The organism is Autumnicola tepida (assembly GCF_031846485.1).
GTDB classification, from domain to species: domain Bacteria; phylum Bacteroidota; class Bacteroidia; order Flavobacteriales; family Flavobacteriaceae; genus Autumnicola; species Autumnicola tepida.
This window is the reverse complement of the sequence record NZ_JAVRHQ010000021.1, coordinates 1-57,671: the sequence shown is the minus strand read 5'-3', so window position 1 is coordinate 57,671 and position 57,671 is coordinate 1. Positions and strand designations below refer to the sequence as shown.

Genomic DNA, 57,671 nt, shown 5'->3' with positions numbered 1-57,671 from the left:
CCAGACGTTTCACTTCATCTTCAACCCCTCTAAAGCTAAGGTTTTCGGCATTTCTAATTACCGGCACCATAAGTCCTTTTGGGCCGGAAACCGCGATACTGATATCCTTGTAATCATAGCTTACCTTGTAATCCCCATCTATCATGGAATTAACATCAGGAAATAAATCTAAGGCGCGGGTTACCGCTAAAGTGAAGAAGCTCATAAACCCGAGGCTTACCCCGTGTTTATCTTTAAACTCTTCTTTATATTTTTTACGAAGCGCGAAAATAGGAGACATGTCTACTTCATTAAAAGTAGTCAGCATGGCGGTTTCTGTTTTTGCACTTACCAGCCTTTCTGCTACCTTGCGGCGCAGCATAGACATTTTTTTACGGGATTCTCCCCTTTTTCCGGTACCGGGAGTTCCCATAGAAGCTTTTGCCTGTACGGCATCTTCTTTAGTTATCCTGCCGTCTCTACCGGTTCCTTTCACAGATTTGGAATCCATTCCTTTTTCATCAAGTATTTTTTTAGCCGCAGGCGAAGGGCTTCCTGAAGCATAAGTATCCTGTTTTTGTTCAGGAGTTGTAGATTTTGAAGGTTTTTCTTCTTTTGGCTCCGCCTTATCACTATCTGCCTTAGTTGAAGTTTCCTCTTCCTGCTCTGTTACTTCCTCTTCAGCAGATTCGTCTTTACTATCCCCGCCTCCTGGTTTTGGAGCATCGGTATCTATTAAACATACCACTTCTCCAACAGCCACGGCGTCACCTTCTTCAGCTTTTAGTGTGATAATTCCGCTGGCTTCTGCCGGAAGCTCAAGAGTAGCTTTATCACTATCTACTTCGGCTATTGCCTGATCTTTTTCAACGTAATCTCCATCTTCCACTAACCATTGTGCTATTTCAACTTCTGTGATGGATTCCCCTGGAGAAGGAACTTTCATTTCTAAGGCCATGATCTTAATTTTTATTTTTGGTCTTCTGCCTAAACAGAAAAGTTATTCTTTGTTATATATTAAATTGATTCTTGTAAGGATTTGTCGAAAACTCCGGCAATCACCCTTTCGTGACGCTTCTTGAAACGAACTGAACTTCCGGCAGCCGGTGAACCATAGAATCTCCTGCTACAAATCCTCATGTTTTTAGCTTCATCAAAATGCAGCAACAAGTGCCCGAAGGCTCCCATATTTCTTGGCTCTTCCTGAGCCCAAACCAGGTCATCGGCATTTTTATATTTCTTGATCACTTCTTTCATTTGCTTAACCGGTAGCGGGAACAACTGCTCAATTCTCACCAGGGCAACATCGTCCCGGTCATTTTCTTCCCGGTGTGCAAGAAGGTCGTAATAGAATTTACCGGTACAAAATACGAGGCTTTTCACCTTGCCTGCATCTGCATTCCCTTCATCTAAAAGCGGCTGGAAAGAACCATTTGCAAATTCTTCTTTAGTTGAAATCACCTTTGGATGCCTCAACAAACTTTTTGGAGTGAAAACAATAAGGGGTTTCCTGAAACCAACCTTCATCTGCCTTCTCAACAAATGAAACATATTTGCCGGCGTGGTGATATCTACAACGTACATGTTATCTTTTGCACAAAGCTGAAGGAACCGTTCCATTCTACCTGAAGAATGTTCTGCTCCCTGGCCCTCATAGCCATGAGGAAGGAACATCACCAGGCCATTCTGCAACTTCCATTTATCTTCTGCCGCAGAAATATACTGATCTATCATTATTTGTGCACCATTCACAAAATCCCCAAACTGGGCTTCCCAAATGGTGAGTGTATCCGGACTTGCCATGGCATAACCATAATCAAATCCCACCACTCCATATTCCGAAAGCGGAGAGTTGTAAATAAAAAACTCGCCGGTTCTTCCTTCTATATTATTATGAAGAATAATTTCTTCTTCGCTGTCTTCTACTTTTAAAACCGCATGACGATGGGAGAATGTCCCTCTTTCACTATCCTGCCCGCTTATTCTCACATGGTAACCTTCTTTCATAAGAGAACCATAGGCCAAGTGTTCTGCCATAGACCAATCCAGCTTATTGTCTTCAAAATACATTTTATGCCGAAGCTTTACCAGCTTATCGATCTTACGCATAAATTTTTTGCCTTCAGGAAGTTTGGAAATAGCTTCCGCCACCTTATCCAGCTTCTCCAGCTCATAAGTGGTATCTACCTCCTCCATCATCTTATCTTCCTGGGCATTGTCATAACCCTCCCATTCATCCTGCATGATAGGGGTAATCCTGGTTTTCTCTTCTTTTCTGGATTCGTCCAGGCTTTCTTCCAGGCTTGCTTTATAATCATCTTCCAGCTTTTGCAGGAAACTGTCGTCTATAACGCCTTCTTTTTTAAGTTTTTCAGCATAAATGTCGCGTGCATTTTTATGCTTGGCTATTGCTTTATAAAGTTTAGGCTGGGTAAATCTTGGCTCATCCCCTTCATTATGCCCGTACTTCCTGTAACCCAATAAATCTATAAAAACGTCGCGATGGAACTTCATCCTGAATTCCAAAGCAAATAAAATGGAATGCACCACCGCCTCGGCATCATCAGCATTTACATGGAGCACCGGAGAAAGAGTAACCTTGGCAACGTCTGTACAATAGGTAGAAGACCTGGCATCAAGATAGTTGGTGGTAAAGCCAATCTGGTTATTTACCACAATATGAATGGTTCCGCCATTGCTGTAACCTTCCAGCTGGGCCATTTGTATCACCTCATACACCACACCTTGTGCAGCAATGGCCGCATCACCATGTACAAGAATTGGAAGCACTTTGGAGCTGTCCCCATTATAATGCCGGTCCTTTTTAGCCCGCGCGATACCTTCTACCACAGATCCCACTGTTTCCAGGTGAGAAGGGTTTGGCGCAATATTAATATTTATGTCATTGCCATTATCTGTAGTGCGGCAGGAAGTCCAGCCCAGGTGATACTTTACATCCCCGTCAAAAATATCCTGCTCGTAATCCTTCCCGTCAAACTCACTAAAAATATCCTTGGCGCTCTTTCCAAAAATATTGGTAAGTGTGTTAAGGCGGCCCCGGTGAGCCATTCCCATTACAAAATCCTTAATTCCCAGCTCAGCAGCTTTTTCGATTAGTGCGTCCAGAGCAGGGATCAAGCTTTCTCCTCCTTCCAGTGAGAAACGCTTTTGGCCCACATATTTGGTATGCAAAAATCCTTCAAAGGAAACTGCTTCATTTAGTTTCCTCAGAATTTGCTTTTTCTGGTCAACACCAAATTTAGGATGGTTCTCGTTAACGTTGAGTTTCTTCTGAATCCATTCAATCTCTTCAGGCTTCCTGATAAACATATATTCCACCCCAATGGATTCGCAATATATATTGTCCAGGTGATTAATTATCTCCTGAAGCGTCTTCGGGCCAATTCCCAGAACTTCACCTGCATTAAATGTGGTGTTAAGATCTTCCCTGGAAAGGCCGAAATTTTCTATATCTAAAGTAGGAGAATACTGTCTCCTTTCCCTTACGGGATTTGTTTTTGTGAATAAATGCCCCCTGGTGCGGTATCCGTCAATCAACCTTATTACCTGAAATTCCTTCACCACATGTTCAGGAACTTCTCCTTCCTTAAAACCGGCGGGCGCTTCCTCAAGAACTTTCTGAGAGACACCATCCTGCTGCAATCCAAAATCAAAACCCTGAAAAAAAGCCCTCCAACTGGGCTCTACACTATCGGGATATTGTAAATACTGGTCATAAAGTTCTGCGAAATAGGCGGTATGTGCGGCATTTAGAAATGAAAATCTATCCATAATTTGAAACTAATGTTTCTTTTAAGTGTAAAACACAGCAAAAGTACAATTTTTACAAAAAACAGTTTGCCGCATATAATATATTTATGTTATGCATTATAAGAAATTTAACATAGCTAAAAGGGAAATATTCAACAAAAATTTCGTTAAGATGCTGTTTTAGGAACAAAATTGCGTAATGTCTTGGGTTATACTTCACGTTCCATCAGTAATTGTCCAAATTTTCTTAGAGGTTCTTTTTTCTCTTCCGAAATATTAATTTTATCAAGGATTTGAAAAGCCTCATTGGTATACTTTTTAATTTCCTTCCGGGTAAGCTCAGCTGCGCCGCTGGCCACAAAAATATTTTTTACAGCTTCTATTTTTTCTGAACTATCTCCCGGAGCAATAGAATACAGGTGCTCCAGCTGCATAGCCTCCCCTTTTCCTGAAGATTCCTTTGCCTTTAGATAAAGAAAGGTCTTCTTATTTTCAATAATATCACCACCGGCCTGCTTCCCAAAAGTCTCAGGATCCCCAAAGGCATCCAGATAATCATCCTGTAGCTGGAATGCTATTCCCAGCAAACGCCCATACTGATATATCGCTTCCTTACATTCGGTAGTTTCTCCTGCTACAATTGCCCCCATTTGAAGGGATGCCCCAACAAGAACCGCAGTTTTATATTCGATCATCTTCAGGTATTCCTCAATACTTACATCCTCCCGCGTTTCAAAATCTATATCATATTGCTGGCCTTCACATACCTCAATCGCGGTTTTGGTAAACAGCCGGGCAAGTTCCTTAAACACCTCTCCTTCATAATTCTCAAAAAGCTGATAGGCATTGATAAGCATGGCATCTCCAGACAAAATACCGGTATTGATATCCCATTTTTCATGCACGGTTTCTTTTCCTCTTCTTATAGGCGCATCGTCCATAATATCGTCGTGCACAAGAGAAAAATTATGAAAAATCTCAATAGCCAGTGCGGCATCCAAAGCCTTCCGGTAATCTGTATTAAAAATTTCGGTAGCCAATAAAACCAGGACCGGCCTCAGCCTTTTGCCTCCCTGTGATAAAATGTACACCATGGGCTCGTATAAATTTCTGGGCTCCCTAATTTTTATTTTCGCTTCTAAATATTTTGAAAATGCTTCTCTATACTGAGAAATAGACAACATACTTTTTAATTTTCCGGCTAAAATACCATAAATGAAAAGATTTTTGATTTTCAGGTTGTGTTAAAAGTAAAACTATGGAAACTTTATTTGTTTTTAAAGTTTCCGTGAAGTAATTTTGCAGCCTAATTTTAGAACATTGAGAGAAAAGATATTAAATACGGCAAGTGATCTGTTCTTAAACTATGGCTTTAAAAGCGTAACTATGGACGAAATTGCCGATAAAATGGGCATATCCAAAAAAACCATTTACGCCAGTTTTCCCACCAAGGCCAAACTGGTGGAGGCTACCGTCCATCATTTGTTTGAAGTGGTAAAGGAAGGGATAAAAAAGATTCAGAATAAAGAAAAGAACCCCTTAAAGGAACTTTATGAAATCCGCCGCTATGGCTTGAACTACATAAATTCCCAAAAGGCTTCCCCTCATTATCAGCTTAACAAATACTATCCGAAAATCGCAAAGAGCGTGGAAGGAAAATACTTTAACACAGTACTTCACTGTGTAATTGCCAACCTGGAGCGAGGTATTACCACAGGACATTACCGCCCGGGAATTCCAATTTCCTTTATTGCCAGGATCCATTTTGCCGGCATAAAGGGAGTTAAAGACCCAGATCTTTTCCCACCTGAAGAATATAGCAACGAGGTACTAATGGATTATTTTCTCGATTATCATTTGCGTGCCATCTGCACCCCAAAAGGATTACAAACTCTAGAAGAATTTAAAAACAGCCATGAGAATTTTATTTAAGATCAAATTTGCCATTATCCTGGCCCTGCTTCCACTGTGCGGATTTGCCCAGGAAAACGTAGATGCAGAATATAAGCTTAGCCTGGATGAGGCTGTGGCAATGGCGCTTGAAAACAACTATTCGGTGATTAACGCGCAAAAGGATATTGAGATCGCCCTTAAACAAAAATGGGAAATCATTGCGCAGGGCCTGCCACAAATTGGTGCAAATGTAGATTATCAAAATTATTTAAAACAGCCGGTAACTTTATTGCCCGCTGCTGCTTTTGACAATACACAAAGCACCATTGATATTATCCAGGATTACTTTGAAAATGTTCAAAGAAATGATGTTCCCGTAAATGCCCCGGAAGGTTTTATTCCAGTTCAGTTTGGTACCAAACACAGCCTTAACGGAACGGCCACCTGGAACCAGCTGATTTTTGACGGCTCCTACATTGTGGGGATTCAATCTGCCAAAACCCTGCTTCAGATTTCTGAAAATGCCAAAACCAAAACCAATCAACAGGTAAAGGAAGCGGTGATTAATGCCTACGGAAATGTCCTTCTTGCCCGGGAAAGCGTGGATATTTTGAAAAATAATGTGGCTACTGTTCAGAAGAATTACGATGAAACCAGCCAGATCTATGAAAACGGGATGGCAGAACAGGAAGATGTGGAACAACTGGAAATCACCTTACTGGGATTAAAAAATAATTTAAACCGAAGCCTTCGAATGCTCAATATTGCCCATGAGATGCTTAACCTCACCCTGGGAATTCCTGTGGAAGCTGATGTTAACCTAACTGAAGACCTGGACGAGGTAACCCAGGAATATATTAACCTGCAGCTGCTGGAAAAGGAAGTGCCTGTTGAAGAAAACATAGATTACAGGATCGCAGAAAATACCGCGGAATCTGCAAAAATCCAGGTAAGACTGGAAAAAGCGAAAGCCCTGCCAAGACTTTCAGGTTTTCTTAACTACGGCCTTCAGGGCTATAGCGACGAGTTTACTTTTTTCAGTAACGACCAGGAATATTTTGACCAGTCCATCATGGGCATAAGCCTTAATATTCCAATTTTTAGTAGCGGGATGCGGAGCGCCAGGACGCAGCAGAAGAAAATTGCCTATGAACAGGCTTTGGTAGATTTGGAAAGAACCCGAAATGAAGTAAAAAACCAGATCAATTCAGCTAAATCTGAGTACCTCTTCAGCATAGAAAATTATCAAAACCAGAAGAGAAACCTGGAACTGGCAGAACGTATAGAAGAAAAAAACCAGGTTAAATTTTTTGAAGGCATCGCCAGCAGTTTTGAACTTAGTGAAGCACAAAGGCAATTATATACCGCACAGCAAAACCTGTTACAGTCTATGCTGGACGTAATAACCGCAAAAGTAGAACTGGAAAATTTATTAGACACCACAACTTACGACAATGAAGACTAAAAACATACTTTTACCCATGAGAAAAATAGCTGTCCTGTTTAGTGTTTCTTCGCTGCTTTTTGCCTGCGGAGGAGATGCTGAAAAATCTGTAGACGATGTTATCGCCACCAATAACCTGGAGGAAATACGCGAAACAAAAACCGAATTAAGCAAGCAGCAAAGCGAACTGGCCTCGAAAATTGATCGCTTAGATGAAGCCATTAACAGGCTGGACGAGAACAAACGCCTTACCCTCGTTACCATAGAAGCTGTTAACGACACCGTCTTCAGGCATTATGCGCAGGTACAGGGTGATGTGGCCACAGACCAGAACATCGTGATTTTCCCGGAATTTTCAGGAATCTTAAATGATGTAAGGGTGAATGAAGGAGAACGGGTAAATAAAGGAGAGGTTTTAGCCACCATAGATGACGGCGGCCTTTCCAGTGAACTGGCACAACTTGAGGCGCAGGCAAGCCTCGCCAAAACCACTTTTGAACGCCAAAAGAGGCTCTGGGACCAGAATATTGGTTCAGAAATGCAGTACCTGGAAGCAAAAACAAATTATGAGTCTATGCAAAATTCTGTCGCAAGGTTAAGATCGCAAATTGCCAAAACTGTGGTTAAAGCTCCTTTCAGCGGGATTATTGACGAGGTGATTACCGAGCAGGGAGAAGTGGTAAATCCAGGCCAGACCCCACTGTTCAGATTAGTAAACCTTAGCAACATGTACGTGGAGGCTGATGTGCCGGAAACTTATTTAGGACAAATCCAGAGAGGAACCGATGTTAAAGTACAAATCGCTTCAAGGGAATTTGAAGGGGAAGTTAGCCAGGTAAGCAACACCATAAATCCCAGCAACAGGACGTTCCAGGTAAAAGTTTCGGTTCCTAATGAAGAAGGGCTAATAAAACCAAACCAGATTGCCACCCTTAAGCTTAACGACTATACTGCTGAAGAAGCCATTATTGTTCCTGAAAATACGGTACAAAAAAATTCTATGGGAGAAAGCCTGGTTTATGTTCTTGAAGACAGGAATGAATCAGAAAACACAGGGATAGCGAGGAAAGTGATCGTGGAAACCGGGTATGTCTCCGGGGATTCTATTGAGATTACCAGTGGCCTCGAAGCCGGGCAGACCATAATTGTAGAAGGCTCTAAAAACCTGCGTGACGGGCAGGAGGTAAAATTCAGAAACTAGAAAAATGAAAAAAATAGATAAGGAATTTAAACTCTCTTCGTGGGCCATTGATAATAAAATGACGGTGTACGTCATTATTGCCATTATCATGATTGGCGGATTGATTTCCTATTACAACATGCCCAGGGAATCCTTCCCCGAGATCGTGGAAACCAAAATTTATGTAAGTTCTATTAACCCCGGAAACTCGGCAGAGGATGTAGAGAAATTTATCACCGAGCCCCTGGAAGAGGAATTTAGCGATGTTGGCGGCATTAAAGAAGTTACCAGCACCACTCTCCAGGATTACTCTCTGGTGATTGTGGAGTTTGAAGATGACATAGACGTAGAGGTCGCCAAGCAAAAAATAAAGGATAAGGTAGATATGGTGAAAGCCGAAACTACCTGGCCTACCCTGGACAATGGTGCCAAAGTGGAACCTAATGTTTTTGACCTCAATTTTTCTGAAGCACAACCTATTCTGAATATCAATCTCACCGGGAATTATCCTGTACAGCAATTGAAGGATTATGCGGAATATCTTCAGGAGAAAATAGAATTGCTCCCACAAATAAAGGAAGCCAGTATTCGCGGGGCTGAAGAAATGGAGGTCGAAATTGCCGTTGATATTTATAAAATGACGGCCGCCCAGGTAAGCTTCAGCGATATTATAAATTCGGTAAGTATGGAGAACCGGACCATTTCGGGGGGAAATGTGATTACCAGCGGAGTCCAGAAGAACATCCGGATAATTGGCGAAATTGAAGAGCCTTCAGAACTGGAAGATGTTGTTGTAAAACGTGACGGAGGGAATATTTTCCTTAGGGACATCGCCACTGTGAGATTTCATGAAAAAGACCCTACCACTTTTGCCAGGGAATATGGCGAACCGGTAGTGATGCTGGATGTAAAAAAGCGAAGCGGCAAGAACATGATTGAAGCCGTAGACCAGATTAAAGAACTGGTTAATACGGCACAGGAAGAATATTTACCCGAAGGCCTCGAAGTTACCTTAACCAACGACCTGTCTACCGATACCCGTAACCAGGTAGACGACCTGGTAAACAACATCATTTTCGGGGTGATTTTGGTGGTACTGGTCCTTATGTTTTTCCTCGGGTTCAGGAATGCACTTTTTGTGGGGCTGGCGATTCCGCTCTCCATGTTCCTGTCTTATATAGTGCTTTCCAGCCTTGGCTACACCCTAAATACCATGGTACTCTTTGCGCTGGTAATGGGGCTGGGGATGCTGGTGGATAACGGGATTGTGGTAGTGGAAAACGTCTACAGCCTAATGGCTGAAGGCATGCCAAGAATAAAAGCTGCAAAACAAGGGCTGGGAGAAATCGCCTGGCCAATTATCGCTTCTACCGCCACTACCCTAATGGCCTTTTTTCCGCTGGGATTATGGCCGGGAACCATTGGAAAGTTTATGATGATTTTTCCTATCACTTTATCTATAGTTTTAGGCTCATCATTATTTGTGGCGCTTATTATAAACTCCATGCTTACTTCCCAGTTTATGAAAACTGAAGAAGGAAAGATCTCTAAAAAGAAACTTATCCGCATCAGCATCATCCTGGGTGGTTTGGGGATTATTTTCCTGATTGCAGGATATGTTGTTGATGCAGGAGTCTTACGTGCTATTGGAAATTTATCTATTCTCGCCGTACTGTTGCTATGGTTCTATAAGTATGTATTGTCAGGTGCTGTGGAATATTTTCAGTTTAAAGCCTTAAAAAAACTGGAGAACAATTATGAACGCACCTTAAAATATGCTTTAAGGGGAAGAAAGGCCTATGGCTTTTTCTTCGGAACACTACTGCTCCTGGTTCTATCTTTTGTGCTAATTGGCCTTGTCCAGCCAGAAGTTTTATTTTTTCCTGAAAATCAGCCAAAACAGATCATTACTTATATAGAATATCCCGAAGGAACCGATATTCAGAAAACAAATGAGCTCACCAAAAAAGTAGAAGAGCGTATCTTTGATGTTATAGATAAATATGAAGATGAAGATGGCTACAACTTTATGGTAGAGTCTATGATCTCCCAGGTGGGCGAAGGCGCAGGAAATCCACAAACCGATGGTGGCCAGCAAAATTCCATGCCACACAAAGGTAAAGTGACACTGGTGATGCGTGAGTTCAAAAAACGCCGCGGTGTAGAGAGTAGCCAGGTACTTTCTGAAGTACGCGATGCTGTGCAGGGCTTTCCCGGCGCTTCCATTATTGTGGAAAAAGATGCCGCGGGGCCACCTTCAGGCTATCCAATTAATATTGAATTAAAAGGTGAAGATTACGAGCAAATGCTTACCCAGGCTGAAGATTTGCGATCCTATATTCAAAATCTCAGCATTCCGGGGATTGAGGAGCTAAAAATAGATGTAAACAAATCCAAGCCGGAGCTTGATGTGCGGGTAGACCGCCAAAAGGCAGGACAATTGGGGGTTTCCACTTCTACCGTAGGCCAAACCCTTAGAAGGGCAATTTACGGTGAAGAAGTTTCCACCTACAAAGAAGGAGATGACGATTATGAGGTGAACGTACGTTTTGCCGATAAGTACAGATATGATGAAAATGTGCTTTTCAATCAGCCAATTACATTCAAAAATCAGAACAACGGCGAAATTGTGCAGGTGCCAATTTCCTCTTTGGTAGAAACCAATGTGGCTTCCTCTTTCAGCTCTATTAAGCGGAAAGATCTTAAAAGAGTAATTACCATTTATTCCAATGTGCTTGAAGGTTATAATGGAAATGAAATTGTTGAACAGCTAAAAACGCAGCTCAACAACTACAATCTGCCTGAAGATATGAACCTTGAATTTACCGGCGAGCAGGAAAAGCAGGCTGAAAATATGAGCTTCCTTATAAAAGCGCTTCTTATTGCAATTGGCGGGATCCTGCTTATTCTTGTGGCGCAGTTTAATTCGGTTTCCAAACCAATTATAATCGTTATGGCCGTGGTACTAAGCCTTGTGGGAGTATTTCTTGGACTGATTATTTTCCAAATGGATTTTATCATTATCATGACGATGATGGGGATTATTTCCCTGGCGGGAATTGTGGTAAATAATGCCATTGTGCTTATAGATTACACACAAATTCTTATTGACCGGAAAAAAGCCGCGCTTGGATATGAAGATAACGAATTGCTTACCCGCGCCGAATACTTTGACTGTATAGTGCGCGGCGGAAAATCCAGGTTACGTCCTGTACTGCTAACGGCCATTACTACCGTTCTCGGGCTTATTCCACTGGCGGTGGGATTAAATATTGACTTTTTTGGGTTGTTTATAGATTATGACCCTGGAATATATATTGGTGGAGACAATGTGATCTTCTGGGGGCCTTTGGCCTGGACAGTGATCTTTGGGCTTGTTTTTGCAACCTTCCTCACTCTTATTGTGGTACCGGTAATGTTTTATCTGGTAAACAGGGCTAAAGTTAAATTTAAAGACAAGCGTCTTGCAAGAAAAGAGAGGAAACAGCAGGTTACTGCATAAATCTTCCTGATGAAATAAAACAACCCGAAGCCAGAAACTTCGGGTTGTTTTGTTAATACCGCGAAATTAGCACAGTATTGCTGATGGAATCTTTAAACCTTACAGATCCCAAAATGACCAAATTCACAGGGCCTTCCAGGGTGTAAATTAATTCCATAAAAAAACCCGAAGCCAAAACTTCGGGTTCCTTTATTTCTTAATCTGCCATTAACTGCATTAATTAACAGTCAAAGCATTTTTATCACTTTTCCAGCTGTTTACTGATGCTATATGGCTGTTTCTATAGTCAACTTCTGTTAACTTGTCTTCAGTCCAAAAAAACCATTTGCCAGTTTTTTCGCCCATGTTGTACTGGCCGACTGCTGTCTTTTTACCTTCTTCATTGTAAGAAATCCATTCTCCGTGGAGCTCCCCTTCCTTGTACGTACCTTCCTGTCTAACACTTCCATCTTCATAATAAAACGTCCCTTTAATTAAATCTCCCTGCTTCTCAAAATCAGGCTTCTTTTCCTGTGCTGAAACAGCCCCTGCAAATACTAAGGCAGCGCCTATCAGCATATATTTTAACTTCTTCATCTTCAGTCTTTTTTAATGTTTGCTTTACAAATATAACCAAACATTTACAATAAAGCAATAATCACGTAACATTAAATTAACATTGGAAGCGTAAGAAACTAATAATAAGACATTTACTTATTAAAATTTAAAAAATCAGACTTTAAATCACTTATTTTTTATAGCCTATATATTATCTAAAACCCTAAGAACTTATTACTTTTGCCCCACTTTTAAATCTTAGGAAGATATGTACAGAAGTCATACCTGCGGGGAATTAAATATGACAAATAAAGGAGAGCAGGTGCAGCTCTCTGGTTGGGTCCAGAAAATAAGGAATAAAGGCTTTATGATTTGGGTAGACCTTAGAGACCGATATGGCATTACTCAGTTGATGTTTGATGAAGAACGATCATCTAAAGACCTGATGGAGAAGGCTGAAAAACTGGGGCGTGAATTCGTGATACAGGTAAAGGGACAGGTTATTGAAAGGGAGTCTAAAAATCCCAATATGGCCACGGGCGATATAGAAGTGATGGTTTCTGAACTGGACATTTTAAATACTTCCCTTACCCCGCCCTTTACTATTGAAGAAGAAACAGACGGTGGTGAAGATTTAAGAATGAAATACCGTTACCTGGACATCCGCAGGAATCCGGTAAAAAACAAGCTTGTTTTCAGGCATAAAGTAGGCATGCAGGTTAGAAATTATCTTTCCGGCGCTGGTTTTATTGAGGTGGAAACGCCTTATCTCATAAAATCCACTCCTGAAGGCGCCAGAGATTTTGTAGTCCCGAGCCGGATGAATGAAGGCCAGTTCTACGCGCTGCCACAATCTCCCCAGACCTTTAAGCAATTGCTTATGGTTGGCGGAATGGATAAATATTTCCAGATTGTAAAGTGTTTCCGCGACGAAGATTTAAGGGCAGACCGCCAACCGGAATTTACACAAATTGACTGCGAAATGGCATTTGTTGAGCAGGAAGATATCCTGAATACTTTTGAAGGTCTTACACGCCATCTCCTTAAAGAGGTGAACGGAGTCGAAATTGAAGATTTCCCAAGGATGACATATGCCGAAGCCATGGAAAGGTATGGAAATGACAAACCAGATATAAGGTTTGGGATGGAATTTGCCAATTTGAATGAAGTAGCCAAAAACAAAGGCTTTAATGTTTTTGACCAGCAGGAACTGGTGGTGGGAATCGCCGTTCCCGGAGCGGCATCATATACGAGAAAAGAGATCGATAGGCTTATCGCGTGGGTAAAGCGGCCGCAAATTGGTGCCAATGGGCTGGTTTGGGCAAAATATAATGACGATGGCAGTTTTAAATCTTCTGTAGATAAGTTTTATTCTGAAGAAGACCTTAAAGCATGGGCTGAGGAAACAGGTGCTAATCCGGGTGACCTTATTCTGGTGATGGCGGGCGAAACCACCAAAACAAGAACGCAGCTAAGCGCCCTAAGAATGTTTTTAGGAAATGAACTTGGCCTTAGAAAGCCAGATGAATTCGCGCCGCTATGGGTGCTGGATTTTCCGTTATTGGAATGGGATGAAGAAACCAAACGTTACCATGCCATGCACCACCCGTTCACTTCTCCTAAAAAGGAAGATATCCCGTTACTGGAAACCAGTCCGGGAGAAGTTAGGGCAAATGCGTACGACCTTGTTCTAAACGGAAATGAAATTGGCGGTGGTTCCATCAGGATTCATGATAAAAAGACGCAGTCTAAAATGTTCCATTACTTAGGCTTTTCTGAAGAAGAGGCCAAAGAGCAGTTTGGTTTTCTTATGGATGCGTTCCAATATGGCGCGCCACCGCATGGCGGCATTGCTTTTGGTTTCGACAGGCTGGTGGCTATACTTGGGGGACAGGAAACTATAAGGGACTTTATAGCCTTCCCTAAAAACAATGCAGGCCGCGACGTGATGATAGACGCTCCTGCAAGAATAGATGAAGAGCAATTAAAAGAACTACATCTTCAGGTTAAATTATAATTTTTCAAATCCTGCCACATGGCAGGATTTTTTTAGCGGTAACAACTAAATTCTTTTTGAGTGTCAAAATTCAGTAAGTCTCTTTTACACAGGTTCCTTAACTGGAAAACAAAGCACCTCACCCATCAGCAGTTTCTTATGCTCCTGAGTGCCATTATAGGCTTTATTGCCGGTCTTGGTGCTGTCGCGATTAAAAACCTCACCCATTTTATACAAACACTTCTGGAAGGGGAATTTATTGCCAATTATCATGACGCTTTTTATTTTATTTTCCCAGTGATAGGCCTGGCTTTAACTATGGCAATAGTCCATTTCGTTTTCAGAAAAAATGTGGGTCATGGGATACCCACCACGCTCCACGCCATTTCCCAGAAAAAAGGGATCATGACCAGGTTCCAGATGTATGCATCGCTTATTACGGCCCCTATTACCGTGGGCTTTGGTGGTTCTGTAGGGCTGGAAGGGCCAACAGTGGCCACCGGCGCGTCTTTAGGTTCCAATATTTCCAGAATGTTTTTGCTCAACCAGGCCTCCCGAACATTGCTTATTGGTTGTGCCGCCGCAGGAGCAATGTCTTCAATTTTTAAGGCGCCCATTGCCGCGATTATTTTCGCCATAGAGGTTTTTAGCCTGGATCTTACCCTGTCTTCTCTGCTGCCACTGCTCCTGGCTTCGGTTTCAGCAATTCTTACTTCTTATTTTTTCTTCGGAAGCCAGCTTATCCTTCCTTTTGAGCTTAAGGACAAGTTTATTATTTCTGAAGTACCTTATTATGTGTTGTTGGGCATTTTAGCCTCTTTGGTTTCTATTTATTTTACTAAAGTCTACTTTAATGTCCATAAGATCTTCGCAAAAGTAAATTCTCCGCTTTTAAGGCTCTTAAGTTGTGGCGCAGGTTTAGGTATCCTTATTTATTTTATCCCGCCTTTATATGGGGAAGGTTACAGTGTTATCAATAATCTGCTACAGGAAAATTACCTGGAAGCTTTGGGTACTAACTTTTTTAATGCTTACCTGGAGAATTTCTGGGTGGTAATTATTTTGCTGCTTGGCCTTGTGGTATTTAAAATCATCGCTTCTTCCTTAACATTTGCCGCGGGTGGCGTGGGAGGTATTTTTGCACCTGTGCTGTTTATGGGAAGTGCTTTGGGCCATTGTTACGCCCTCGTACTCAATCACCTCAACATCCTGAAAAACCCTATTTCAGTTAGTAATTTTACACTTGTAGGAATGGCTGGTTTAATGGCTGGGGTTTTACATGCGCCCCTCACCGCGATCTTCCTCATAGCAGAGCTCACCCACGGATACGAACTTTTTATCCCGTTAATGATCACTGCCGCCATTTCTTTTATGATCACTTCCCAGTTTCAGCCACATTCTGTTTATACCATGGAACTGGCGGCAAGGGGAGAATTGCTTACCCATAATAAGGACCAGATGGTGTTAACCCTTATGAACATTAACAGGCTTATAGAAAGGAATTTTATCTCCCTGCATCCCGAAATGACATTAGGCGAAGTATTGAAAGAAGGCGTGGTAAAATCTTCCCGTAACATTTTTCCCGTGGTAGACGAGAATGGCACATTATTAGGGATTATCCTGCTGGATGATATCCGGCCCATTATGTTCGACCAAAAGTTGTATGATGAAGTAAAGGTGAGCGAGATCATGCAAAGGGCTCCGGAAATTATAGACATCCGCAATGACAGAATGAGGGAAATAATGCGTAAATTCCAGGACAGCAACGCCTGGAACCTTCCCGTGGTAAAAGATGAAGTTTACCAGGGATTCATTTCCAAGTCTAAATTGCTAACCGCTTACCGCAAAAAATTAATTGAAGCAACCGTTTGATATGAACACAGTAATGAAAGTTTTGGGAGTTGCTATTTTAATAGCAATTGGAGCAGGATTCTATTTTAGAATACAGGATAATATTCTTTTAGGAGACCGTTTGATAGGAATTGGAGTTTTGGCCAGTGCCTTTATCCTGATGCCTATCTTCCTGTACGTGAGATGGAAAGGCAAAAGGCTGGAAGACTACACGCTTTCCAATAAAAATATAAGAAGGATGCAGGAAAAAAATCAGGACTAAAAAACTGGTTCTGAGAATTTTTTCAAATAAATTTTAAAATCGTACATCCATGTCAAAGATATTATACTAAGTTTGTACTTTAATAATTATTTATTTTTTTACAATGGAAGGTACAGTAAAATTTTTCAATGAGTCTAAAGGTTATGGATTCATTACAAACGACGAAACCGGAAGAGACATCTTTGTTCACATTACAGGACTTGACGGCGAAACTCTTAACGAGGGTGACAAAGTAGAGTATGTTGAGGTTGAAGGAAGAAAAGGAGTAAACGCAAGCCAGGTGCGCGTTATAGAATAATATAAGTTTCTATTTTAGTCTTCAAAGCCGCTTTTCAGCGGCTTTTTTTATTCCTGATTTTATATTATTCTGCTAAAATGTCCGGGCTAATCTGCCGGGCTGCTGTTGTGAAGCTGAGCTTCCACACCCTTCAGCATTTCTTCGGTAAGGCTTTCTAAATTGAATTTATGCTGCCATCCCCAGTCTTTTCTCGCTTCAGAATCATCTATGCTGGAAGGCCAGGAATCGGCTATTTTCTGGCGGAAATCGGGTTTATAATTTATGCTGAAATCTGGTATTTTCTTCTTTATTTCTTCCGCAAGGATTTCAGGAGTAAAGCTCATGGCTGAAAGATTATAGGAAGACCTGACTTTAATATTTTCCGAAGGAGCCTCCATAATATCTATGGTTGCCTTAATGGCATCTTCCATAAACATCATGGGCAGCGAAGTATCCTTGTTTAGAAAAGAAGTGTAAGACCCTTTTTTGATGGCTTCATGAAAAATCTCTACAGCATAATCTGTTGTTCCACCACCTGGCAGGGTTTTATAACTTATAATTCCCGGGTAACGAATACTCCTAACGTCTACACCATAAATCCGGTGAAAATATTCACACCAGCGTTCGCCGGTTTGCTTGCTTATGCCGTACACCGTGGCAGGTTCCATAATAGTGGTTTGCGGCGTTTGTTCTTTAGGAGTGCTTGGCCCAAAAACGGCAATGCTGGAAGGCCAGAAAACTTTTTCAATTTTTTTATCCAGGGCAAGGTTTAAAACATGAAAAAGCGAATCCATGTTTAACGCCCATGCTTTCATTGGAGCTTTTTCGGCAGTGGCGCTTAACATTGCCGCCATAAGATAAACCTCCATAATATTATGCTTCTCCACCAGCCGTGCAATAAGTTCGCCATCCATGGCATTTGCCACTTCAAAAGGGCCAGATTGCATCAGTTCATCACTACCTTCCCTTATATCACTTGCAATCACATTTTCGTTACCATGAATTTCCCGCAATTTAAGGCTTAGCTCGGTACCTATCTGCCCGCTTGCGCCAATAATCAGGATTTTTCCAGCCATCGTATTAAATTTTCCGCAAAGATATTTAATTTCGCAGGGCTTTCTCTAATGAGAAGCCTTAAAACTATCTTATTTTTGAACATCTTTTAAAAAAGCAAAGAACAAGAACCTTCATTAAATCCTTCGCTTTACAGATTTTATTTACGGCAGAATTGAGCTAAATTTATAGCCGCGGTAATAATTAAAATTGTATCAGCACACCTATCGCTACAAATTCACCACATGAAAAAAACCATTATTATTTTAGGGATGTTGGCCCTCATATCCTGCAAGGATAAAGAGCTGGCGCAATCTTCTGAAGATAAGGTAGACACCACCCCTTTTGGACAGGAAATAGCAGTCACCAATCAGCAGGTACAGCTGTTGCCGGAAGCGAGGGAATACGCCAGCCAATGGATAGAATACATTACCGCCCAGAATGAAATTGAGAAATTCCAGGAGGCAAGCCTTCGGGAGGTGATGGAAAATTCTGCCCCATTGGCAGAAATTATGCAATCCCTGCAAACTTCCCTGCCAGATTCTTTGCGTACCAATGGTGTGGAAGCCAGGCTGAATGTACTTACCACAAAATCCATGCTTTTGGATTTTGCTGCTTCCAAAAGAAATCCTGACCCGGAAGAAATCAGGGAGATTTCAGAAGAAATCCCTTCAGAATTCAACAATTTCAAAATTCAGCTAAATGAGATCTTTCTTAAAACCCTTGAAGATTTTGAAAAGGAACTGGATGACATGGAAGAAGAAAACCTGAAAGCGCAAAAAGATTCCACAGCCCGGCTTCAGCAGCAAAATCAGAATCAAATTCAGCAACAACAATGAAGAACATCCTCCTGCTATTCCTAATGTTAAGCCTTGGCACTTTTGCCCAGGATTCTTCCACCGCTAAAGCCGCTGTGAAAAAAGAAATAGCCCACAACCTCAACCTTTGGCATAAAGCGGCCGCAACCGCCAATTTTGAAGAATACTTTGAACTTATGACCCAAGACGCTGTGTTTATTGGCACAGATCCTACGGAAAATTGGCAGAATGAAGAATTCAGAGAGTTTTCCAAACCCTATTTTGACAAAGGCAAAGCCTGGAATTTCGAAGTTCTGAAACGCAATATTTATTTGGGAGAAAATAACAAGTATGCCTGGTTTGATGAACTTCTCGATACACAAATGGGGATTTGCCGCGGTTCGGGAATTCTGGAAAACAAAAATGGCGACTGGAAGATCAAACATTATGTGCTCTCTATTACCATTCCCAATAAAAATGTGGAAGAAGTCACTGCTATCAAGAAAACCTTTGACCGGGAACTTATCTCAAAAATAAAAAGCTAGGCATCTTTTTTGCAACCTGTTGAACCGCAATATTTTTTGAAACCATATTTTGCTTTTTGTTACTTTAGCAACTAAATAAACTTTTAATAAATACATGAAAACACTTAAAAATGTTCTTTTGTTTTCTGCCCTTGGCTCCGCGCTCTTAACCGGCTGCCAGGACGAAAGCAAAACAACCAGTGAAGAGGAAATCCACGGGATTAATCTTGCTTATATGGATACCACAAGCAGCCCAAAAGATAACTTCTTCAGATATGTAAATGGAAAATGGCTGGATTCTACTGAAATTCCCAGCGACAGAACTACCTGGGGAAGTTTTATGGAACTGCGCCAGGAAACCGACAATGATGCGCTGAGGATTCTGGAAAATTCTGCATCTGATTCAGCGGGAAATTTAGCCGAAGATCAGGCTAAAGCCGTTGCGCTTTATAAGAGTATCATGGATACCGTTTCCAGGAATAAAATGGGCATCGCTCCTATTAAACCTTATCTTGCTAAAATTGATTCTATCAATTCTAAAGAAGATTTACAGGATTTTCTTGTGGAAATGAGCGACTACGGAAGTGCAGGATTTTTCTCTTTTAGAGTGCGGGCAGACCGTAAAGACAGCAACATGAATGTTGCCTATTTAAATCCTTCAGGATTAGGTTTACCAGACCGGGACTATTATGTAGCCGACGATGCAGATTCCAAAGAAAAAAGGGAAAAATACAAGGAGTATATAACTGAAATGCTCCAGTACCTGGATTATTCTGAAGAAGAAGCCGCACAGGAAGCTGAAACCATTCTTGCTTTTGAAATCAGCCTGGCCCAACCACAAATGGATAAGGTGGAAAGGCGTGACGCAAGAAAAACCTACAATCCAATGACGGTGAAGGAACTTCAAAATACCGTTCCCGCTATGAAGTGGGAAAATTATTTTGAAGGTATTGGCGCCAGCAAGCTGGACACTATTGTGATTACACAGCCGCAATACATGGATGCCCTCCGGGATATTCTTGCTGAAAATTCTGTGGAAGAATGGAAATCTTATTTAAGATGGAACATGTTTAATGATGCGGCTCCATTTCTAACTACAGACCTGGAACGTGAGAACTGGGAATTTTATGATAAGACTTTACAGGGAGCACAGGAACAGCGTCCAAGAAATGAGCGCGCGCTTGCTACAGTAAACGGTACTGTAGGACAGGCTTTAGGTAAATTGTATGTTGACCAGAATTTCCCTCCGGAAGCTAAAGAAAAAGCCCAGGAAATGATTGGAAACATCATTAAAGCCTACGAAAACAGGATACAGCAACTGCCATGGATGAGCGAGGATACCAAGAAAAAAGCGCTTGAGAAATTAAGCAGTTTCAATGTAAAGGTTGGATATCCTGATAAGTGGGAAGATTACGAAGGCATGGAAATAGAAAGCCCTGAAGAGGGAGGCTCGTATTTTCAGAATATGATGAACGCCCAAAAATGGGGTGTTGCTGAGAATATGGCAGATCTTGGAGAACCTGTAGATAAATCTGAATGGTACATGCCGCCACAAACGGTAAATGCTTATTATAATCCAAGTTTTAATGAGATCGTATTCCCGGCTGCTATTTTGCAACCGCCATTTTACGATTATAAAGCCGATGCTGCTGTAAATTATGGCGGAATTGGTGCTGTAATAGGCCATGAAATTTCACATGGTTTTGATGATAGCGGCTCCCGATTTGATGCTGAAGGAAACCTGAACAACTGGTGGACAGATGAAGACCTGGAACAATTTGAAGATTTGGGAGGTGCCCTTGCTGATCAATACAGCAACATAGAAGTTCTGGACAGTGTTTACATCAACGGGAAATTTACCTTGGGTGAAAACATCGGAGACCTGGGCGGGGTTAACGCTGCTTACGACGGACTTCAGATTCATTTAAAAGAACATGGGGACCCGGGAAAAATAGACGGTTATACTCCCGAGCAACGGTTCTTCCTTTCATGGGCCACCGTTTGGCGTACCAAGATGAGGGATGAAGCCCTGAAGAACAGGATTAAAACAGATCCTCACTCTCCGGGGATGTACCGGGCTTACGTGCCACTTCAAAATATTGATGCTTTTTATGAAGCTTTTAATATTTCTGAAGGGGACCAAATGTACCTTAAACCTGAAGACCGGGTGAAAATCTGGTAATTTCAGTGTCAGCTTAAATTTAAAAAAACCGTCTCTGCTAAATTGGGACGGTTTTTTCATTCTATAGGCTCTATTCCTAAGCATTTCTTGTACATGATTCTTTTCTGATGTACTTTTACATCAAACAAAATGCAATGGCAAGACAAAGTATATCATTTACAGAACCCAATGATGAATGGTTAAAAGCTCAGGTGGACAACCAGGAGTACTCCAGTAAAAGTGAGCTAGTTAACGATTTAATTAGACAAGCCAGAAAACAGCAAGTCCAGATAGACTGGGTTAGGGCAAAACTGGAAAAAGCAGAAAATAGTGGCTTTACCAGTAGCAGTAAGGAAGAAATTATAAAAGACTCAAAGTCCTTACTTCATGGCTGAATACCGCCTGAGTAATACTGCTAAAGAAGATCTTATTAGAATTCACCATTACGGCGTCAAAAGATTTGGAATAAAACAAGCCGATAAATACCTGAATACTCTTTTTGATTATTTTGAAATAATTGCTCAACGACCATTTTCATTTGAGTCTGTCAATTTTATTAAAAAGGGATACAGACGTTGCGTTTGTGGGTCTGAAAGTATTTTTTACAGAATGAACAATAATGTTGTGGAAATAATGGTGATAGTTGGCAGACAAGACTTAAACAGCATTCTTTAATTCTAAAAATAATAGAATGCATCCTTTAAATGCTCAATTTTAGTACCTGATTTATTCTTAATAATCGCCACAATATCAAAGCGAATCTCAAGATCGAGTTCCTGCTCTTCCGCAAAATGATCCACAGCCTTAAGTAATTGCTGAATCTGTTTCTTTTTTACAAATTCCTGGGGATCTCCAAAATCGGGGGTACTCCTGGTTTTTACTTCAACTACCACGAGTTCTTTTTCGGTGCGCGCAATAATATCCACTTCCGCCTTTTGGTAAGTAAAGTTACGGGCAACAATGGTGTACCCGTTCTTTTCCAGAAACTCGGCGGCAAGATCTTCCCCGCTTTTTCCAAGCAAATTATGCTTTGCCATTTCAGTAGAATAAGAAAGGTGAAGATAAATATTATTCTACTGATTTTAAGATAATTAAAACAAATATTTTCATTGCTTTTTAAGCACCACCGCCTGTACTTTCAGATTCATATCTTTAATTTCCTGGGGAGAGGCTTTTACAATTTCATCTCCGTAAAACCTATCGGCAGGCTCGTTTTCAGGGCCAAGAAAAATATTAAGGTGGGAATTTTCCAGTTTTCCGCCGTTCCAAACCACAGCGCCACTGTAGTCCCAGCCAAAACCATAAAAAGAAACAGGCTTGCCATTTAAATTTGTTAATTCATCATATGTAGTCCCTACTTTTATACCCGAAGCTGTTTTCCATTTTCCATCTTCTGAAAACCTGATATCATAAACCCCGGAATCATCCCTCTTCCAGGTAATCACCAGTTCATCACTAGTTTCAGGATAAAGAATGGTATAAGGACGCCGCTTAGTACCTTCATCATACATCCCTTCACCTTCTTGAATGTTGGCATCGGGATAGATTTTGCCAATTTCAGATGCTGAATAATTCAGAAGATTTTCAGCAACAAATTTGTCTGACGTGCCGGAAGTTGCTTTTTTTTGTGCTGTTACAGGAAAAAAGCCCTGTAATCAGAAATAAAAACAATAATTTTTTCATAATTAGATTTTTCCGCCGGAATTATAATATTCCGACTCCTTTCAAAAAGGAATTAACCGGACTAAAATTAGAAAGTATTCCCTGACCCCAAGGGTCTTTTACAAGAATTTAACGCGTTTTATATAGCAGTTGCTTACCTTTACACGCTTAAAAATATGACGATATAAATGAATAATTCTCCAGAGAGATATACCATAACCGCCGCCCTACCCTACACTAACGGCCCCATACACATAGGCCATCTTGCAGGGGTTTATGTTCCTTCAGATATTTACGCCAGGTACTTAAGAATGCATGGCCAGGACGTGGTTTTTGTTTGCGGTAGTGATGAGCACGGAGTGCCAATCACCATTAAAGCCAAAAAAGAGGGTGTCACCCCACAAGATGTTGTGGATAAATATGACGGGGTCATCAGGAAGTCTTTTCAAGATTTTGGTATTTCTTTTGACAATTATTCGCGTACATCAGCAAAAGTGCACCATGATACTGCTTCGGAATTCTTCAAAACCATGTTCGAAAATGGCAAATTTATAGAAGAAACCACCAAACAGCTCTATGATGAAGAAGCGGGGCAATTTCTTGCCGACAGGTTTGTTATCGGAACCTGTCCAAAATGTGGAAATGAGGAAGCCTACGGAGACCAATGCGAAAGCTGCGGAACATCCCTGAATGCAACAGACCTTATCAATCCAAAATCGGCTATTACCGGTGCCACTCCAACTTTAAAAGAAACAAAGCACTGGTTTTTACCTTTAGACCAATATGAAAACTGGCTGAAGGAATGGATTCTTGAAGGCCATAAAGCCGACTGGAAAACGAACGTTTACGGCCAGGTGAAATCCTGGATCGATGACGGCCTGCGTGCCCGTGCCGTAACCCGTGACCTGGATTGGGGAATTCCCGTGCCCGTGGAAGGAGCCGAAGGCAAGGTACTTTATGTATGGTTTGATGCGCCAATTGGCTATATTTCTTCTACCAAAGAATGGGCAGAGAGAGAAGGAAAAAACTGGGAACCTTACTGGAAAGATGAAAACACGAAACTGGTACACTTTATAGGAAAGGATAATATTGTTTTTCATTGCATCATTTTCCCGACCATGCTCAAGGCGCACGGCGATTTTATTTTACCTGACAACGTGCCTGCCAATGAATTTTTGAACCTGGAAGGCAAAAAGCTTTCCACCTCAAAAAACTGGGCGGTTTGGCTGCATGAATACCTTGAAGATTTTCCAAATCAGCAGGACGTGTTGCGTTATGTCCTGACCGCCAATGCGCCGGAAGCGAAGGATAACGATTTTACCTGGAAGGATTTCCAGGCTCGAAACAACAATGAACTGGTGGCCATATTTGGCAATTTCATCAATCGCGTGGTGGTTTTGACCAATAAATATTACGGCGGAATTGTTCCTGAGCCAAATGAATATTCTGAAGTTGACGAAGCTACGATTGCCGAACTGAAGGCCTATCCTTCTGTAATTGCCAGTTCTATTGAAAAATACCGTTTTCGTGAAGCACAGGGGGAACTGATGAACCTGGCCCGCCTTGGGAACAAATATCTTGCCGACGAAGAACCGTGGAAGCTTATTAAAACCGATGAAGAACGGGTAAAAACCATTATGTATGTGGCCTTACAAATCGCTTCAGCACTTTCTACCTTAAGTGAGCCATTTTTGCCATTTACTTCAGCAAAACTTCGTGAAATATTAAAAATTACAGAAGCACCCGTGGCTAATGGCGAAGAAGCGGAATGGGACCGGATTGCCACCAAAAAATCCCTGCTGGAAGCGGGGCACCAAATAGGAAAAGCGGAATTGCTATTCAGCAAAATAGAAGATTCAGAAATAGAAAAACAATTAGCAAAATTGGAAGCGACAAAATCCCTTAACGAAGCCGAAAATAAGAAAGTGGAGCCACAGAAGGATATTGCCACTTTTGAAGATTTCACCAAAATGGACCTTAGGGTGGGAACCATTCTCGAAGCCCATAAGATGCCTAAAACCAAAAAACTGATGGTGATAAAAGTAGACACCGGCCTGGACAAAAGAACGGTAGTTTCCGGTATTGCCGAGCATTTTAAAGCCGAAGAAATCATTGGCAAGAAAGTAACAGTTTTAGCCAACCTCGCCCCCAGGAAATTGCGTGGCGTAGAAAGTGAAGGCATGATTTTAATGACTGAAAACGCTGAAGGGAAACTGGTTTTTGTAAATCCTGATGAAGCCGGGGTGGAAAATGGAGCTACGATAAATTAGTTCTCGACTGCGCTCGAACTGACGAACCTCGACTGGGCCCGAATTAAAAAACTTGATTTCATTTGAAAATGACAAACTGGAAAGTTCTCGAAATGCCAACAAATGCATGCGGGCTCACAGAAACAAATGTGTTGAAACTGACTTAATAGGACAACTTTCTTTTTCCTATATTTAATTCACTAATAGCAGTAATGTCTCCCCGAGCGCAGTCGAGGGGTCTGTTATTCAATGAGCCAAATATGAAATTGTATTATGTCTATATTGTCGAGTGCAGTGATAAATTGCTCTATACCGGAATAACCAATAATATTACAAGAAGGCTGGCAGAACATAATTCAGCTCTCAATCAAAATAGTTATACGTACAAGAGAAGACCTGTGCAGTTAATATTTCATCAAGAATTCAATGATGTAAATCAGGCAATTTATTTTGAAAAGAAGATAAAGAAATGGAGTGCACAAAAGAAAAGGGCACTTGCAAAGAACGATTTTGACATGTTACAGATATTAGCCGAATGTAGGAATGCTACCCATTTTAAATATAAGCCCGGAGATGATTAGTTCTCGACTGCGCCCGAACTGACAAAATCGACTGCGCTCGAACTGATAAAATCGACTGTATTTGAAATAGCAGAAACTAAATCTTAAATTCTCTCAAGTAAATTCCTATGTCTCCCCGAGCGCAGTCGAGGGATTGATTTAAACTAAAATCTTCTAATTTAGATTTTAAAGTTTTAAACAAATTAATGCTCAAAATAGCCTATCACCCCATCTACAAACACCCTTTGCCGGAAGGACACCGTTTCCCGATGGAAAAATATGAGCTATTGCCAAAACAACTCCTTCATGAAGGCACCTGTACGGAAGAAAATTTCTTTCAACCCCGAATTCCGCAGGAAGAATATATTCTTGCCGTTCATGATAAAGATTATTATTTCCGGTTAAAGAACCAGGAACTGAGTCCCCGCGAAGTAAGAAAAACCGGGTTCCCGCTTTCAAAAGCATTATACGAAAGAGAAATCACCATTGCAGACGGCACGATGAAATGTTGCCATTTTGCCCTGGACCACGGAATTTCCTTCAACATCGCCGGCGGCACTCATCATGCTTATTCCAACCGCGGGGAAGCCTTTTGCCTCCTAAACGACCAGGCCATCGCCGCACGTTATCTTCAGAAAAAAGGTTTAGCTAAAAAAATCCTCATTGTTGACCTGGACGTACACCAGGGAAACGGTACTGCCGAAATTTTTGAAAATGACGACTCTGTTTTTACCTTTTCCATGCACGGCAAAGGCAATTATCCCTTCAAAAAGGAGAAATCTGATCTTGATATTGAAGTTCCCGACGGCACAGGTGATGAAGAGTATCTAAAAATTTTAAAAAGTACATTGCCCAATCTTATTGAACAGCAAAAGCCGGACTTCATCTTTTACCTCAGCGGCGTTGATATTCTGGAAAGTGACAAACTGGGAAAACTTTCCTGCAGTATTGAAGGCTGCAAAGAACGGGACCGATATGTGCTACAAACCTGCCACGATCTACATATTCCCATACAATGCAGCATGGGCGGAGGCTATTCTCCCGATATTAGAATTATCCTGGAAGCGCACGCCAATACTTACCGGCAGGCGCAGGAGATTTATTTTTAGTTGGGAGATTCCAGCAATAAGAGTGAAATTCCTGCTGTTATATTACTAAAGAAGCTTAACTTTAAAAGCTCAATTTCAGCAAAAGCAAAGACAAAATGAATTTCATTAAAATTTTCACCTTTTTACTGGTAGTATCTTTTTCCTCTTTGTCGGTTTCAGCCCAGGAAGTATCTTCAGAAAAAGCTTCCGCCGAAATAAGATTAAACCAGGTGGGGTTTTATCCTGAAGGTCCAAAAACCGCTATTGTTGTAGACACCAATGCTGAAAATTTTTCAATACAAACCAAAGGGAACCGTGAGGAAGTATTTTCGGGTAAACTAAGCAGTGCCAAAAAGTGGCCGCATAGTGGCGAACTTGTAAAGCAGGCCGATTTTAGTTCCTTCAGCTCACCTGGAAATTATGTGTTGTATGTTCCGGGCACTGGTTATAGTCATCCTTTTAAAATTGAACAAAACGTACATCTGGCTCCCGCGAAAGCCAGTTTAAAAGCCTTTTATTTTCAAAGGGCTTCTACCGCGCTGCCGGAAGAATATGCGGGACAATGGGCAAGAAAAGCGGGACATCCAGATGATAAGGTGAAAATTCATAATTCAGCCGCAACAAAAAACCTGCCGGCAGGCTCCACAATATCCAGCCCCAAAGGCTGGTACGATGCCGGGGATTATGGAAAATACGTGGTAAACAGCGGGATCACCATGGCGACTCTTTTTTCCCTTTACGAAGATTTCCCCCAGTATATGAAAAACCTGGAGCTCAACATTCCTGAAAACAACAATACTATTCCTGATATTCTTGATGAAACCCTGTGGAATCTACGTTGGATGATGAGCATGCAGCATGAAGATGGCGGCGTGTATCATAAACTAACCAGCGCAAATTTTCATCCCATGTCCATTCCTTCTGAAGCAAAACTGCAGCGTTGGGTAGTGCAAAAAAGCACAGCAGCCACGCTGGATTTTGCTGCCGTTACCGCGCAGGCTTCCAGGATTTTTAATGAATATAAGGAAGAGCTGCCTGGACTTTCTGATTCTCTTTTGGTGATGAGCAAAAATGCCTACCAATGGGCTAAAGAACATCCTGAGCAATATTATAATCAGCGTGAACTTAAAGATCCGGCTGTAAGCACAGGCGCTTATGGGGATGGCAATGTTGAAGATGAATTTCAATGGGCGGCGACAGAACTTTTCATCACCACCGGAAATAAAAAATATTATGAGGAAGCTTCAATAGAAGAAGATTTAGATTCCTTTCAAATTCCCTCCTGGCCTAATGTTAATACCCTGGCACTTTATTCCCTGCTCAGGAACCAGGAGAAATATCAAGGTGAAAATATAGTAAATATTGATGCCATTGAGAGGCGTGTGTTAGCAATGGCAGACGAATTAGCAGAGTACTCCCAAACTTCGGCATACGCCGCTCCTATGGGGGTAAAAGATTCCGACTTTGCCTGGGGAAGTAATTCTCAGGCAGCCAACCAGGGCATCCTTCTTATAAACGCCTACAGCCTCACAAAAAATAAAAAATATCTTGATGCCGCAATTGCTAACCTGGATTACCTGCTGGGTAGAAACGCCACCGGCTATTCTTTCTTAACCGGTTACGGGGAAAAATCAACTAAACATCCGCACCACCGGCCATCAGAAGCAGATGGCATTGAAGATCCTGTTCCGGGATTGCTGGCAGGAGGGCCAAATCCAGGCCAGCAGGACAAAGGCGGCTGTGAGAATTTATATACTGAAAAGCATCAATATCCCGCCACATCTTACATAGATGAAAGCTGCAGTTATGCCAGTAATGAGATTGCCATAAACTGGAACGCGCCCTTTGTATATTTAGCCAATGCTATTGAAGCTCTAAGGTAAAAGCAGGGATTTTCCAATTTCTCAGAATCTTCTAACGAGACTTTCTTTCAATTTTTAATAAGAAAGATCATCTATTTCTCTTTCATAATTGAAAAAGTTATCAATATTTAACAATAATATTATATATTAGATAAAAATATTGCTTCTTTAAAATGAACAACAGCAGGAATGCCCATAGTTATTGGAGGAAAAACAAAAAGTACCTGCTTATTCTTTTAAGTATTTGGTTCATTGTTTCTTTTGGTGCAGGAATCCTTTTTAAAGATTACCTGAATAATTTTCACCTGGGAGGCTTTAAACTCGGTTTTTGGTTTGCGCAACAGGGTTCTATCTACGTGTTTGTCATTTTGATATTTGTATACGTGAGATTGATGAATTCCCTTGACAAAAAATTTGGCTACAGTGAAGATGATACCAATTAAATCCATTCAATTTATTCTTGGCTTATGAGCATTCAGGTCTGGACCTGGCTGCTGGTCGGGATTAGTTTTGCACTGTATTTTGGAATTGCTATCTGGGCACGTGCGGGATCTACCAAAGAGTTTTATGTTGCCGGCGGCGGAGTTTCCCCTCTGGCCAATGGTATGGCCACCGCTGCCGACCGGATGAGCGCGGCTTCTTTTATCTCCATGGCCGGTATCATCTCCTTTAGCGGCTACGATGGTTCAGTTTATCTTATGGGCTGGACCGGCGGATATGTGTTGCTGGCATTATTACTTGCTCCATATCTACGGAAGTTTGGCAAATTTACCGTTCCGGATTTTATAGGAGACCGGTATTACTCCAATACCGCCAGGACAGTTGCCATAATTTGCGCCCTCATTGTTTCTTTTACATACGTGGCGGGGCAAATGCGCGGGGTTGGAATTGTATTTTCACAATTTCTGCAGGTAGATATTACCATGGGAGTAGTCATAGGAATGGTGGTTGTGCTGATCTTTGCTTTTTTAGGCGGAATGAAAGGCATTACTTATACCCAGGTAGCACAATATTGTGTTCTGATCTTTGCCTTTATGGTGCCAGCTATTTTTATTTCTATCCAGATGACGGGCAATCCCCTGCCTCAAATAGGCATGGGTGGGAGGGTTGAAGACGGTACTTTTCTTCTGGAAAAACTGGACAACTTGCATACACAGCTCGGGTTTACCGAATACACCTCCGGCACAAAATCTACCTGGGATGTTTTTGCCATTACTCTGGCCTTGATGGCAGGAACTTCGGGTCTACCGCATGTAATTGTAAGGTTCTTTACCGTGCCTAAAGTGCGGGATGCCAGGAAATCTGCAGGCTGGGCATTGTTGCTTATCGCCATTCTTTATACCACTGCCCCGGCGGTTGCCGTTTTTGCGCGTACCAACCTTATCGAAACGGTTAGTGAAACTCCCTACGAACAGATGCCGGAATGGTTTAAAAACTGGGAAAATACCGGCCTTATCGCATGGACTGATAAAAACAATGATGGAAAAATCCAGTATGTAGCTGGCGAAGCAGTGGAAGAGAAACCAAAATACACTGAAGAACGTGGCGCTTATGGGCAAAGACTGGTAAGCAATCCTACTAATGATGAAAACGAGCTTTATGTAGATCGTGACATTATGGTACTGGCAAATCCTGAAATTGCCCAACTTCCAAACTGGGTCATTGGATTAGTGGCCGCGGGAGGATTAGCCGCTGCCTTATCTACTGCCGCAGGACTTTTACTGGTGATTTCCACATCTATTTCCCATGATTTGCTGAAAAAACAATTAAAACCAGACATTAACGATAAACAGGAACTCTTAGCCGCAAGAATAAGCATTTTTGTTGCCGTTCTTATTGCAGGCCTTTTCGGGATTTATCCGCCAGGCTTTGTTGCCGCCGTAGTGGCATTGGCTTTTGGGCTTGCTGCGGCCTCCTTTTTTCCAGCTATTGTTTTAGGCATTTTTGATAAAAGAATGAATAAGGAAGGAGCGGTGGCCGGAATGGTAGTAGGCATTTCTATAATGCTTTTTTATATGATCCGTTTTAAAACGGGACTGTGGGGCATACTGGAACCTTTGCCTTCATCAGAATGGTGGTTCGGGATTTCTCCCGAAGGTTTTGGCGCTATAGCTATGTTTTTGAACATAGCAGTTTCATTAATTATTTCCAGGTTTACCGCAGCGCCTCCTGAAGAGGTTCAGGAAATTGTAGAAAATATTCGAATTCCCGGCGGTGCTGGGAAAGCCATTGATCATTAAAGCGACAAAAAAGATATTATTGATCAATTTTGTACAAAAACATACAACAGTATAATTTTCTGACGTATTGTTTTAACACGAAATTTTTATTTTTGATGCTTTTTAAATGCCCCAAAAATGAACGAAGAAGAACGCCTGCAGGAATTACTGGATTATAAGATTTTAGATACTGAACCCGATTCTGATCTTGACGAACTTGTGGAGATTGCTTCTGCAATCTGTGACACTCCTATCTCTCTTATTACACTTATAGATGATAAACGCCAATGGTTTAAGGCCAAAAAAGGTATTGAAGTAGAAGAAACCGATCGAAATGATGCATTTTGCAGATACAGTTTCGATAAACCCCACGAAGTATTAGTAGTGGAAGATTCTTTGAAAGATAATAGATTTAATACTAATCCCCTTGTTTTAGGAGATCCTAATATAAGATTTTATGCCGGGGCTCCTTTAATTACTCCTAAGGGGAATGTGATGGGAAATCTTTGTATTCTGGATAAACAACCGAGGAAAATCACCCGTTCCCAGCAAAGAGCGCTACAGTTATTAGCTAAGAAAACAATGGACAACCTCAATAACAGAAAGAAAGTCCTTGAGCAGGATAAAACTATTGAGGCTAATATTTCCCGTTTAAAAAAACTTACCAATCAGGCCCCTGGCACTATTTATCAGTTTGAAATGAGTCCCCAAGGCCACTACCGTTTTACCTTTATAAGCGAGGGAATACATGAGGTTCACCCCATTTTAGCCCCGGATATTCTAAAAAGTGATGCTAACAAAATCTTTGAAGCAGTACATCCGGCAGACCTTGACTTTGTTTTGGAAAGCATTAGAATTTCAGCGGAAGAACTTAGCTTGTGGGACATTGAATTTCGTGTGTTACTGGACGGCAGGACATCCTGGCAAAGAGGAATTTCCCGTCCTGAAAAACTTGTGGACGGTACAATTGTCTGGTACGGCATGTTCCAAAACATAAACAGGATCAAAGAATATGAGCAGGCACTGGAACAAATTTCCTTTGACATCTCCCACATATTAAGAAGGCCAATCACCACCATTCAGGGCCTTACAGATATCATTCAACAGGAAAAACTGGACGAAAAAGCCTTCAAAAAATATTCAGCCTTAATTAAAGAGGTTTCTGAAGAACTGGACGTTTTTACCCGCCGGTTACATACCACCTATGCCGAAAAGCATAAAAGGATCGGCCGCCGCTAAATTCTGGCACTCTCTATTTTTTTAGTAACCATGGCCGCTATTTGATTTTCAATAATAATTTCTTCAGGCACACATTAGCCTATACCTAAAGGTTCAGTACTGCAAATGCGAAAAAGCAGCTCGAAAACAAATGCGGGAATTCCTGAAAAATTCTCCGGCTTCTTCAGGAAAGGCAGGCAAAAAGCCTTTCCTCCAGGAACGGGTTCAGGAGGAAAAGCTTTCCATTATCATAGAAACACATTTTTTGTAACCGATTTACTTTCCAAGTAAGAGCAGTTCCCTGCAAATTACTTCAGTAATATAGCGTTTTTGCCCTTCCTTATCCTCATAACTTCTGCTGGTTAATTTCCCTTCTATGCCAACTTCTTTCCCTTTGGGAACAAAGTTTTCAACAAGTTCGGCGGTCTTGCCCCAGGCCACTATATTGTGCCATTGGGTATCGGTAATTTTTTCCCCTTTGGCGTTTTTGTAACTTTCGTTAGTAGCGATAGAAAATTTTGCCAGTTTCTTTCCGGATTCCAGGTTTACGATTTCAGGATCATTACCTACATTGCCAATCAATTGTACTTTGTTTCTTAGAGTGCTCATAACTATAGAATTTATTGCAGCTGAAAATCATTAGTTCATTTCAACGAGACAAACATAAAGCAGTACTTTGGCAGTATTCGTCTGGTAATTATTTGTTTACGTTTATATCCGTTTATAAACGTTTAAGGAATAGAATATTTCTACAAGAATGGGTTAAGTCGCTAATTTATCGTGCTTGGAACTTCTAATCTTTTAAGTTAGTATCGTGAAATAGATTAAACTATATATAATGGAGAATGATGTTTAAATAGGAAAATGAAAATGCCTGTGAAGTTCCCATTGTTGATTACCATTAATCCTAAAAAAAGATATAAAGATGGAAAAAGTAGAAAATACATCCTGGAGAAGTTTTAAAAGAAGAGTTTTTAGATCCAATGGAAATTACTGCATACAGACTTTCCAAAGAAACTTTTATTCCGCAGACAAGGATAAGTGAAATCATAAAAAAGAAAAGAAGAATAACTGCAGATACAGCTCTTCGACTTTCAAAATATTTTGGTACAACTGCAAAGTTTTGGTTAGGATTACAAGATGACTATGATTTAGAAGAAGAAAAATCCTTAAAAGAGGAAGAGTTCAACAACATAAAACCCTTACAAAACAAACCAGCCTAACAGCGGTTCATCACTAATTACCGGGTTGTAGAAAAAGTGTATTTTTAAGATCAGGAAAGAAACCGGTTAAGCCGGAAAGTCCGCATCCCTAATCCCACAGCAAACAGGCTATCAAACATCCTAAAAACAAATTTTGCTTTAGCTCTTTCGGCTTTACAGCCATGCTTCTGAATCCTAAATTTTATTATCTTCCTGTTTTGACCAATTAAGATGAAAACCAAGAAAACCTTTTTACTTTTCCTGAAGCTGATATTGCTTACTTCAGCTTATAACCTTAGCGCACAAAAGATCCGTACACAAACAGATACTATTGGATTTGCCCAATACAAGTGGCAAATGGACAGTATTTTTTCCCGTATGGCTGATGATGATAAGCTTCAGACGGATGAAATCTACAAAGCAGTAATTTCCCCACATGACGATTACTCCTATGCGGCGGGATTATATAATAAAACACTTGCAGGCATAAAAGCCAATACCATTATTTTGGTTGGGGTGGCACATAAAGCCCGTAATTTCGACCTTCAGGATAAAATAATTTTCGGCTCTTACCAAAAATGGAAAAGCCCTTATGGAAACATTGAAGTTTCACCAATTCGGGAAAAATTAATTCAAAAATTGCCTCCACAGGATTTTATGGTTCATGACAGTATGATACAAACCGAACATGCCCTGGAGGCCATTACGCCTTTCCTCAGCAAAAATAATCCTGACATAGAAATAGTCCCTCTGCTGGTGCCTTATATGAAATACAGTGATATGCGGCAATTTGCCGGAGACCTGGCAGGCGCGCTATATCAAATTATGCAGGAAGAAAATTTGCAGTACGGGAAAGACGTCGCGGTGGTGATTTCTACAGATGCCATACATTATGGAGATGAGGACTGGGGAGGAAGTAACCTTGCTCGCTACGGAACAGATAGTTTGGGAACTGCAAAAGCCAGGCAAAAGGATCTTGATATTAGCAAAGAACTTCTTAGCGGAACAATCGATAATGAAAAAATAAAAGATTTCACCAAAGCCACTGTTCAGGAAAAAAATTATAAAGAATACAAATGGACCTGGTGCGGACGGTATTCTGTACCCTTTGGATTACTTCTGGCTAATAACCTCAACCTGCTCCTCGATGGAAATCCGCTATACGGAAAGAAAATAGATTACCGAAGCAGTATTCACAATCCTCATATAGAAGTTAAAGATATAGGTATGGGAACCACCGCACCGGCCAATACACACCATTGGGTAGGTTATGTGGGAATGGCGTACGAATAAAATTAGCACATATGCACGCAGAAGTAATTAAGCTGAAATGGAAAAACTACTGATTTTTGACCTGGACAACACTATTTTTCCTTCGGCCAGTATTCCTAAAGAAAAAGTACGGGAACTATTGAATATTTTTGCTGAAACCGCCGCCTGCTATTATTCTGAAGAAACCACCAGCAAAATCCTGGAAGAATTAAAAAGAAATTCATTCGTTTCGGTTTTTGAAAAATTTAATGTAAGCACAGAAGTCAAAGAAGCGTTTGCCTCTAATTTCAGGAAAAGTACTTTTCAGCTAAAGCTGGAAAGCTTTGATGATTTTCAGCTTGTAAACAATCTCCCTCATGAAAAAATTTTGGTTTCAGAGGGGTTTAAAGAACTTCAGGAAGCAAAGATCCGCGCCCTGAAGCTGGAAACAATATTTTCTGAAATACATATAAGCAACACATTATACGCCTCAAGGCCTTCCAAAAAAGATATCCTGAAAGAAGTTCTTCACAACAAGAAAATAAAACCTCAAGACATGTATGTTATTGGCGACAAAGCAGAAGCGGAATTAAAGGCGGGATACCAGTTGGGAATGACTACCATACAGGTCGCGAAATTAAACCAGCCCAGGAGCAAATTTGCCAATTTTTATATCGAAGATTTCTCTGCCCTGGAAACTCTTTTAGAATAAAACGGAAAATAAATTAAGTTGGTTTTTCTATTAAGGAATAACCATAGATATTTGCATTTTTCACAAGTAACATGGAAACCAAAAAGAAGCAACGCATTTCCCTTAGTATATATTTTTTCCTGGCGGGCTTCTGTTTTTCCACCTGGGCCTCACGGATACCTACAATAAAGACCCTTTTTGATTTTAACGAAGCAGAACTGGGCAGTTTGCTTTTGGCCATGCCGGTGAGCAGCCTTATAGGTTTACCCGTTTCCGGCTGGCTGGTTTCAAGGTTTAACAGCCGCGGACCTTTAGCAATTGCTTCTGTTTTTTTTGCATTGGCTTTATATTTAATTGGAACCTCAGGTAATTTAGTGCTCCTTATTATTTCTATCTGCGTTTTTTCTTTTTGCATGAGGATCCTAAACATTGCTATGAATACGCAGGCAGTGACATTGCAGAACAATTTTGGAAAGAAAATCAACGGCTCTTTTCATGGTTTATGGAGCACCGGCGGATTAACCGGAGTGGGATTTTCCACCCTTATGCTGAAGTTGAATATCTCAATGCCGCAACATCTTTTAATAGTAGCCATACTCACCTTAATTCTGGCAATTGCTGCCTATCCTTTTTTATTGGAGAATGACCGTGCACCAGGGGGAAATAAATTAAAACTGGGAAAACCTGATAAATTCATTTTATATCTGGGACTCCTGGTATTTTTCGCTGCTTTATGTGAAGGGGGTATGTTTGACTGGAGTGGTGTTTATTTTAAAGAAGTTATTGGGGAAGAAATTTTTACTTTAGGCTACTTCATCTTTATGATCTTTATGGCGCTCTCCAGGTTTTTCTCAGACTTTATTATTGAGAAAATCGGCATGGAAAGAACATACATTATCAGCTCCCTGCTTGTGGCGTTGGGAATATTAACCGTTGTGATTTTTCCCTACTTCTGGCCCGCCATTATTGGCTTTAGCATGGTAGGCCTTGGAGTGGCCGCAATTATACCCATGACTTTTACCCTGGCGGGAACTTCTCCAAAATATTCTGCGGGAATGGCCATTTCTATTATTGCAACTTATGGAATTGTGGGAATGTTACTGGGACCACCTTTAATTGGCTATTTGGCCGATGCCTTCAGTTTAAAGTTATCGTTTCTGCTATTCATCTTTACCGGTTTAATGTTGATCCCGGTTTCTCAATTGTTTTTCAGATATAAGAAGAACCTTGAAAATAATGTATAGCCGCTATTCCCATGGAATAGCGGCGGCTATCCCTGACAGTTTTTTCAAAAATTACCAGCATTTACGAAACCGATTGCGTAAATTAGAGTCCTGATTAGATAATTTATAACTCTATTTAAAAGTTCCCATGAAGCAAAATTATTTTCCATCTGCTGAAAAATTTAAGTTACTCTCACCAATACGCTTTCAGAAATTTGCTCTCTCCATCATAATTAGCATTGTCTTTGGTACTTCTGTTTTTGCGCAAGACACCCGCCTTAGCCTTAATGAGAAGGAATATTTTGAAGCTCCCGGAGTAAATATTCTGGCATTTAGCAACTGGTATAACGGGCTTTTTAGTGATTCCAAAATCAGCGGGATAGAGATTATTCACCATGGCGAACGTACTGCTACTAACGGAGATGTGCGATTGCACGCAACCCCCGAACAATGGGACGCTATACCAACTTTTACAGAACGTAAAGTAGATAAAGCTACCGGCCGTGTAGACACTTATCAATCTTACCCTGACTACGATTTTAATTACATGATTCGGGCAGAAGCTAAAAATGACGGGGTACTCCTAAGCGTGCATCTTGAAAATCCTTTACCTGAAGACCTGGTAGGGAAAGCCGGTTTTAACCTGGAATTTGTTCCTTCTGCCTATTGGGAGAAAACTTATTTTATGGATAATAAAAGTGGCCTTTTCCCGATGTATCCCAGTAGTGACATGGAGCGGAATGCTTTTGGAAATACAGCGCCTAAGCCATTTGCCAAAGGCAATAAACTTGTACTTGGACCGGGAGATCCTGAACGCCGGGTAACAATTACTTCAGAAAATCTTCCGCTTATGCTTCATGACGGGCGCGATAAGGCTCAGAATGGATGGTATGTGGTACGTAGTCTTTTACCGGCAGGAAAAACAGGAAAAGTACTGGAATGGTTTGTTGCTCCAAATGCCATTCCCAACTGGACACGCAAGCCAGTGATTACCCATTCGCAGGTAGGTTATCATCCGGCGCAAAATAAAGTAGCGGTTATAGAACTGGATGATAATGCAATTCCCGAAAAAACCGCAACTCTGAAGAAGATAACCCCTTCGGGAAAAGAGGTTGACGTGAAAAATGGAAGCTTGCAGGATTGGGGTAAATATACCCGGTACAATTATACGACTTTTGATTTTTCAGAAGTAAAAGAGCCGGGAACTTATGTAATTGAATATGGAAAAGAGACTTCTACGCCGTTTAGAATAGCCGAAGATGTTTATGACGAAGCCTGGCATCCTACCAACGATATTTATTTCCCTGTTCAAATGGACCATATGCTTGTTAATGAAGCTTACCGAGTGTGGCACGGAGCTTCCCATCTTGATGATGCCTTGCAGGCGCCTGTAGATCATGAACATTTTGACCTTTACGCGCAAGGCCCCACCACAGATACACCCTATGAACCCGGTGAACATATTCCCGGCCTTAATATAGGAGGATGGTACGATGCGGGAGATTACGATATCAGGACGCAAACCCAGTATGATGTGGTTTTAAACCTTGTTCATGCTTATGAAGATTTTAATCTTGACCGTGATCAAACCCTGGTAGATTATGATTCTAAATATGTAGATCTCCATACCCCAGATGGAAAACCCGATGTACTTCAGCAAGTTGAACACGGTACCCTGGCACTTATTGCACAACATCGCGCAGTGGGCCACGCCATTCCGGGAATAATTGTTCCGGATATTTCGCAGTACACTCATCTTGGAGACGGACTTACAATGACCGATAACCTAATTTATGATGAATCTATGGATTCGCTGGAATCCAATGGTTATAAAAGCGGAAAATTTGATGACCGATGGGCCTTTACCAGTAAATCTACAGCTTTAAATTATGGATCCATCGCCGCGCTCGCTGCAGCAAGCAGGATTTTGAGCGGGTATAATGATACTCTTTCTATCGAGTCATTAGATACTGCGGAAAAAGTATGGAAGGAAGAACATTCTAAAGAACCAGATCTTTTTCATCATGGAAATACTACCGGCGGAAACCTTGAAGATGAAGAAATAAAAGCGGCGGTAGAGCTTCTTTTAGCTACAAAAGATCAGGAATATGCCGATAGACTAAAGGAATTATGGCCTGTAATTGACAGCAATTTTGCCTCCCATGCCGGTTTAGCCATAAAAGCATTGCCTTTTATGGATAGTACATTCAAAGAAAAATTAAGAGCTAGAACAGAAGCATATAAAACCGAACTCGATTCTTTTTCTGCTGAAAATCCCTTTGGGGTACCTATTGGCCGTGGAGGATGGGCAGGTAACGGTCAGATAATCAGCTTCGCGTTGAATAATTATTTGTTGCATACTGCTTTTCCCGAACTCATTGATAAAGAATATGTATTCAAGGGCCTGAATTATATTTACGGCACTCATCCAGATTCCTCAATTTCATTTGTCTCCGGTGTGGGAACAAAATCCAAGAAGGTGGCTTATGGAATGAATCGCGCCGACTTCTCATTTATCGCAGGGGGAATTGTTCCCGGAGTTTTGATCCTGAAACCTGATTTTCCTGAAAACCGGGAAGACTGGCCGTTTTTATGGGGAGAAAATGAATATGTAATAAATGTTGGAGCCAGGTATATTTACCTGGTAAACGCTGTAAAATCTTTGCTCGATGAATAAATCATTTTTAATACTGCTCTTTTCAATAGCCACCAGCACCACTGGTTTGGCACAGTTTTCTCAAAAAGACAGGGATAGCATCAATAAATTAAGTTATGAAGACCATCAGCTGATGATGCAAAAGCTGGGAATTGAAAGTTTACGCCCCGGGCCTTCAGGAAATCCCAATGATCCCAATGCCGCAAATGCCGATGAATCCAAAGCTTCTCCTTACGACAGCCTGCCAGATCCACTAACTTTTAAAGATGGTTCTAAAGTAACTTCTGCTGAAGATTGGAAAAAAAGAAGAGCTGAAATAAAAGAAGATTTTGACCGCGAGATCTATGGCCGGGTACCGGAAAATGTTCCCGAAGTCACCTGGATAGTGGTAAATGAAACAGATTCCGTAATAGGAAATATCCCTGTTAATATAAAAAAATTAAAAGGCGAAGTTGATAATTCTGCATACCCCGAAATTGAAGTAAATATTGACCTCAAACTTACCACACCAAAAAAACCTGAAAAACCTGTTCCCGTAATGATGGAATTTGGATGGAACTGGCCGGCAAATTTTAAAAGACCGGAAACCGAAGGTACACCATGGCAGGAACAGCTTCTGGAAAAAGGCTGGGGTTACGCAATTTTAATTCCCACAAGCTACCAGGCAGATAATGGTGCCGGCCTTAGGCAGGGAATAATTGGTTTAGTAAATAAAGGTGAACCAAGAAAAGTTGATGACTGGGGCACGCTGCGCGCATGGGCCTGGGGCGCCAGCCGTTCCCTGGATTATTTTGAGGCCAATCCCGATGTGGATGCTAAAAAAGTAGGTATTGAAGGTTTGTCCCGCTACGGGAAAGCCGCTATTGTAGCAATGGCGTATGAACCAAGGTTCGCTATCGGTTTTATTGGTTCCTCCGGCGCAGGAGGAACAAAAATCCTGAGAAGGGAATATGGAGAACAAGTAGAAAATTTAGCTTCTTCAGGAGAATATCATTGGTTTGCACCAAATTTTATTAAATATGCGGGGCCCTTGACCCCGAACGATCTTCCTGTTGACGCCCATGAACTAATAGCCATGGCCGCACCACGGCCGGTTTTTATAAGTTCCGGCGACCCTGATGTTGAAGGTAAATGGATAGATGCAAAAGGCATGTTTTTAGGCGGGCTTCATGCGGGTCCTGTTTATGAACTATTAGGAAAAAAAGGCCTTGGCACTTCAACTTATCCCGAAGGTCATGAAGCCATTACAGAAGGGGAAATTGCTTTCCGGAAGCATAAAGGAGGCCATACTGTAATCCCTAACTGGCCCTATTTTATTGAATATGCTGAAAAATATCTGGAATAACACAGAAAAATTCAGAAGTGAACAGGTTTTTAGAAACTATTCACTTCTGAAAATTTTAATTTATATTCTGGTAATAATCCTGAAGTATATAAAAGGCTTTTTTCTTTTCCCCGGTTTCAGAAATAATTCCTTTCCTATTCCAGAAATTCTGATAAACCGGATGGTTTCTTCTTGGCGATTTAAAATCTACAAGTATCCAGGGAGTCATTCCCCTGAGGCCATCTATTTTATCGAGCATTTTTAGCTGTTGTTCATATAGGTATTCCTGATGCTCCTCACTCCACATCGTGGTTTTATCTGCATGAAAACCTCCCAGTGCCCCACCTCCAAACTCAGTTATTACCACAGGTTTATTGAATTTAATATCAAATGTATATTGAGATATATTTTCCGGTTCTCCCCAATACCATCCTGCGTATTCATTGAAACTTGCCAAATCCAGTTTTTCACCCAAAGGATCGTTTACAACAGCCACATTGCCTTCTGTTTCCACCTCCAGTGCAGCAGCGATTAACCGGGTGTCATCAAGCTGCCTTGCTCTAGCGATTAATTTTTCCATAAAATCATTGCGGGCTTCTGTAACCGGGGTTTCATTTCCCACAGACCAAATAATAATGCTTGCCCTGTTCTTGTCCCTTAGGATTCCAGAGGCCAGTTGATTTTCAGCATTTTCATAAGTTTCCATGTTTTCCCAGGATATGGTCCAGTACACGGGAATTTCTGCCCATACCATAAGGCCCATTTCATCTGCCAGCCGAAGCATTTTCTCATTGTGGGTATAATGTGCCAGCCGAACAAAATTACAACCAAGTTCTTTAGCCCAGCTCAACATCATTCTCATATCACCTTCATTCCGTAAACGTCCTTCTACAAATGGATTTTCATCGTGTATAGAAATTCCTTTTAGGAAAATTGAATTATCATTCAACAGAATATCCTGGCCTTTTGTTTCTATTGTTCTAAAACCAATCTGATCCTTAATTTCATCCTTTTCAGTAGATATTTTAACTTCATATAATTTTGGGTTCTTTGGCGACCAGTAATCCACATTCTTCACCGAGATATCAAAATTGGCCTTCCCTGAATTGTTTACACTGATGGTCTTAGAAATTTTAAGTTCCGGAATTTCAACTTTAATTTGTCCTTGTTTTTGATTGCCATCCAGTTGAACAAATCCTGAAATCATTTTCATATCATTATTTGCCAGCTGTACCTTGTAATCGTGTATAAAAGTTTCAGGAGTAATGATTAAATCTACGTCCCGGGTTATTCCGCCGTAATTCCACCAATCGGTATTTACGGTTGGAACCTCATCTTTTTTGCGGGAATTGTCCACCATCAGCACCACGTCATTCTTACCGTTTTTCAATTCACCAGTCACTTCAAATTGAAAAGGCGTAAAACCACCTTTATGAACACCTAACTTTTTTCCATTTAAATATACATGTGCTTCATAATTTACTGCGCCAAAATGAAGAAAATAGCGCTTACTCTCCTGAAGGTCTACGTGGAAGTCCCTTTTATACCATAAAGTACCTTCGTATAACTCCAAGCGTTCCTCCTGTGAATTCCAATCCCCAGGCACCTTTAATGTTGGGGACTGGCTAAAATCGTACTCCACACGTTGGGTAGAATCTATTTCTTTAGCTGTAATATTATCATAAAAGCCACCCTTGCCAGACTCGCTTTGATCAAAAGGTTGCTGCCGGTAATCCAGATATCCCATTTTATAAGGATCAATAATGTAATTCCAGCGTCCGTTAAGACTAAGCGTTTCCCTTCCCGGAAGGTTTTGGATAAGTTCCTGGGAGAAGGAAATAACAGGTAAGTTTAATATTAAGCCCAGCAAAAACAGGTAACTAAAGAGGGTACGCATATTCATAGACCAAAAATTTAGTAATAGTAAAGCCCTTCCATCAGAAATGAAAGGGCTGTTAAGTTATAGATAATTATATTAATATCCCGGGTTTTGATCTTCCTGGCTTATGTTCTCGTTGGCAGCAATCTCATCGTTAGGTATAGGAAATCCATCATAATTACTGTAAATTACCATATCCTTTTCAGAAACCTCTTTCCCCTGCTTCTAATATTATTGTATGAATAAAACCAATGCACAAGACCTGTCTTCTCACCAGTGGAAAAACAAATTCCTTTTAATCTTTACTGAAAATTCTGACAATGCTGTGTACAAAAATCAAATTAGGGAAACACAAAAACATAAAGATGCCTAGAAGAGCGAAAAATCATTATCTACCAAATTACTCCTGATAAATTTAAAACAGGACTGGCTTTGGGTGATAAATGGAAAAAAGGCAACAAGCTTTATGATCAGTACAAAAATAGAATGCTCCCTTTGAAGTACTTTTAACAGGACTGGACGGAGGGCGAAAATCAATGAAAAAGCAACTGCTGCTGACTGATGAGTTATCATAGACGTTATGCCCATGCGAAAAGCAGAAATGGATAAAAACAAAGGCTAAAACTTCACTTCCAGCAACCTGTTACTAAAAAACCACCTTTTTTCTTTATCTTTAATAAATGCAGAAAAATTGTTTGGAATGTGGTGAAAAGCTCGTGGGCCGGGAAGATAAAAAGTTTTGTAGCGATTCCTGCCGCAACGCCCACCACAATAAAGCCAACCGCAACGAAAATGTCCTGATTAAGAGTGTAAACGCCCAGTTACGAAAAAATTATAAAATCCTTCAGGAGTTAAACCCGGAGAACAAAGGTAAAACCAGTAAATCCCGCTTACAGGAAAAAGGCTTCAGCTTTAACCATATCACCAGTATTTACAAAACAAAAACCGGCACGGTTTATTATTTTGTGTATGACCAGGGTTATCTTCCGCTGGAGAATGATTTCTACGCCCTCGTCAAGAAAAATTAGCCCCACCAGGTATCTCCTTTTAATTGCAATGCCGCCCTTAAAACATCCCGCTGACTTATTTGCCCAACCAGCTTACCGTCCTGCAGAATAGGAAATCGCCTGCGCTTAAGCTCGATAAATTTTTTCGCGGCATCCAAAACATTCATTTTGCCGTCTATGGTTTCCACATTACAGGTCATATGTTTTTCAACAGTAAGATCTTCCATAGGCATATTGTAATAGCGGCTGTCCGAAATTTGTTTCAGGCAATCTCCTTCAGAAATAATTCCCAATAGTTCGTCATTTTCATTCACCACCGGGCCACCGGAAATATTATTTTCAATAAGTTTTTCTATTACATCAACCACTTTTTCCTCTTTCCTGAAAGTAATTAACGAGGTGCTCATGTAATCTTCAACCAACATTGCGGGTTCCGCGGGCTTCTCCGGCTCGGCGCGCTTCCCCTGAAAACTTTTTACAGCCATAATTATAAAGTTTTGATTACTAACATTTTAAATATACACATTTTTATATTATTCTCATCTGTAGGCAGAAATATTCTTTTTCAGCTAAAACTTAATTAACTTTAAAATCAAATTATTATCGCCATATTTCCTTTTTATGCCGAAAAAATTATCTGCTTTTTTAGCTTTTTTTCTCATTGTTATTGCTGTATGGCTAAGTTATTATGGCAGTCATCCCCACGACTTAGAGCCGGTAAGCGCCCCCGAAAACAATTTTTCCACTGAAAGGGCCTTTCAGCATGTTCAAAACATTGCCAGGAAACCGCATTATGTTGGAAGCAGCGCCCACAGTGAAGTTCGCAACTACATCATAAATGAATTGCAGAAAATGGAGCTGCAGGTGCAGGTGCAGGAAGGTTTCAGCTTGAACACATACGGCGAAATGGCGCGGCCGCAAAATATTTTATGCCGTATAGAAGGCTCCGGTAAAGGCAAGGCCATAGCTTTAATGACGCATTATGACAGTGATCCACATTCTTCTTACGGCGCAAGCGACGCGGGAAGTGGGGTGGCCACCATTCTTGAAGGCATAAGGGCCTTCCTTGCCGATAGTATTCCTCATGAAAATGATATAATCCTGCTGTTCAGCGATGCGGAAGAACTGGGCTTAAACGGCGCCGAATTATTTATTAAAGAACATCCCTGGGCAAAAGATGTACAACTTGCGCTTAACTTCGAATCCCGCGGCAGTGGCGGTAATTCTTTTATGCTGCTGGAAACCAATAAAGCGAATTCAGCATTGATAAAAGCTTTTAAAAAAGCCGGCCCAAATTTTCCGGTTACCAATTCCCTTGCCTACAGCCTATATAAAATGCTGCCCAACGATACAGATTTAACGGTGTTGAGGGAGCACGGAAATATTAACGGCTTTAATTTTGCTTTTATAGACGATCATTTTGATTACCATACGGCTACAGATATTCCTAAAAACCTGGATAAGGAAAGCCTGGCGCAGCAGGGCAGTTATCTTATGCCCTTGCTCTATTATTTTAAAGACGCGAAACTGGATCTGGATTCTGCTGAAGATGTGCTGTATTTTAATCTTCCCTTCGGAAAGATCATCAGCTATCCTTTCGCATGGATTTTTCCCATGCTTATCCTCGGTATCCTGCTGTTCGCAGTCTTACTAACTTACGGGCTTACTACGGCCCGCCTGGAGGCTAAATTTATTTTTAAAGGTTTTGTCCCTTTCTTTATTAGCCTTGCTGGCTCAGGATTAGCGGTTTACCTGCTCTGGAAATTCTGCCTGATGATCTACCCGCAATATGCCGAAATACAACAGGGCTTTCCCTATAATGGCTATTACTACATTTATGCTGCAATTTTTCTTAGCCTCACTATTTCATTTTTCACCTACAGGAATTCCGGCTATTCCCGTGAAAAGGCATCATTGTTTGTGGCACCCATTTTCTTTTGGCTGTTTTTATGTTGCCTTACGGCCTTTTTTTTAGAAGGTGCGGCATACTTTATCATCGCCTTCTTCTTTGGCCTGGTTCAGCTGTTTGTAATGATGCGCCAAAGGCAGCCAAATTTGCTCCTTATGGCCCTGCTGTCCCTTCCGGCTATATTTATCATACTGCCTTTTGTAGATGCCTTTCCCGTAGCCCTGGGGCTAAAAATACTCTTTGTAACAGCAATTTTAACAGTCCTCCTGTTTTCACTATTGTTGCCTGTTTTTGGATACTTTAAAAGAAACAGGGAACTTGCGCTGTTGTGCTTCATCATTTTTAATGGATTATTTATCACCGCTCATTTTAAATCTGATTTTAATGAAGACCGTCCAAAACCCAATAGTGTGGTTTACCTGTACGATGCCGATGAAAATGAAGCCTACTGGTATTCCTACGATAAAATGCCCGATGAGTGGACGGAGCATTTCTTCGGAAAAGAGCCTGAAAGAATTTCTTCTAATGCCGTACATTTCGATAGCAAGTACGGCAGCGGATTTACTTACAAAGCATCTGCTCCAGAAATTGATTTAAAAGAGCCTTACATCAGCCTTCAAAAAACAGGGACTTCGGCTTCTGCAAATGAGTATTCGCTTAAAATAGCACCAAAAAGGGAGGTAAACCGACTGGAACTTTTCGCTAACCGGGACTTTGATTTTGAGGAATTTGAAGTGAATGGCAAAACGGCAGATTCGGTTTATCTGGGAGAAAATGCATTCCATATTTTCAAAAAACGATGGAAAGAGAGGTTATTGCTTTACCACGCTTCCAGCAGGGATACCATAAGGATTAATTTTAGCCTGGATAGCAATAAAACTCCAGAATTCACCTTATTCGAATCCAGTTATGACCTGCTCGAAAATGAGCAACTTGATGTTCAGAAAAGGGAAAATTGGATGATCCCCCGCCCTTTTGTGGTAAATGACGCTATAATCATACGAAAAACCATTAATGAGGATGGCAATTCTAATTAGAATTTAAAGAATACTGATGATCTTAAAGACATTTATTGATGCAGATTAAAAGCTCCAATATCTCCATTTTAGGCTGCGGCTGGTTAGGGCTGCCCCTGGCAAAAATGCTTATAGAAAATGGGTACAGCGTAAAAGGATCAACCACCAGCAGGGAGAAAATTGTAAAACTAAGGGAGGAAAATATCACGCCATACCAAATTAAATTATTTGCTGAAGGAGTGCAGGGCGATCTTACCTCTTTTCTTTCTCATTCTGAAATTCTCATTCTTGATATCCCGCCGGGGCTTAGAAGCGACCCTGAAGCCGACTTTACAGGGAAAATTGAAAAGCTTTTAAGTTATATCAAGAAAAGTGATATCAAAAATGTGGTTTTTGTGAGTTCGACTTCAGTTTACAAAGACACTGAAGAATTTCCTGAATATACTGAAGCTTCTGCTCCCAACGGCACCTCCAGGGCAGCTGTGGAGATTATTTCCGCGGAAAAAATGCTGAAGGAAACTCCTGATTTTGAGACTACGATTCTAAGGTTTGGAGGTTTGCTTGGGGGTGACCGGCATCCGGTAAATTTCCTTTCCGGCAGAAACGGAATCAAAAATCCGAAAGCACCTGTAAATTTAATTCAGCAGGAAGATTGCATGGAAATTATTTTCAGGATAATTGAAAATGAAGCATGGGGAACTGTTATTAATGCTGTTTATCCTAATCATCCGGATAAGGAAAGCTATTACGCTGAAAAGGCTGAAAGTAATAATCTCCCTCTGCCAGAATACGACCACAGCACGGCTTCAAAAGGAAAAATTATAAAATCGGAACGTTTACAGGGATTACTGGATTTTGAGTTTCAGCATAAGATTTAAACTGAAAAAACTACTCCGTATAAGCTTCAGCATAAGGAGACCAGACTTCATAAATTGGATCGCCTTTGGAACTTTTTCCCTGGTGGTGCCACTCCCCCTCCTGCACATCATAGTGGAAATCAAGCTTTGCCCCTACCCGGCTGTTGTCTTTAGAGAAAAAATCTATATCTTCCACATATTTGCCATCTTCCGCAGAATAAGTCCCGCCACCGCTGCCAAAAAATTCCCTGGTTGCAGAATTAAACGCCACCCATTGAAAGCGGTCGCCGCCTAAAATTTTTATGGTGCGCCTTTCGCCCGGTGTTCTCCTGCTAATTTCGCCGTCCCGTTTCCTTCCCGTAATCACCCAATTGCCGGAAAGGTCATTTTGATTTTCAGAAATTCTTTTCCACACCTGCACCTGTGTAACATTGTTAATTTTAATCTTGCTGTTGCCCTCCATAAAACTCAGTTTGGGATCAAAGGTATTGCCTACAACTTTAGGGTTTTTGGTATTAAAATCTGGCATTTCCTGGTAGTCGCCTTCAGCATATTCTCCGCCTAAAGCCCAGAGAAATTCATTTGTCCCGGCATCTTTGGCACCTTCAGCATAATAGCCGTCCTGGTAAATACGCACTACTTCTTTATCTGTTATCTCCCGGCCGTTCTCTTCTATAAGCTTCCACGAGCCTTCGAGGTCTTGTGCATTAAGAGCAACGCAAAATACTATAAAGGGAATAAGAATCGCTTTTCTCATAACTATAAATATTTGATTATCAATAAATTTTTAGAAAAGCTCCAGGTTTTGAGTTAAAGAATTGCTAAGCTATTCCTGCTCATTTCCATAGGTGTCATATTCCGGATAAAGGAAATTGTTATAGGGAAACCTGGTAATATGGATTTTTCGCACCGCTTCGTAAACCTTTTTTCTAAAGTGTTCCATATTCTCCTTCTCCAGCGCCGAGATAAACAAAACATCTTCTCCCAACCTGTTCATCCAGGTCCTTTTCCAGTCGGCCAGAGTATTATGGGCAGTGGTTTTTTCAGTAATCAGGTCATCTTCGGCAATTACTTCCGGCTGATACTGGTCTATTTTATTAAAGACCATAATAGTTGGCTTGTCAGAGCTTTTGATCTCGTCCAGGATCTGGTTTACAGAATCTATATGCTCTTCAAAATTAGGATGCGAGATATCGACCACGTGCAACAATAGATCTGCTTCCCGAACCTCATCCAGGGTACTTTTAAAGGATTCTACCAGCTGCGTTGGCAGTTTTCGTATAAACCCAACAGTATCGGTAAGCAAAAATGGCAAATTACGAATCACCACTTTTCTCACCGTGGTATCCAGGGTGGCAAACAGTTTATTTTCGGCAAAAACCTCGCTTTTACTAATCACGTTCATTAAAGTAGATTTCCCCACGTTGGTGTAACCCACCAGCGCCACACGCACTAATTGCCCGCGGTTTCCACGCTGCACTTCCATTTGCTTATCTATGGTGGCAATTTTCTTTTTAAGAAGGGAAATTTTATCTCGAACAATCCGCCGGTCCGTTTCAATCTCGGTTTCCCCGGGGCCCCGCATTCCAATACCACCGCGCTGGCGCTCAAGGTGCGTCCACATCCCCGCGAGCCGTGGTAATAAATACTCGTACTGGGCAAGTTCTACCTGCGTCCTCGCATAACTGGTTTGCGCCCTTTGGGCGAAAATATCAAGGATAAGGTTTGTCCTGTCCAGGACCTTACACTTTAGTATTTTTTCAATATTCTTTTGTTGCGCAGGAGAAAGTTCATCATCAAAAATAGCAGTTCCAATTTCATTCTCTTCCACAAACTGCCTTACATCGCTCATCTTTCCAGAGCCAATAAACGTCTTTGGATCGGGGCGGTCCATCTTTTGGGTGAAGCGTTTCAGCACTTCGCCCCCTGCTGTATAGGTAAGGAATTCCAGCTCATCAAGATACTCCTCCAACTTTTCCTCGCCCTGGTCTTTTGTGACGATCCCGATAAGAACCGTCTTTTCGTATTGTAAATCGGTTTTTTCAATCATAAACACAAAGTTACATAATAGGGAAGAATTAAATTTTTGCTTCTAAATAAATAATTCTTAAAATGAATTGGGATAAACTTTTTTATAACAGTATGGAAAATGAAAATCGGGGAATCTCCTAAAAAATATGATTTTTCTATTGCCCCTTCCCATATCCCTGAAATTGCTAATATTTAAAGAGTCTAAAACCTCTTAAATCCCGGCTAACTTAAAATTGCTACTTTTACACTGAAAAAGAAATTGATTCTATGAAAAAGATCATCCTGCTCCTCCTTGGAGCCTTCAGCATCCAAAATGCCGCGGCACAAATTGATTTTCCTCAAAATGAGGTGAAGCTGAATATCGCAAATACCATTGCAATTGCATCGGTAGAACTGGGCTACGAAATGTTTATGGACAATAACCAATCCATTGATTTTGGCCTGTTGTTAAATGACCGGATGAATTATCATTCAGAAAAAGGCTCCCGAAACTTCAAAACCAATAGCTTTAAAATAGGATATAACTTTTACTTTGGCACCGAAAATTCCGGTTCCGGCTTATATGCAAGTCCTTTTGCCAAATTGCGTACCGGCGAATTTTCTGAAGTAGTGCAGGTAGAAAGCGAGGATGTAAAGCGGGTAACCGATATGGATGCCTTTATCATAGGCATTGGCGGGGGCTATAAATGGAATTTTAACGATACCTTCGTGATTGGCCCTTTTGCCAATGTAGGTCGAAATTTTAGCAACGAGGTGAAAGACCGTTTTTCAGCAATAGAATTTAACGCGGGATTAAGTGTGGGATACAGGTTTTAATTTCCCCCTTCTTTTCTTCCGCAGAAAACCCATTTATTTAATCCATTTTTTATGATTACCAGGCATTGGACAGGGCGCGTAAAACCTGAAGAGGCACAAAACTATATCAACTATCTGCAAAAGGAAATTCTCCCTCATCTTAGAAATCTTGATGGTTTTACGGGAGCCGGTATTAACCGTAGAAGCCTAGAAAACGGGATAGAATTCCTTTTTGTTTCCAATTGGGCTTCTTTGGAGCATATCAGAGCTTTTGCAGGCGAAAATATTGAAGTTGCCGTAGTTGCAGAAAAAGCACAAAAGATGATGCTGGACTTCGATAAGGAAGTCCGGCATTATGAGGTTCTTGAATAATAAAATTTATTAGGAAATCGCTGAATCCTTCCACACTTTATATGCGGCGAGGTCTTTTTCAATTAAGTTCAGACAAAAAGCAATCACCGCCGCATCATCTAAATATCCTATAACGGGTATAAAATCGGGAATGAGGTCAATAGGGGAAAGCACATAGAGTAAAGCCCCACCTATAGAAGCAATGATATTCCATGGGATTGCCCGGTAACTGCCATTGGCATAATCCCTTACAAGGGAAAAAAGGATTTTTACATCATCCATATACCTGCTAAGTTTGCCTTTACTCTCAAATTTGGATTTTATTTCTTCTTCTTTCTCCTGGATTTTGTCAAGGTCTTTCTCCTGGAATTCACTTTGGCTTTTGTTGTGCGCTTCTTCGGCTTTTTCTTTAGAAAATATGCTCATGTCTAAGTGGATTAATTTTGGTGTTGATTAAAATTCTAAAATAAGAATTTTATCATACAAAGCGTTCCCTGCCTTGTGAATGTTGCCCTATAACAATCTTAAGAATGCGTTAATTCTGCGATCAGTCCTGTATGCTGCGGAAATTTTTCCTGAAGCTGCTGTCTTTCTGCCAGTGTAAAATCTTTAAAATCAAATCCCGGTGAGACTGTGCAGCCCACAAGGGCTAAGGTGTTTTCTCCCGCCACCGTGGCCCCAAACCAATGCCCGCCTGGCACTACATATTGCGGAACCTGTCCTTTAGCAAAATCTTTCCCGATGATAACTTCAGCATGTCTTCCTTCTTCTGAAATAGTATGCAGCCGGATTGGTGAACCATCATAAAAATGCCAGATTTCGTCCTGCTTTATTTTATGAAATGCCGAAAAGGTATCTGAAGTCAGCAGGAAATAGATACAGGTGGAAAAATTCCTCTTATTCTCAAAACCGGGCAAACTGGCTTCTTCAATTGCCTCCTTGCTCCTGTAAGTTTCCCTGAAATACCCGCCTTCCGGATGAGGTTGCAGGTCTAACTTTCGTATAATTTCATTTGCTTCTTTATTGATGCTCATTCCGTGGAATTTAAGATTATTTTCTCGCTCAAATGCAGCAGTGCAGCAGCCTTTGGATCAAATATAAAGATCTCTTCGGATTTTAGAAGTTTTAGGGGCTTCAATAATCCCTGAATTTTCTTCTCAAAAATGCATGGTATCCCTTAAATTTACTTCAGAATAAATGAATTATGAAAGACCTGCGTTACCAGTTAAGCCAATACAAGCTTTCCAACGATCCACACCTTCTGGATAGACAGAACCATATTACCGACAGAATACGGGAAATTATAGAAGAATTGCACCCAGATGTATTGAAGGGTCGCAAATACCTGCTTAAAAAACTTCCGCGCCTCATAGAGCAATATCCCAAGGTGCCGGTTTTTAAAAACCTCCTGGCCACCGTTCATCAAAAAAGAGGAGAAACAGAACTGGCATTTAAAGCAAATCGCTGGCTGGCAAAGGAACACCCCGATTATCTTTTCGGAAAGCTGAATCTTGCCGCCGAGTATTTCGAAAATGCAGAATACGAAAGCATGCCGGAGGTTTTAGGGGAAAGTTTAGACCTGCAATCGCTTTACCCGCATCGGGATGAATTTCATATTGAAGAATTTATCGCGTTTTACCAGATGGCGGTTTTATATTTTTTATCCCAGGACAATATAGAACAGGCCGAAATGCGTATTGATATTATGAAAGAAGTGGCCCCGGATCATGTTAAAACCAGAGATGCAGAAGAACGTTACACACATTACATTTATGTAAAAGCGGCTGAAAGAAAGGCAGAGCAATCTAATCGCGCTCCCCTCGTAGCAGACAGGCGATCGGACTTACAGACAACCCAGCCACCTTCCTTCCATTTCCCTCTGCAAATGGAGTGGCTTTACGAAGAAGATTATGATTTCCCACAACACAAACTGGAAAAAATTCTTGAGCTTGAGCGAAAACCGCTTATAGAAGATTTAATAAAAGTGCTACAAGATAGCATTTTGCGCCACGATTATTTTGAAGAAAATTATGACGGGGAAGATTTTCAGCTTTTCCCAATTCACGCCATTTTACTGCTTGTGGAGCTAAAGGCCGGGGAAAGCCTGGAAAGTTTTTTAGAGCTTTTAAAACAGGATGCAGACTTTCTTGAAATCTGGTTTGGCGATTTCATTAATGAGGTTGTAAAAGCTGTGGTACTCGAAATGGGAGAAATTCGCATGGAAGAGCTTTTTAATTTTTTAAAACTCCCTAACCTGTACACTTTTGCCAAATCCCATATCTCTGAAGCTATAATTACGCTCCTGTCCCAAAAGCCGGAACTAAAGAACCAAATCCTGCAAAATTACAGGGATCTTTTACAGTTTTATATTGAAAAAGACACCGATGTAAATTACGCCGATTCCACCGCCTATGCTCTCATCATTTCAGATTGCATGGAAGCCGGATTTAAAGAACTTTTGCCTGAAATTGAACAACTTTATAAGCAGGACCTGGTTGCACTGGATGTTAATGGAGATTTTGAAAAAGTTGAAGAGCATATCCAGCAGCCCAATTTCAATACAATTGGCTTAAAATTTGCCAAAGCCGGTATTTTCGAAAAATATAAAATATGGAAAGAAGACTATGAAAATTATCTCGAAAAAGAATTTGAAGATTTAGAGCTGGAGGATAAAGAAATGGATTTTTTTGATGATGATTTCAATTTTGATGAAGATGATGAAGATGATGATTATTTTCTAGATGACTTCATCTCAGAAAATCAGCCTTTGCGCAAAGAAAAAGAACCCGGCCGTAACGATCCCTGCCCCTGCGGAAGCGGGAAAAAATACAAGAAATGCTGCATGAACAAAAAATAGATTTCCTTGTAATAATGTCCTAGTGTGCTGCAAAGCATTAAAAGTTTAGCATGAAAAATGTTGAAACCGTTGTTTCTAAAACATAATTGTTTTCGACCTTTTTCAAATTTCACAAAAAAACCCGCTCATAAAAGCAGGTTTTTCTCCCATTTCTTAATACTCAATACTAGCAGCTACAAGTCAAATTTTATTCCCTGCGCCAGGGGCAGTTCTGTAGTATAATTAATGGTGTTGGTTTGTCTTCTCATATACACTTTCCAGGCATCAGAACCCGATTCCCGGCCGCCGCCGGTTTCTTTCTCCCCGCCAAAAGCACCGCCTATCTCCGCGCCGGAAGTCCCTATATTCACATTGGCAATTCCGCAGTCTGAACCTTCAACCGAGAGAAATCTTTCCGCTTCTCTTAGGTTATTGGTCATAATTGCTGATGAAAGCCCTTGTTTTACCCCATTCTGAATCGCGATGGCATTTTCCAGGTCGCCGGAATATTTCAGCAGATAAAGCACCGGTGCGAAAGTTTCCTGTTGAACGATTTTAAGTTCATTTCTGGCCTCGGCAATGGCAGGTTTTACATAGCAGCCGCTTTCGTATCCTTCGCCTTCCAGCACGCCGCCTTCCACGAGAATATTTCCGCCTTCTTTCACAACTTGTTCCAGGGCCGACTGGTAATTTTTCACGGCATCTGTTCCAATCAAAGGCCCCACATGGTTGTTTTCATCTAATGGATTTCCTATGCGAATTTGTTTATACGCGTTAACGATGGCATCTTTTACCTTATCGTAAACCTCTTCATGAACAATTAGCCTGCGGGTAGAAGTACAACGTTGCCCGCAGGTGCCCACGGCCCCGAATACCGCTCCTATAACAGTATTTTTAATATTGGCATCGGGCGTCACAATAATCGCGTTATTTCCGCCAAGTTCCAGCAAAGATTTTCCCAGCCTTGCCGCAACGGCCTGGGCCACGATTTTCCCCATTCTTATAGAACCGGTAGCCGAAATTAGCGGTACCCGTTCATCTTTTGTCATAAATTCCCCTACTTGGTAATCTCCGGTAATTAAGGAAGAAATTCCTGCAGGCACCCCGTTTTCTTTAAAAACCCTTGCCGCGATATTCTGGCAGGCAACCGAAGTTAAGGGAGTTTTCTCTGAACCCTTCCAGATACAGGCATCGCCGCACACCCAGGCCAGGGCCGTGTTCCAGCTCCAAACCGCCACAGGAAAGTTAAAAGCCGAAATTACCCCAACCACTCCCAGCGGGTGGTATTGTTCATACATCCTATGGCCGGGGCGCTCGCTGTGCATGGTAAGCCCATGGAGCTGCCGCGAGAGGCCCACGGCAAAATCACAGATATCGATCATTTCCTGGACTTCCCCCAGGCCTTCCTGGTAAGATTTTCCCATTTCGTAAGAAACCAGTTTCCCCAGTGGTTCCTTCAGCCTGCGCAGTTTGTCGTTAAACTGCCGAACCACTTCCCCACGTTGCGGTGAAGGCCAGCTTCTCCATTCTTTAAAACCTTTTTCAGCCGCGGCAATTACATTTTCATAATCTTCCCTGGTGGTGGTTTTCACTTTACCAATCAGCTGCCCGTCAACCGGCGAGTAAGATGCTATTTCTTCCCCGTTGCCAAACCAGTCCTCGCCGGTAGAAGTTCCGTTATTGATTTCAGCAATGCCCAGGTCCTTCAATGCCTGGGGAACCCCGAATTTATCTGCTATTTCACTCATCTTTGTGTGGTTTTTTGTTAAATATGTGCAGCACGAAAATATTAAATTTTCAGCCGCTATTCCTCTTCAGCAACAAAACGGCGGTCTACCGGCATTACCTCTCCGCAGTTATCACAGGTGCGCAATTCCCTGCTCTGGTAAAAATGTTTAAAATGCTTCAAAAAGTCTTTTTCAATATCTTTTAGCGGAAAATATACTTCGTACAGTTTATGGTTACAATTATCGCAAAACCATAACAGCCCGTCCTGCCCACCTTCGTTCATTCTTTTGCGTTCTACCACCAGCCCTATGGAACCTTCATTTCGCACAGGGGAATGCGGAACTTTGGCAGGGTGCAGGTACATATCTCCCGGGCCTAACTGCATGGTTTTTTTCTCCCCGTTTTCCTGAATATGCACCTCGATAGTCCCCTCCAGCTGGTAAAAAAGCTCCTCGGTTTCGTTGTAATGATAATCTTTTCGGGCATTCGGCCCCGCCACTACCATCACGATGTAATCGCCAGATTCTTTATACAAATTCCTGTTGCCAACGGGCGGCTTTAAAGTCTCCCGGTTCTCTTCCAGCCATTTGTTAAGATTAAAAGGTTTTTTTATAGCCATTTCTCAAGGTTTTTTCTGTTCTAAAATTAAGCATTCTGCTTAAGAAACGCGTAATTATGAACATTTAGTTAATGGCGCCTGCGCTGCACCGCGCTATCCGCTGCAAGTCCTCGCCCACAAAAAGGGCTGCGGGCTTTCCGCTGCTATCGCTGGCGCGAAAATTACAGTTAATCCGGAAATGAGAAAAAGTTAAGGACGACAGGTTTCTTTTACTTTTTAGTCCTTCATTTTCACTTTTCCTTCCGCAGATTAAAAATTGTTCATTCACTTTCAGCAACTTTCCACTTTCCACTTTCCACATTTCACTCTTCACCATTCTCCTCACTTGCATTGTTTTTATTAACTTTCAGGCTAAACTTTAACAATTTTTGTCAATTTCAGCGTACCAACAAAACCTCAACATGAAAAAACTTCTCCTTCTTTTTAGCTTCTGCCTTTTCATTGCCTGTAATGAAAACACTTCTTCTAAAGCAGCTAAGCCTTCCGAAGAAAATTCAGAAAAAATCAACAATGATTCCCTTCCCAATTTCGGAATCGTTATTCACGGTGGCGCCGGAACAATCCTGAAAGAAAATATGTCCGATTCGCTGGAGCAGGCCTACCGGGCAAAACTTGAAGAAGCCATAAGGACCGGGCACGAAATTTTGGCAAATGGCGGCACGGCGGTAGAAGCGGTTAGAAAAACAATAAATGTGATGGAGAATTCACCGCTTTTTAACTCAGGCAAAGGCGCGGTTTTCGCCAATGACGAAACCAACCAGCTGGACGCATCAATAATGGATGGAAAAACCTTAAATGCAGGGGCTGTGGCAGGGGTTTCTACAGTTAAAAACCCTATAGACCTTGCGTACGAGGTAATGGTAAATAGCGAACACGTGCTGCTTGTCGGGAAAGGCGCCGAAGTTTTCGCCAAAGAGCAGGGACTGGAAATGGTAGATCCTTCTTATTTCTATACTGAAAACCGGTTCCAGAGCCTCCAACGGGTAAAAGAAAGGGAAAAAGCAAAGGCCGATAATAAAACGGCATTTTATGATCCATACATTAAAGATTCCAAATTCGGAACGGTGGGCTGTGCCGCTTTGGATAAAAACGGAAACCTCGCCGCGGGAACTTCTACAGGCGGGATGACCAATAAAAAATATAACCGCATTGGGGATTCACCGATTATTGGCGCAGGTACTTATGCCAATAATAAAACCTGCGCGGTTTCCGGCACCGGCTGGGGAGAATTTTTTATTCGCGGTGTAGTGGCCTACGATATTTCTGCGCTTATGGAGTACAATGGTTTGAGCCTTCAGGAAGCAGCCAGCAAAGTTATCCAGGAGAAAAACCCCGAATTAGGAGGCAACGGCGGCATTATTGCCATAGACCACGATGGGAATGTGGCCATGGAATTTAATACTGCCGGAATGTACCGCGCTAAAATGAACAAAAACGGGGAGCTGGAAATTGGAATTTACGGGGAGTGATTGTTCAATTCAAACGAATTTTTCCAAAGTTTTGAACTTTAGAAAAGTTTAAAGCTAACATTTAACAGGCTCACATGATCCCTCTGGAACCAGACAAGTTTCACCATGGTTATAACCGGGCGAATGGGAATGAAAATATTTTTAAGAATAAAGAGAATTACCGGTTTTTTCTTCAACAGTACAAAAAATACATTGTTCCTTTAGCGGATACCTTCTGCTATTGTTTAATGCCCAACCATTTTCATTTTTTATTTAGAATAAAATCAGAACCTGAACTTAAAAAACTTGTAGATTTTCCAAATTCCCCAGCTGTAGAGAAATTCCTAAGCAAAGGATTTTCCAACTTTTTCAGTTCTTACACACAAGCCTTTAATAAGCAGCAAAACCGAAGGGGAAGCCTTTTCATGAAAAATTTTAAAAGAAAATGCATTGAAAAAGAAGATTACCTGTACAACCTTATTCCTTATATTCACAATAATCCTGTAGCCGCCAAACTTTGTGAAAAAGCTGAGGATTGGGAGTTTTCTTCTTATAACTCCATCATTTCTGAAAAACCAACGCTTTTGCAAAGAGAGGAAATCCTGGAATATTTTGATGGTCGCTCCAATTTTATTTCTTTCCATAAAAAGCCCAATAATGACAATTTTTCTTGTTGAAAAATTCTAAGTTCCACCCAACTTCCATCGAAACGAAGCTGTCTCATTAATTTGAGGCAGCTTTTTTCATTTTATTAGTTCTTAAC

General features: G+C 41.2%; 50 protein-coding genes and 1 pseudogene (1 of these 51 running past the window's edge). 35 read left to right on the top strand and 16 right to left on the bottom strand.

Going from position 1 to position 57,671, the window contains the following annotated elements:
* From odhB to RM553_RS14985, 3 genes are all read right to left on the bottom strand, one after another.
* On the bottom strand, window positions 1–937 hold the 5' portion of the coding sequence (gene odhB, locus RM553_RS14995; RefSeq protein ID WP_311535759.1) for a 2-oxoglutarate dehydrogenase complex dihydrolipoyllysine-residue succinyltransferase. 335 nt of this gene lie to the left of the window's left edge; 937 of the gene's 1,272 nt are visible here — the first part of the coding sequence; it begins with the start codon at window positions 935–937; the stop codon falls past the left edge of the window.
* Between the two features lie 59 nt (window positions 938–996).
* Entirely contained in the window at window positions 997–3,771 is a 2,775-nt protein-coding gene (locus RM553_RS14990; RefSeq protein ID WP_311535758.1) for a 2-oxoglutarate dehydrogenase E1 component, read from the bottom strand.
* Window positions 3,772–3,959: 188 nt separating this feature from the next.
* Complete coding sequence (locus RM553_RS14985; protein ID WP_311535757.1) at window positions 3,960–4,934, bottom strand: polyprenyl synthetase family protein; 975 nt, start codon at window positions 4,932–4,934, stop codon at window positions 3,960–3,962.
* Between the two features lie 136 nt (window positions 4,935–5,070).
* Between RM553_RS14985 and RM553_RS14980 the strand changes: the two genes are divergently transcribed.
* From RM553_RS14980 to RM553_RS14965, 4 genes are read left to right on the top strand one after another with little or no spacing between them, the layout of a single operon-like run.
* Complete coding sequence (locus tag RM553_RS14980) at window positions 5,071–5,682, top strand: TetR/AcrR family transcriptional regulator (protein ID WP_311535756.1); 612 nt, start codon at window positions 5,071–5,073, stop codon at window positions 5,680–5,682.
* Window positions 5,666–7,108, top strand: a complete 1,443-nt coding sequence (locus RM553_RS14975) for a TolC family protein (RefSeq protein ID WP_311535755.1) — start codon at window positions 5,666–5,668, stop codon at window positions 7,106–7,108. Before RM553_RS14980 ends, RM553_RS14975 begins: the two co-directional genes overlap by 17 nt.
* 16 nt (window positions 7,109–7,124) lie before the next feature.
* Window positions 7,125–8,288, top strand: coding sequence for an efflux RND transporter periplasmic adaptor subunit (locus tag RM553_RS14970; protein ID WP_311535754.1), 1,164 nt, complete (start codon window positions 7,125–7,127; stop codon window positions 8,286–8,288).
* 4 nt (window positions 8,289–8,292) lie between these two features.
* The gene (locus RM553_RS14965; protein WP_311535753.1) at window positions 8,293–11,769 is read left to right on the top strand and encodes an efflux RND transporter permease subunit; all 3,477 of its coding nucleotides are present in this window, start codon (window positions 8,293–8,295) and stop codon (window positions 11,767–11,769) included.
* 216 nt (window positions 11,770–11,985) lie between these two features.
* Here the strand turns inward: RM553_RS14965 and RM553_RS14960 are convergent, their stop codons facing one another.
* Window positions 11,986–12,345, bottom strand: coding sequence for a toxin-antitoxin system YwqK family antitoxin (locus RM553_RS14960; protein WP_311535752.1), 360 nt, complete (start codon window positions 12,343–12,345; stop codon window positions 11,986–11,988).
* 229 nt (window positions 12,346–12,574) lie between these two features.
* Here RM553_RS14960 and aspS point away from each other — a divergent pair, with 229 nt between their 5' ends.
* From aspS to RM553_RS14940, 4 genes are all read left to right on the top strand, one after another.
* Window positions 12,575–14,323: an aspartate--tRNA ligase gene (aspS, locus tag RM553_RS14955; RefSeq protein ID WP_311535751.1), complete on the top strand. Its 1,749-nt coding sequence runs from the start codon at window positions 12,575–12,577 to the stop codon at window positions 14,321–14,323.
* Window positions 14,324–14,383: 60 nt separating this feature from the next.
* Window positions 14,384–16,174 carry a chloride channel protein gene (locus RM553_RS14950; protein WP_311535750.1) on the top strand — a complete coding sequence of 597 codons (1,791 nt, stop codon included), beginning with the start codon at window positions 14,384–14,386 and terminating at the stop codon, window positions 16,172–16,174.
* A 1-nt stretch (window position 16,175) separates the two neighbouring features.
* Window positions 16,176–16,415, top strand: a complete 240-nt coding sequence (locus RM553_RS14945) for a hypothetical protein (protein WP_311535749.1) — start codon at window positions 16,176–16,178, stop codon at window positions 16,413–16,415.
* A gap of 103 nt (window positions 16,416–16,518) precedes the next feature.
* Entirely contained in the window at window positions 16,519–16,713 is a 195-nt protein-coding gene (locus tag RM553_RS14940; protein ID WP_311501620.1) for a cold-shock protein, read from the top strand.
* 86 nt (window positions 16,714–16,799) lie between these two features.
* Here RM553_RS14940 and RM553_RS14935 read toward each other — a convergent pair whose 3' ends face one another.
* Window positions 16,800–17,768 carry an NAD-dependent epimerase/dehydratase family protein gene (locus tag RM553_RS14935; protein ID WP_311535748.1) on the bottom strand — a complete coding sequence of 323 codons (969 nt, stop codon included), beginning with the start codon at window positions 17,766–17,768 and terminating at the stop codon, window positions 16,800–16,802.
* 222 nt (window positions 17,769–17,990) lie between these two features.
* On the opposite strand from RM553_RS14935, the gene RM553_RS14930 reads away from it, so the two are divergent.
* From RM553_RS14930 to RM553_RS14910, 5 genes are all read left to right on the top strand, one after another.
* Complete coding sequence (locus RM553_RS14930; protein WP_311535747.1) at window positions 17,991–18,584, top strand: hypothetical protein; 594 nt, start codon at window positions 17,991–17,993, stop codon at window positions 18,582–18,584.
* Window positions 18,581–19,087, top strand: coding sequence for a nuclear transport factor 2 family protein (locus tag RM553_RS14925; RefSeq protein WP_311535746.1), 507 nt, complete (start codon window positions 18,581–18,583; stop codon window positions 19,085–19,087). The genes RM553_RS14930 and RM553_RS14925 overlap by 4 nt, the downstream gene beginning before the upstream one ends.
* Before the next feature lie 94 nt (window positions 19,088–19,181).
* On the top strand, window positions 19,182–21,248 hold the full coding sequence (locus tag RM553_RS14920; RefSeq protein WP_311535745.1) for a M13 family metallopeptidase: 2,067 nt from the start codon (window positions 19,182–19,184) through the stop codon (window positions 21,246–21,248).
* A 134-nt stretch (window positions 21,249–21,382) separates the two neighbouring features.
* Window positions 21,383–21,622: a ribbon-helix-helix domain-containing protein gene (locus RM553_RS14915; protein ID WP_311535744.1), complete on the top strand. Its 240-nt coding sequence runs from the start codon at window positions 21,383–21,385 to the stop codon at window positions 21,620–21,622.
* Window positions 21,615–21,902, top strand: a complete 288-nt coding sequence (locus RM553_RS14910; RefSeq protein ID WP_311535743.1) for a type II toxin-antitoxin system RelE/ParE family toxin — start codon at window positions 21,615–21,617, stop codon at window positions 21,900–21,902. The genes RM553_RS14915 and RM553_RS14910 overlap by 8 nt, the downstream gene beginning before the upstream one ends.
* Before the next feature lie 2 nt (window positions 21,903–21,904).
* On the opposite strand, the gene RM553_RS14905 is transcribed toward RM553_RS14910, so the two are convergent.
* Both RM553_RS14905 and RM553_RS14900 read right to left on the bottom strand, forming a co-directional pair.
* The gene (locus RM553_RS14905; protein WP_311535742.1) at window positions 21,905–22,264 is read right to left on the bottom strand and encodes a YraN family protein; all 360 of its coding nucleotides are present in this window, start codon (window positions 22,262–22,264) and stop codon (window positions 21,905–21,907) included.
* 69 nt (window positions 22,265–22,333) lie between these two features.
* Window positions 22,334–22,738 carry a hypothetical protein gene (locus tag RM553_RS14900; RefSeq protein WP_311535741.1) on the bottom strand — a complete coding sequence of 135 codons (405 nt, stop codon included), beginning with the start codon at window positions 22,736–22,738 and terminating at the stop codon, window positions 22,334–22,336.
* Between the two features lie 339 nt (window positions 22,739–23,077).
* Between RM553_RS14900 and metG the strand changes: the two genes are divergently transcribed.
* From metG to RM553_RS14865, 7 genes are all read left to right on the top strand, one after another.
* Window positions 23,078–25,159, top strand: a complete 2,082-nt coding sequence (gene metG / locus RM553_RS14895; RefSeq protein WP_311535740.1) for a methionine--tRNA ligase — start codon at window positions 23,078–23,080, stop codon at window positions 25,157–25,159.
* A gap of 239 nt (window positions 25,160–25,398) precedes the next feature.
* Window positions 25,399–25,719 carry a GIY-YIG nuclease family protein gene (locus tag RM553_RS14890; protein WP_311535739.1) on the top strand — a complete coding sequence of 107 codons (321 nt, stop codon included), beginning with the start codon at window positions 25,399–25,401 and terminating at the stop codon, window positions 25,717–25,719.
* 185 nt (window positions 25,720–25,904) lie between these two features.
* Window positions 25,905–26,807: a histone deacetylase family protein gene (locus tag RM553_RS14885; RefSeq protein ID WP_311535738.1), complete on the top strand. Its 903-nt coding sequence runs from the start codon at window positions 25,905–25,907 to the stop codon at window positions 26,805–26,807.
* Between the two features lie 95 nt (window positions 26,808–26,902).
* Entirely contained in the window at window positions 26,903–28,669 is a 1,767-nt protein-coding gene (locus RM553_RS14880) for a glycoside hydrolase family 9 protein (protein ID WP_311535737.1), read from the top strand.
* A gap of 152 nt (window positions 28,670–28,821) precedes the next feature.
* Window positions 28,822–29,091, top strand: a complete 270-nt coding sequence (locus RM553_RS14875) for a DUF4212 domain-containing protein (protein ID WP_311535736.1) — start codon at window positions 28,822–28,824, stop codon at window positions 29,089–29,091.
* Window positions 29,092–29,115: 24 nt separating this feature from the next.
* A complete protein-coding gene (locus RM553_RS14870) occupies window positions 29,116–30,888 on the top strand; it encodes a sodium:solute symporter family protein (protein WP_311535735.1) in 1,773 nt (590 codons plus the stop codon).
* Between the two features lie 117 nt (window positions 30,889–31,005).
* The gene (locus RM553_RS14865) at window positions 31,006–32,106 is read left to right on the top strand and encodes a GAF domain-containing protein (RefSeq protein ID WP_311535734.1); all 1,101 of its coding nucleotides are present in this window, start codon (window positions 31,006–31,008) and stop codon (window positions 32,104–32,106) included.
* Between the two features lie 255 nt (window positions 32,107–32,361).
* Here RM553_RS14865 and RM553_RS14860 read toward each other — a convergent pair whose 3' ends face one another.
* Window positions 32,362–32,694, bottom strand: a complete 333-nt coding sequence (locus tag RM553_RS14860) for a single-stranded DNA-binding protein (RefSeq protein ID WP_311535733.1) — start codon at window positions 32,692–32,694, stop codon at window positions 32,362–32,364.
* Between the two features lie 374 nt (window positions 32,695–33,068).
* Here RM553_RS14860 and RM553_RS14855 point away from each other — a divergent pair, with 374 nt between their 5' ends.
* The 6 genes from RM553_RS14855 to RM553_RS14830 all read left to right on the top strand — a co-directional run bounded on the left by RM553_RS14855 (window position 33,069) and on the right by RM553_RS14830 (window position 40,453).
* A complete protein-coding gene (locus RM553_RS14855) occupies window positions 33,069–33,308 on the top strand; it encodes a HigA family addiction module antitoxin (RefSeq protein WP_432271466.1) in 240 nt (79 codons plus the stop codon).
* 210 nt (window positions 33,309–33,518) lie between these two features.
* Window positions 33,519–34,580, top strand: coding sequence for an AmmeMemoRadiSam system protein B (gene amrB / locus RM553_RS14850; RefSeq protein WP_311535732.1), 1,062 nt, complete (start codon window positions 33,519–33,521; stop codon window positions 34,578–34,580).
* Window positions 34,581–34,617: 37 nt separating this feature from the next.
* Window positions 34,618–35,250, top strand: coding sequence for an HAD family hydrolase (locus RM553_RS14845; protein WP_311535731.1), 633 nt, complete (start codon window positions 34,618–34,620; stop codon window positions 35,248–35,250).
* A gap of 71 nt (window positions 35,251–35,321) precedes the next feature.
* Window positions 35,322–36,473, top strand: a complete 1,152-nt coding sequence (locus tag RM553_RS14840; protein WP_311535730.1) for an MFS transporter — start codon at window positions 35,322–35,324, stop codon at window positions 36,471–36,473.
* 127 nt (window positions 36,474–36,600) lie between these two features.
* Window positions 36,601–39,129, top strand: a complete 2,529-nt coding sequence (locus RM553_RS14835) for a glycoside hydrolase family 9 protein (RefSeq protein WP_311535729.1) — start codon at window positions 36,601–36,603, stop codon at window positions 39,127–39,129.
* Window positions 39,122–40,453, top strand: coding sequence for a glucuronyl esterase domain-containing protein (locus tag RM553_RS14830; protein WP_311535728.1), 1,332 nt, complete (start codon window positions 39,122–39,124; stop codon window positions 40,451–40,453). The genes RM553_RS14835 and RM553_RS14830 overlap by 8 nt, the downstream gene beginning before the upstream one ends.
* A 55-nt stretch (window positions 40,454–40,508) precedes the next feature.
* Here RM553_RS14830 and RM553_RS14825 read toward each other — a convergent pair whose 3' ends face one another.
* A complete protein-coding gene (locus RM553_RS14825) occupies window positions 40,509–42,335 on the bottom strand; it encodes a glycoside hydrolase family 2 protein (protein WP_311535727.1) in 1,827 nt (608 codons plus the stop codon).
* Window positions 42,336–42,549: 214 nt separating this feature from the next.
* Here RM553_RS14825 and RM553_RS14820 point away from each other — a divergent pair, with 214 nt between their 5' ends.
* Both RM553_RS14820 and RM553_RS14815 read left to right on the top strand, forming a co-directional pair.
* Entirely contained in the window at window positions 42,550–42,684 is a 135-nt protein-coding gene (locus RM553_RS14820) for a hypothetical protein (RefSeq protein WP_311535726.1), read from the top strand.
* Window positions 42,685–42,991: 307 nt separating this feature from the next.
* Window positions 42,992–43,339, top strand: coding sequence for a hypothetical protein (locus tag RM553_RS14815; protein WP_311535725.1), 348 nt, complete (start codon window positions 42,992–42,994; stop codon window positions 43,337–43,339).
* On the opposite strand, the gene RM553_RS14810 is transcribed toward RM553_RS14815, so the two are convergent.
* On the bottom strand, window positions 43,336–43,803 hold the full coding sequence (locus RM553_RS14810) for a CBS domain-containing protein (protein WP_311535724.1): 468 nt from the start codon (window positions 43,801–43,803) through the stop codon (window positions 43,336–43,338). The two genes, RM553_RS14815 and RM553_RS14810, sit on opposite strands and share 4 nt — an antisense overlap.
* Before the next feature lie 136 nt (window positions 43,804–43,939).
* Between RM553_RS14810 and RM553_RS14805 the strand changes: the two genes are divergently transcribed.
* Entirely contained in the window at window positions 43,940–46,264 is a 2,325-nt protein-coding gene (locus RM553_RS14805) for a M28 family peptidase (RefSeq protein ID WP_311535723.1), read from the top strand.
* 38 nt (window positions 46,265–46,302) lie between these two features.
* Window positions 46,303–47,121 (top strand): NAD(P)H-binding protein, encoded by an 819-nt coding sequence (locus RM553_RS14800; RefSeq protein WP_311535722.1) that lies wholly within the window; start codon window positions 46,303–46,305, stop codon window positions 47,119–47,121.
* A gap of 10 nt (window positions 47,122–47,131) precedes the next feature.
* On the opposite strand, the gene RM553_RS14795 is transcribed toward RM553_RS14800, so the two are convergent.
* Window positions 47,132–47,857 carry a hypothetical protein gene (locus RM553_RS14795; protein WP_311535721.1) on the bottom strand — a complete coding sequence of 242 codons (726 nt, stop codon included), beginning with the start codon at window positions 47,855–47,857 and terminating at the stop codon, window positions 47,132–47,134.
* Window positions 47,858–47,926: 69 nt separating this feature from the next.
* Window positions 47,927–49,150, bottom strand: a complete 1,224-nt coding sequence (hflX, locus tag RM553_RS14790) for a GTPase HflX (protein WP_311535720.1) — start codon at window positions 49,148–49,150, stop codon at window positions 47,927–47,929.
* 248 nt (window positions 49,151–49,398) lie between these two features.
* Between hflX and RM553_RS14785 the strand changes: the two genes are divergently transcribed.
* Window positions 49,399–49,947, top strand: coding sequence for a DUF3575 domain-containing protein (locus RM553_RS14785; RefSeq protein WP_311535719.1), 549 nt, complete (start codon window positions 49,399–49,401; stop codon window positions 49,945–49,947).
* 51 nt (window positions 49,948–49,998) lie between these two features.
* Window positions 49,999–50,298, top strand: a complete 300-nt coding sequence (locus RM553_RS14780) for an antibiotic biosynthesis monooxygenase family protein (protein WP_311535718.1) — start codon at window positions 49,999–50,001, stop codon at window positions 50,296–50,298.
* 81 nt (window positions 50,299–50,379) lie between these two features.
* On the opposite strand, the pseudogene RM553_RS14775 reads toward RM553_RS14780, so the two are convergent.
* Window positions 50,380–50,559, bottom strand: a pseudogene (locus tag RM553_RS14775) (YkvA family protein); the annotation flags it as partial.
* A 242-nt stretch (window positions 50,560–50,801) separates the two neighbouring features.
* Window positions 50,802–51,311, bottom strand: a complete 510-nt coding sequence (locus tag RM553_RS14770) for a cupin domain-containing protein (protein ID WP_311535717.1) — start codon at window positions 51,309–51,311, stop codon at window positions 50,802–50,804.
* Between the two features lie 170 nt (window positions 51,312–51,481).
* On the opposite strand from RM553_RS14770, the gene RM553_RS14765 reads away from it, so the two are divergent.
* Window positions 51,482–53,134, top strand: a complete 1,653-nt coding sequence (locus RM553_RS14765; RefSeq protein ID WP_311535716.1) for a DUF1186 domain-containing protein — start codon at window positions 51,482–51,484, stop codon at window positions 53,132–53,134.
* Between the two features lie 173 nt (window positions 53,135–53,307).
* Here RM553_RS14765 and amaB read toward each other — a convergent pair whose 3' ends face one another.
* Both amaB and RM553_RS14755 read right to left on the bottom strand, forming a co-directional pair.
* The gene (gene amaB / locus RM553_RS14760; RefSeq protein ID WP_311535715.1) at window positions 53,308–54,861 is read right to left on the bottom strand and encodes an L-piperidine-6-carboxylate dehydrogenase; all 1,554 of its coding nucleotides are present in this window, start codon (window positions 54,859–54,861) and stop codon (window positions 53,308–53,310) included.
* Window positions 54,862–54,917: 56 nt separating this feature from the next.
* Entirely contained in the window at window positions 54,918–55,460 is a 543-nt protein-coding gene (locus RM553_RS14755) for a 3-hydroxyanthranilate 3,4-dioxygenase (RefSeq protein ID WP_311535714.1), read from the bottom strand.
* A 401-nt stretch (window positions 55,461–55,861) separates the two neighbouring features.
* On the opposite strand from RM553_RS14755, the gene RM553_RS14750 reads away from it, so the two are divergent.
* Entirely contained in the window at window positions 55,862–56,929 is a 1,068-nt protein-coding gene (locus RM553_RS14750; RefSeq protein WP_311535713.1) for an isoaspartyl peptidase/L-asparaginase family protein, read from the top strand.
* A 74-nt stretch (window positions 56,930–57,003) separates the two neighbouring features.
* The gene (locus tag RM553_RS14745) at window positions 57,004–57,585 is read left to right on the top strand and encodes a hypothetical protein (protein ID WP_311535712.1); all 582 of its coding nucleotides are present in this window, start codon (window positions 57,004–57,006) and stop codon (window positions 57,583–57,585) included.
* The last annotated feature ends 86 nt before the right edge of the window (window positions 57,586–57,671 follow it).

Bases quoted from the DNA above. Each gene is read 5' to 3' on its own strand.
- RM553_RS14990 (WP_311535758.1), bottom strand. From the start codon at position 3,771: ATGGATAGATTTTCATTTCTAAATGCCGCACATACCGCCTATTTCGCA.
- RM553_RS14985 (WP_311535757.1), bottom strand. From the start codon at position 4,934: ATGTTGTCTATTTCTCAGTATAGAGAAGCATTTTCAAAATATTTAGAA.
- RM553_RS14975 (WP_311535755.1), top strand. From the start codon at position 5,666: ATGAGAATTTTATTTAAGATCAAATTTGCCATTATCCTGGCCCTGCTT.
- RM553_RS14970 (WP_311535754.1), top strand. From the start codon at position 7,125: ATGAGAAAAATAGCTGTCCTGTTTAGTGTTTCTTCGCTGCTTTTTGCC.
- RM553_RS14965 (WP_311535753.1), top strand. From the start codon at position 8,293: ATGAAAAAAATAGATAAGGAATTTAAACTCTCTTCGTGGGCCATTGAT.
- RM553_RS14960 (WP_311535752.1), bottom strand. From the start codon at position 12,345: ATGAAGAAGTTAAAATATATGCTGATAGGCGCTGCCTTAGTATTTGCA.
- aspS (WP_311535751.1), top strand. From the start codon at position 12,575: ATGTACAGAAGTCATACCTGCGGGGAATTAAATATGACAAATAAAGGA.
- RM553_RS14945 (WP_311535749.1), top strand. From the start codon at position 16,176: ATGAACACAGTAATGAAAGTTTTGGGAGTTGCTATTTTAATAGCAATT.
- RM553_RS14940 (WP_311501620.1), top strand. From the start codon at position 16,519: ATGGAAGGTACAGTAAAATTTTTCAATGAGTCTAAAGGTTATGGATTC.
- RM553_RS14935 (WP_311535748.1), bottom strand. From the start codon at position 17,768: ATGGCTGGAAAAATCCTGATTATTGGCGCAAGCGGGCAGATAGGTACC.
- RM553_RS14930 (WP_311535747.1), top strand. From the start codon at position 17,991: ATGAAAAAAACCATTATTATTTTAGGGATGTTGGCCCTCATATCCTGC.
- RM553_RS14925 (WP_311535746.1), top strand. From the start codon at position 18,581: ATGAAGAACATCCTCCTGCTATTCCTAATGTTAAGCCTTGGCACTTTT.
- RM553_RS14920 (WP_311535745.1), top strand. From the start codon at position 19,182: ATGAAAACACTTAAAAATGTTCTTTTGTTTTCTGCCCTTGGCTCCGCG.
- RM553_RS14915 (WP_311535744.1), top strand. From the start codon at position 21,383: ATGGCAAGACAAAGTATATCATTTACAGAACCCAATGATGAATGGTTA.
- RM553_RS14910 (WP_311535743.1), top strand. From the start codon at position 21,615: ATGGCTGAATACCGCCTGAGTAATACTGCTAAAGAAGATCTTATTAGA.
- RM553_RS14905 (WP_311535742.1), bottom strand. From the start codon at position 22,264: ATGGCAAAGCATAATTTGCTTGGAAAAAGCGGGGAAGATCTTGCCGCC.
- RM553_RS14900 (WP_311535741.1), bottom strand. From the start codon at position 22,738: ATGTATGATGAAGGTACTAAGCGGCGTCCTTATACCATTCTTTATCCT.
- metG (WP_311535740.1), top strand. From the start codon at position 23,078: ATGAATAATTCTCCAGAGAGATATACCATAACCGCCGCCCTACCCTAC.
- RM553_RS14890 (WP_311535739.1), top strand. From the start codon at position 25,399: ATGAAATTGTATTATGTCTATATTGTCGAGTGCAGTGATAAATTGCTC.
- RM553_RS14885 (WP_311535738.1), top strand. From the start codon at position 25,905: ATGCTCAAAATAGCCTATCACCCCATCTACAAACACCCTTTGCCGGAA.
- RM553_RS14880 (WP_311535737.1), top strand. From the start codon at position 26,903: ATGAATTTCATTAAAATTTTCACCTTTTTACTGGTAGTATCTTTTTCC.
- RM553_RS14875 (WP_311535736.1), top strand. From the start codon at position 28,822: ATGAACAACAGCAGGAATGCCCATAGTTATTGGAGGAAAAACAAAAAG.
- RM553_RS14870 (WP_311535735.1), top strand. From the start codon at position 29,116: ATGAGCATTCAGGTCTGGACCTGGCTGCTGGTCGGGATTAGTTTTGCA.
- RM553_RS14865 (WP_311535734.1), top strand. From the start codon at position 31,006: ATGAACGAAGAAGAACGCCTGCAGGAATTACTGGATTATAAGATTTTA.
- RM553_RS14860 (WP_311535733.1), bottom strand. From the start codon at position 32,694: ATGAGCACTCTAAGAAACAAAGTACAATTGATTGGCAATGTAGGTAAT.
- RM553_RS14855 (WP_432271466.1), top strand. From the start codon at position 33,069: ATGGAAATTACTGCATACAGACTTTCCAAAGAAACTTTTATTCCGCAG.
- amrB (WP_311535732.1), top strand. From the start codon at position 33,519: ATGAAAACCAAGAAAACCTTTTTACTTTTCCTGAAGCTGATATTGCTT.
- RM553_RS14845 (WP_311535731.1), top strand. From the start codon at position 34,618: ATGGAAAAACTACTGATTTTTGACCTGGACAACACTATTTTTCCTTCG.
- RM553_RS14840 (WP_311535730.1), top strand. From the start codon at position 35,322: ATGGAAACCAAAAAGAAGCAACGCATTTCCCTTAGTATATATTTTTTC.
- RM553_RS14835 (WP_311535729.1), top strand. From the start codon at position 36,601: ATGAAGCAAAATTATTTTCCATCTGCTGAAAAATTTAAGTTACTCTCA.
- RM553_RS14830 (WP_311535728.1), top strand. From the start codon at position 39,122: ATGAATAAATCATTTTTAATACTGCTCTTTTCAATAGCCACCAGCACC.
- RM553_RS14825 (WP_311535727.1), bottom strand. From the start codon at position 42,335: ATGAATATGCGTACCCTCTTTAGTTACCTGTTTTTGCTGGGCTTAATA.
- RM553_RS14820 (WP_311535726.1), top strand. From the start codon at position 42,550: ATGAATAAAACCAATGCACAAGACCTGTCTTCTCACCAGTGGAAAAAC.
- RM553_RS14815 (WP_311535725.1), top strand. From the start codon at position 42,992: ATGCAGAAAAATTGTTTGGAATGTGGTGAAAAGCTCGTGGGCCGGGAA.
- RM553_RS14810 (WP_311535724.1), bottom strand. From the start codon at position 43,803: ATGGCTGTAAAAAGTTTTCAGGGGAAGCGCGCCGAGCCGGAGAAGCCC.
- RM553_RS14805 (WP_311535723.1), top strand. From the start codon at position 43,940: ATGCCGAAAAAATTATCTGCTTTTTTAGCTTTTTTTCTCATTGTTATT.
- RM553_RS14800 (WP_311535722.1), top strand. From the start codon at position 46,303: ATGCAGATTAAAAGCTCCAATATCTCCATTTTAGGCTGCGGCTGGTTA.
- RM553_RS14795 (WP_311535721.1), bottom strand. From the start codon at position 47,857: ATGAGAAAAGCGATTCTTATTCCCTTTATAGTATTTTGCGTTGCTCTT.
- hflX (WP_311535720.1), bottom strand. From the start codon at position 49,150: ATGATTGAAAAAACCGATTTACAATACGAAAAGACGGTTCTTATCGGG.
- RM553_RS14785 (WP_311535719.1), top strand. From the start codon at position 49,399: ATGAAAAAGATCATCCTGCTCCTCCTTGGAGCCTTCAGCATCCAAAAT.
- RM553_RS14780 (WP_311535718.1), top strand. From the start codon at position 49,999: ATGATTACCAGGCATTGGACAGGGCGCGTAAAACCTGAAGAGGCACAA.
- RM553_RS14770 (WP_311535717.1), bottom strand. From the start codon at position 51,311: ATGAGCATCAATAAAGAAGCAAATGAAATTATACGAAAGTTAGACCTG.
- RM553_RS14765 (WP_311535716.1), top strand. From the start codon at position 51,482: ATGAAAGACCTGCGTTACCAGTTAAGCCAATACAAGCTTTCCAACGAT.
- amaB (WP_311535715.1), bottom strand. From the start codon at position 54,861: ATGAGTGAAATAGCAGATAAATTCGGGGTTCCCCAGGCATTGAAGGAC.
- RM553_RS14755 (WP_311535714.1), bottom strand. From the start codon at position 55,460: ATGGCTATAAAAAAACCTTTTAATCTTAACAAATGGCTGGAAGAGAAC.
- RM553_RS14750 (WP_311535713.1), top strand. From the start codon at position 55,862: ATGAAAAAACTTCTCCTTCTTTTTAGCTTCTGCCTTTTCATTGCCTGT.
- RM553_RS14745 (WP_311535712.1), top strand. From the start codon at position 57,004: ATGATCCCTCTGGAACCAGACAAGTTTCACCATGGTTATAACCGGGCG.